Here is a 51745-nt window from a genome sequence, read left to right on the forward strand (position 1 = left end):
AACTCGCAGGCCTCGGCGAGGTCCATCTTGGTGATGACCGCGACGTCGGCGCTGTTGAAGATGCCGGGGTACTTCAGCGGCTTGTCTTCGCCCTCGGTGACGGAGAGCAGGGCAACCCGCGTGCCTTCGCCGAGGTCGTAGTTCGAGGGGCAGACGAGGTTTCCGACGTTTTCGATGAAGAGGATGTCGAGCTCATCGAGCGCCCAGCCTTCGAGGTGGCGTTCGATCATGCTCGCGTCTAGGTGGCAGCAGCCATGCGTCGTGATCTGGCGGACGGGAGCACCACTTTCCGCCAGCCTGCGAGCGTCGTTGTCGGTCTCGAGATCGCCGACGAGTGCGGCGACACGAAGACCGTTCGCGCGAAGTGTAGAGAGCGTCTTCTTCAGGAACTCGGTCTTGCCGGTGCCGGGACTCGACACGAGGTTGACCACGACGACGCCTGCGGCTTCGAACCTCGCACGCAGCGCACGGGCCAGCTCATCGTTCTTGTTGAGCACATTCTTCCGAAGCTCAAGTACACGTGTCTCCATGCTCTACTCCTTGGGCCGCTTCAACGCGGTGCGGCTTCCATCTCTAGTTCGGGAACTTCCGGCTCTCCTGTTTCAATCTCTACCGAAGCGAGTTCCAACTCGCGGCCTGCCCGTATATCGCCGCTGGGCTGGCCGCACTGGGGGCAGCGCATACTTTGCACACCGGGGAGCGTACGCTCGGCGGCACAATCGCTGCAATAGATCGTGACAGGCACATCCTCAATGTCGAGCCGTGAGCCGGCAAGCGGCGTACCCGCTGTTGCGATCTCGTAGCCGAAGAGCAGCGACTCGCGCTCCAGGCCCGCCAGCGCACCGACGCGCAGGCGCACGGAGATCACCTGGCCTCCGCCTTGTTCGGCGACGGCCTGGGTGACGGTACTGACGACGCTGAAGATGATGGAAAGTTCATGCATATCGTTGCGAAAGAAGTGGTTCAGCACCGCGCGGCCCAGCCTCGACATCACTTCGAGCGGAACCGTGAGAACGCGCTGCAGGCGTGCGAGACATGCAGCGAACCGATTCCTCCGGCGGCGCTGTGCTCGGCGGCGTCTTCCATCCTCTTCGTTCCATTACACGCGCGGAAGCGAAATCGGGCGGTGTCTTGCGTCACACGACCTGCTTTGGGATTGCGTCGTGGCGCGGGGAATGGCTCCGAGGAGTGGCGTTTCCAGGATGGCCCCGATGGGGCGCTTCGCGGTCCGTGGCACTTCGACTGCTGCTACACTTTCGCAAATACCCTCGATATCGGCTGTGGCTCTGCAGAGCCGTCCCCATGGCCTTGCAGACACAGCCTCCGCCCATCGCTGCCCAGGCTGGCCGTACTTCCGTCATGTGCGGCGCTACCGCTGCCTCTTCGACCGAATCGCCGTTCCACCAGCGTCCCTCAAGGAGTCCTTGCATGTCTCGCACCTCTATTCGCCACCGGAGATTCTCTCCGACCACGCGCTGGGCGGCACTTGGAGCCGCTGCGGCTCTGCTGATGCCCTGCGTCATGCCGGCGCAGAGCAAGACCATCCCAGCCAAGTCCGCGGATGCTGCTCCAACAAAGCCCGACAGCAACGCAGCACGCAAGCAGGAGTTGATCGCCGCGCTTGATAAGCAGACCAAGCAGGCGCAGGTCATGAACGACATGATCTTCAGCTTCGGAGAGCTTGGCTTCCAGGAGTTCGAGACGTCAAAGTACCTTGTTTCCGTGCTGGAGAAGAATGGCTTCACGGTGGAGCGCGGCATCGATGGCATTCCCACCGCGTTTATGGCGACATGGACGAACGGCACGGGCGGTCCGGTAATCGCGCTGGGCTCGGACATCGACTGCATCCCGCAGGCCTCGCAGAAGCCGGGCGTGGCGTATCACGATCCCATCGTGCCGGGTGCTCCGGGACATGGCGAAGGCCACAACTCCGGCAACGTGGTGAACATCCTGGCGGCGCTGGCCGTGAAGCAGATGATGATCGACCAGAAGATTCCGGGGACACTGAAGATCTGGCCGGGCGTGGCGGAGGAGCTGCTGGGATCGAAGGCGTACTACGTGCGCGATGGCTACTTCAAGGGCGTGGATGCAGTGCTGTTCGCGCACGTCGGAGACAACCTTGGCACGGGCTGGGGTGGGCCTTCGTCGAACGGCCTCATCTCCGTGCTGTACAAGTTTCAGGGCGAGAGCGCGCACTCCGCGTCAGCACCTTGGCGAGGGCGCTCGGCGCTCGATGCTGTTGAGCTGATGGATGTGGGTTGGAACTTCAAGCGTGAGCACCTGCGGTTGCAGCAGCGCTCGCATAATGTCATCCCCGATGGCGCGGACCAGCCCAACGTGGTGCCGCAGCACGCCAGCGATTGGTACTACTTTCGCGAGGCCGACTATGAGCACATCAAGGGACTGTGGGATACCGGCGACAAGATGGCGACGGGAGCGTCGATCATGACGGGAACCACCTGGACCAGCGAGGTACTGGGCGCTGCGTGGCCTGGCCACTTCAACAAGGCCATGGCCGAGGATGCCAGCGAGAACGCGAAGCTGGTGGGACTGCCGAAGTGGAGCGAAGATGATCAGAAGCTCGCGAAGGCGATCCAGACGGAGCTGAAGCAGGAACCCAAGGGCCTCGCGACCAAGCTCGATGAGCTGCGGCCTCCACGGCCGGCGGAGCAGTTTACTGGAGGCGGCTCGGATGACATCGGCGATGTGAGCTGGGTGGTCCCGACGATCGTACTGCGGTATCCCTCGAACATCCCAGAGATGCCGGGCCACAACTGGGCGAACGCGATCTCCATGGCTACGCCGATTGCGCACAAGGGTGTGATCGCGGGCGCCAAGGTGCAGGCGATGACGTTGCTGGATCTGCTGACGAAGCGTGATCTGCTCGCTTCGGCTAAGGATTATTTCGTTAACGTGCAGACCAAGGACCAGAAGTACATTCCCCTGCTGCGGGCTGACGACAAGCCGGCTATCTGGCTCAACGAAAAGACCATGGCGACCTACCGCGAGCAAATGAAGAAGTACTACTACGATCCGAGTAAGTACGGCACCTATCTCGAGCAGCTTGGCATCAGCTACCCGACGGTGCGAACGGCGTCAACGCCGAAAGCGGCGGGAAAAGCCAGCGACGATGAGGACGACGACAGCTCCAATCGGCAGTAACTCAGGGCTCCGCACAACAGCCGGCCAACGCACATGCGTTTGGCCGGCGTTCCATATCTTCAGCCTTTGAAAGGATTGCCTGTGCCCTACATCGCACGTCATGCCGTGGCTCTGATCGCGGTCTCTCTGGCTCTTCCCTCTGCGCTGCCGCTTGCTGCACAGAAGCCGCGCACCAAGCCTGTTACCCAGGCGGAGGTCGATAAGATCACACGCGACGCGATCCTCATCGACACGCATGACGATGTGACTTCGCTGACGGTTGAGGGCTATGACATTGCGACGCCCAACAAGCGTGGACAGACCGATCTACCGCGCATGAAGGGCTTCCTAGGGGCGGAGTTCTTCGCGGTATACGTGGATGCAAGCTATGACAAGGAGCACCACTCGGCGAATCGTGCGCTGGCGATGATCGACACGGTACGCACGGATGTTGTTGCGAAGCATCCGAACGATTTTGTCTTCGCGACGACGGCTGCGGACATCGAGCGTGCGCACAAGGAAAAGAAAATTGCCGCACTGATGGGCATCGAGGGCGGACACGCGATTGAGGACTCCCTGCGACTGCTGCGTGATTACTATGCGCTGGGCGTGAGGTACATGACCCTGACGCATTTCAACACCAACAATTGGGCCGACGCGCAGGGTGACATCACCGACACGAAGGTGGCGCATCACGATGGCCTGACGCCGTTCGGCAAGGATGTGGTGCGGGAGATGAACCGGCTTGGCATGATGGTGGACATCTCGCACACGGCGGATAAGACCTTCTACGATGCCATCGCCACCTCCACGACGCCGATCATTGCGTCGCACTCCTCGTGCCGTGCGATCTCGAGCAACACGCGCAACATGACCGATGACATGATCCGCGCGCTGGCGAAGAACGGCGGGACCATGCAGATCAACTTCGACTGCGGTTATCTATCCCAGCGTTATGAGGATGAGTCAAAACCACTGCAGGCAGCGATGCGTTCGAAGTACGGTGAGATCCTGAAGATCGAAGACCCGGCGCAGCGCGAGGCGGCGATGGACAAGCTGCGTGACGAGTTCGCAGGCAAGGTGACACCACCGACGTTGCAGGATGTCGTCGCACAGATTGACCACGCGGTGAAGGTTGGCGGCATCGATCACGTGGGCATCGGTACGGACTTTGATGGTGTGGGATGTGTGCCTTCAGACCTGGCCTCGTATGACAAGTTCCCCGCGCTCACGCGGGCGCTACTGGAAAAGGGTTATAGCGCTAAGGACATCAAGAAGATTTACGGCGGCAACCTACTGCGGGTGATGCGAGCGGTGGAGAAGCGGGCACAGGAGTTGAAGAGCGAGGCCGCGATCGAAACGACTCTGACCACAGCGAAGTAGTTTTGGGCGTTCCAACGATGGCCCGCTCACGCAGCGGGCCATTTTCTGTTTGCGCTATCAGAAAACTCTTGCGCGGGTCTCATGGTGGGCTCGTATACTTGGCGGCTGTGAAGACCATTGCCCTCCTGCTCGCACTCTGCTCGCTGTTCGCGCCCGCGCTGTCCGCCCAGCACAGCGATGCGGTCGCGTATGTGAATCCGCTCATCGGGACGCAGCGCAGCGCGATTGGCTATGGGGGCACGATGCCCTTCGTCGGGCCGCCGTTCGCGATGACGGACTGGACGCCGCAGACGCGCCAGAACAAGATCAGCGTCACGAGTTACAACTACGACGATGCGAAGATCACCGGGTTCATGGGTACCCATCAGCCGGCGATCTGGATGGGGGACTACGGCTACATCACGCTGATGCCGCAGGTAGGCGCGCTGCAGGTGCATCCCGAAGACCGCGGCCTGGCGTATGACCACCGCGACGAAGAGGCGAGCCCGGACCATTACAGTGTGTGGCTGCGGACTGCTGATGGCCAGCGAGTTCATGCGGAGTTGACGGCGACCGATCGCTGTGCCTTGTTGCGCTTCACCTTTCCCAAGGGAGCCACGGGGCGGGTGCTCGTTGAGACGGCGCGGGCCGGCGTTGATGGCCATGCTGCGATCAACAACGCGACGCACGAGATCCGCGGAGACAATCCTGACCGGATGGACAAGCACCTGGGGCCGTTCGCTCTGCCGAACTTCCGCGGCTATTCCGTCGTGGAGTTTGAACACGCTCCTGCTGTCGAGAAGACCTTTGACGACGCTAGTGATAAGGCGATGCCGCACGGGGCCTACGCAGAGTTCGCTCCGGGCGAGCAGGTGCTGGTGCGCGTCGGGACTTCGTTTCTCAGCACCGATCAGGCTCGCGACAATCTTCGCCGGGAGATTCCCGACTGGGACTTTGAGCGCGTTCGGGCGAAGTTGCATGCGACCTGGGAAGAGAAGCTCGGGCGTCTGAAGATCGAAGGTGCTACGGATGCGGAGAAGACGCGTCTTTATACCGCGCTGTACCACTCGCTGCTCTATCCTCGCGAATTCAGCGAGTATGGCCGCTACTACAGCGCCTATGACGACAAGGTGCACAATGGCGCGAGCTATACGTCGTTCTCCATCTGGGATACGTTTCGCGCGGAGAACAGCCTGCTCACCCTGATCGCGCCGGAGCGTGTGGATGGCATGATTACTGCGCTGCTGCAGGACTTTCGTGAGGGTGGGTGGATGCCAAAGTGGCCGAACCCGAGTTACACGAACATCATGATCGCGACGCATGCGGACTCGCTGGTTGCCGAGGCCGTGCGCAAGGGGTTTCATGGGTTCGATCGCGAGACTGCATGGGCCGCGGTGTACAAGGATGCGATGACGCCGCCGGATGGCGACACCACGCGGCGTTGGCTGGATCGTGAACCGCATACACCGTATGAAGCGCGCGCGGGACTGACGTATTACAAGGAGCTGGGCTATGTCCCGGTGGACAAGACCGATGAAGCATCGTCGCGCACGCTCGAGGACAGCTATGACGACTGGTGTGTGGCGCAGATTGCGAAGGCGCAGGGACGCACGAAGGACTATGAGTTCTTCCTGCGGCGCTCGCTCAATGATCGCAACCTGTACAACCCTGCGTTTGGGTTGATGAACGGACGCAAGTCGGATGGAAGCTGGGCTCCTCTTGGAGGCGAGCGCGATCATCAAGGTAATCGCTCGGACTCAGGATGGACCGAAGGCAGCGCGTGGGTCTACACGTGGGCTCCATTCCACGATCAGGCCGGGTTGCTGGAGTTGATGGGCGGGGCGGACAAGTACGCAGCGAAGCTGGATCAGCACTTTGCCGGCGGCCACAATGTGCACAGCAACGAGCCGAGCCACCACTATCCCTATCTGTACGACTTTGCGGGCCAGCCGTGGAAGACGCAGGCCAAGGTGCGTGAGATCGCGGCGAAGGAGTATGGCTTTGGGCCTGGCGGGCTTGATGGCGATGACGACTGCGGACAGATGTCGGCGTGGCTGCTATTCACGGCGTTTGGGTTCTACCCGGTCAATCCTGCGAGTGGGGAGTACATGGTCGGGAGCCCGATGTACAAGAGCATGGCCTTGCGGCTTGCCAATGGACGCACGTTTGCCGTCGATGCGGAGAACAACTCGGCGGAGAATATGTACATTCAGAGCGCGACGATCAACGGCAAGCCGCTGACGATCCCAGTGTTGACGTGGGAGCAGATTCAGGCTGGTGGGCACGTGCGCTTCGTGATGGGGCCGAAGCCTTCGCAGTGGGGATCGCAGTGGCGGCCGAAGCCGATTGCGGCGACGCCGCTGATTGCGGTGCGATGATCCGCACCGCTGCCAGCATTTATTTGAATAGACTCTTGGCGCAGGTGACGTGGACGCCATCGTTGGTATCCACGACCTGCGTGATGGTCATATCGCAGGCGACGCTGACGAGCATGTAGGCGTCGGCCTGCTTCATATGTTTGGTCTCGACGAGGAAGCCGATCATGTTGCGCACGGCCATCTCTGCTGCAGTCTTCAGGTCGGGCGAGAAGCCCATGGAGATATAGGCAGTCGGTGTCTCAGCGCGAGGCCAAAGGAGATGCGCATCCTTATGCACGATGAAGCGGAAGGTGCCGGTGAGGTTGGTCTCGAGCGCGGTGATGTCGACTTCGCCATCGCCCTGGTTTGCGTGGCCGTCGCCGGCTTCGAACAACGCACCCTTCGCGAGCACGGGATAGTAGATGGTTGTTCCGGCGACTAAGTGCTTGTTGTCCATGTTGCCGCCGTGCATCCAAGGCGGGGCGCTGTTGATGCGCATGCGGCCGGGCGCTACACCCATGCTGCCGAAGAACGGATGCAGCGGGATGTCGATGTTGGGCGCGAAGTGCCCGATCATCTTGTCGCGGTCGAGCAGGACGATCTTGTCGCCGGAGTAGGGAAAGTCGTCCTGCAGGAAGCCCGCGCCGGGACGGAAGTGGTTGCAGGCCCAGGGCGTGTCGATGTTGATCTTGACGACCTGCACCTCGAGCACATCGCCGATCTCGGCTTCTTCGATCGCGACTGGGCCGGTGAGGATGTGGCCGCCCGGGCCCTTGTCCTTGACTTCGTCGTAGATGGGCTTGATGTACGCGGGCACCTGGTCGTCGGGGACGCCATCGCGCTTGAGGGCATCGACGTTGCCGCAGGTGGAGAGCGTCTGCATGACGACGGTGTCGCCGGAGTGCACGGTAAGCGCGGGCTTGGCGGAGCCGGAGTAGTATCCCCAGGCGACGGTGGAGGGCGTGGCGAGCAAGGTCTGCGGCGCGGACTGGGCGAACAGCGGCAGCGTGCCCACCATAGCGGCGGTGGCTGCGAGGCGATGCATTCTCACGGGAAACTCCGGGGAAGCTGAGATATCAGATGCGGTGAGTTCATCGTACCCCAAAGTGCGTCCCCAGAGTCCGAGCCGCAGACTTCCCTGCTCGCCTCGTGCGGCTAGCGAATGCCGATGATCTTGTGGGTCTGCAGGCTCAGCCGCCATGCGGGATGGGCGCGGCAATAGTCGATGGTGGCGGCGAGCGAGGCTGCGGCGTCGGGACCATCCTTGGGCTGGAGGAAGAAGTTCTCGAAGTCGAGCTTGAGAAAGTCGTCGGGATCGACCTGCTGCGGATAGACGAGCTTCAGCTCCTGGCCATGCGTGACGATCATCGCAGAACCAATTTTGGGACTCACGCAGACCCAGTCGATGCCTTCGGGGACGGCGATCGTACCGTTGGTCTCGACGGCGATGACGAAGCCTTCGTCATGCAATGCGGCGATCAACTCTTTATTGAGCTGCAAGAGCGGTTCGCCGCCGGTGCAGACGACGAAGCGCTGGGCCTTCGGGCTTTGACTCTGCAGTGTTGCCGGCCACTTCGCGGCAATTGCGTATGCGAGATCACGTGCCGTCGCGAACTTGCCACCACCATCGCCATCGGTGCCGATGAAATCGGTGTCGCAGAATTTGCAGATGGCATTCGCGCGATCTTCTTCACGGCCGCTCCAGAGGTTGCAACCTGCGAAACGGCAGAAGACGGAAGGCCGGCCGGCGTTCGCGCCTTCACCCTGCAGCGTGTAGAAGATCTCTTTGACGGAGTAGGCCATGGCTACTCTGTGAACCCACGATAGAGCGTTGGGTCTGCAATGCCAGCCTCTTCGAAGCCGCGGCGGCGCAGGAGGCAGGCATCGCACGAGCCGCATGCCTCGCCGGCGTCGGAGGCGTCGTAGCAGGTGGTGGTGATGCTGTAGTCCACGCCGAGAGCGAGGCCGGCCTGCACGATCTCCGCCTTGGTCATTGCAATGAGGGGCGTGTGGATGGTGATGCGCTGACCCTCGGCGCCGATCTTCGTCGCGAGGTTAGCCATGGTCTCGAAGGCGCGGATGAACTCGGGGCGGCAGTCGGGATAGCCGGAGTAGTCGAGCGCGTTGACGCCGATAAAGATGTCGGTGGCGCCAAGGCTCTCTGCCCAGGCGAGCGCGAGCGAGAGGAAGACCGTGTTGCGCGCAGGGACATACGTCACGGGCACGCCTTCGCCGATCTCGTCCAGCGAGCGATGCTTGGGAACCTCGCCCTTACCGGTGAGCGCAGAGTGCGCGAGAGCTGCAAGATCGAGCTTGATGACCGCATGCTGCGCTACGTGCTGGCTCTTCGCCACGCGCGCGGCCGCATGCAACTCCGCCTTGTGCACCTGGCCGTAGTCAAAGCTCAGAGCATATACGTCATAGCCCTGAGCGTGCGCCATCGCGACGACTGTGGTGGAGTCGAGACCGCCGCTGAGCAGCACGATCGCCTTCTTGTTGGTTCCTTCAGCCATCTTGTTAAGTCTAGCTGATCGCTGCGGAAGCATGATGGGAACAACGAGATGCTGCGCCTACAGCTTCTTCTGGAGCCTGTACGTGAGTTCAAAGTAGCCATAGTTCGAGTTGCGATTGGTGGTGTAGATGTTGGCGATGACGGTCTTGCCGAAGGCGTGCGCGTAGTAGGCCGCCAGCAGAATGTGTGGCGACACCGTGTAGTCCGCGCTGAGGTCATAGAGCGAGCTGAAGCTGCCGGAGCCGCTGCCGGGACGCCCGGTGAAGCCGAAGACCTTGTTATCGAACGCGCCTCCGCCCTGGTACCAGAAGTCGGTGGGCGCGGTGAGCTTGAGGAAGTGAAGATCGCTGCGCATCTCGAGCGCCTTCGATGGCCTGTCGATGAGTTGCACGAAAGAGTCTGTCGAGTTCATCAGGTTGTAGAACGGGAAGCGCGCATAGACACGCGGGGTGGGCGCGATCTGGAAGAATGTGTTGTGTACGCCGTCGGTGTTGTTGTTGTCGCCCGTCGAGCGCCAGTAGCCACCGCGCAGCCAGGGCGTTGTGCGGAGGCTGTCCATGCGCAGGCCGCCTTCGACGGCGACTGCCCCTGCACGATGGTCGATGAGTCCCCAGGAACCGAACTGCCCTGCGCCCCAAAGCACGAAGTCGAATGTATTGCCGGCTGCAGGGATCGCCGCTACGAGATCGCCACCATAGGTGCCGATGCGGATGTTCTTATGATCGAGCGCGCGGGCTGCGGCAGGGCGGTTGTCAGTCTTGGTGAGGCCAGTGCGGCCGTCATGATAGCCAATGCCGAAACCCCGCACGATGACATGTTGCTTCGCGAGCATCCGCGTATAGCCGAGGTACTGCAGGTCGACGTTGAGCTCGGGGTTGGCGTTCATGTTGAAGACGCCTTGGATCGCACGGCCGCCGAACGCGGTGAGGTTCCAGTCCTTACCGCCAACGCGGCCCTCGATGCCATCGAACGAGCGCTGTGCGTTGGAGTAGCCGAAGTTGCCGACGAGGCGCTGCGCGACGCGGTTGGTTTGCAGCCACGCGAGTGCGCTACTCTTCTGGGTGATCTCCTGGCCTTCGAAGAATTCGAAGCGTCCGATGCGAAGCGTGTCGGCGTCGCCTTTGAAGTGATAGCGCACATAGCCCTGTCGCAACGAGGCCGCTGCGGGGTATTGGTTATTGCTGTTCGAGGCGTAGTACGTTCCGCCGAGACCGAACTGCCCCTGCGCACTGATGGGCGAGACGGCATCGGTGGGCAGAGCAAGCTCTGCGCTCTGGCCGAGCTCGGCCATGTAGTCCCAGGCCTTGATGCGCTGCGCGATACCAAGCCGCAACAGCGAGTCCTGATGGCCATAGACTTCCGGATTCGGAGTCGCGGCGAACCACTGCGTCGCGTTGGTGCGTTCGCGCAGGTACACGCTGAGAGTGACTGGCGTAGAGGTCGGGTTGGGCATGGGGGCGGAGGCGGGCGCCGTCTGCGCGGCGAGACCCGAGGCACACACCAGTGCGGTGAGTGCAAGCAATGCACTTCTCATGACAGCTCTCCTAAAGTATGAGAAAACACCCTGCCACACTGAGGCTCTGCACCACAGCCATGGCAAACGAGCCAGATCGATGGAGCCGCCCGGCTTCTCTATGGCGAGTTTGGCGGCGTCCAGGGATCTGCTTCTGGAATGCCTCCGCGTCGGTGCGCACCACATTATCCGAAGGGACAAGCGTGCGTCCAGCCCGTTTCGATTGTCGCTGCTGCCTTAATGCGAAGGAGATAGTGCGGGCTTCGGCGGCGCCCACAGATAGAGGATGGTCTGGTGCACGCGATCTCCGTCGCGGCGCTCGAGGAAGCGCTCCGCGCCAAGCGAAGAGAAGCTTTGACTGAGGCTGCCGACGGTCTCGCGGAGGAATGTGGGTTGCGTCGGCGATGCATCCTGTTGCGCTGGCGCCTCTGACTGCGGCGAGGCGCTGCCGCTATCCTGGGCCGCGTCCGCCTGTGGATCGTTGCCGCCTGCGGCTGCACTGTGCGGGGATTCAGACTGCGCTCCCCCCGCATGATCGAGCGTCGACGTAAGCTGCAGAAATGCGGGGCGTGCCTGTGGAGGCCGGAACTCTGCAATGACTGTTGCAGCAGCGTGGTGCTCTGTACTGTTGCCCATGCGAGTGACGATGCCACGTACCAGGGCTTCGTCGGCGCCAATGACTGCAGTGTTGCCACGGACGGCGAGCGCAATGGCATTGGCTCCGGTCGCGGTCATCAACGTTACGCCCTCGACTGTCTGCTTCGTCCACGCTATCCCGACGCCACTAACGGTGAGACGACCACGCAACGCCTCAAGGACTGCACGAGAGAGAGCATCCTCGTCCCAAACTCCGCTGCGGCGCAACACGACGGCGGAATGGATGGAGAGAAACAACGATGCGGGCCGCGCGCTTGAGCTGCTCACGCTGAGCATCGCGGTCAACGGCGCATCCTTGAGCACGCGCTGCAGCGGATTGAGCCATGCGTCGGCGGGCTCCTTGACGGGCTGCGGTGTGTCGATGCGCGTTTCAAGGTCCGTGGTGTCCCCAGCTGCGCCGACGCCGAGATCCGGCGAAGGAGCGTAGCCTTCCTGTGTCGTCGCCATCGGTGCGCGCTCCAGCACCTTATCGCGCAGCTCCGCAATTGCGTTTGCGGCAGATGGAGCTGCAGTCGCTCGGAAGACGCCTGCATCCGGAGGGACGAGCTCGGTCAGGGCGGAGGTATCTTCGCTGTCGGAGGATATCGCCGCAGCTTGCGCCGGCAAGAGCACGCGCTCCTCGCGAAACTGTCCGGGCTCGCGGTAGAGATCGATCGCGGCAGCGCGGTAGCGGCGCGTGTCCGTAACGTTGCGCTGAACCCAATACGTTTCGAACTGCGGCGTGCGGGTGATGCGATCGAGGTCGAGCAGCATGCGCAGATCGCCTGGTTGCGCTGGCGCAGCTTTGGCAGCAGCTTCATACCATCCCTGCTCTGCGAGGCTCGGAGACTTCGCCGTGCCCTGCATCAACAGCAGAGCGTTGGCCAGAAGGTCTTCCCGCGTGGCGAAAACGAACCACTCGCCGCGCTGCGCAAACGCGACAGTGCGCTGCTGACTACTCGTTCCAGAGTCATCGCCTGCTACACCTCCGCTGCGCACATAGAACGTGGTGTCGCCAGCTTTGCGTGCAGTGAAGCGCGCGCGGGACGCGAGGAGTGCGATGCCATCGCTCTGGCCGGGCTTGAGATGGGTGATGTACAGCAACTCCAGATTGCCGATGTTGTACCAGGCGAAGATGCTCTGCGTTCCGGCCACGGACTTCAAGAACGGTGAACCAAAGTCTGTCCCTGCCGCACCGGCGAACTCCTGCTCCGCGTCTGTGAGCCGCCCATAGAGCCTCGAATTCGTGAAGACATTGAAGCTTGCGCTGCGCATCCACGCGGCTTGTTCCTGCGAGCTGTTCCAATCGGCAAGTAGCTTCGAGAAGTCCGGCGACTCGATGGTGAGCAGCGCCCCGGGGGGAAGGTTCGCCGCCAGCCCGCGCGGGCTCGCTACGTGCTGCTGCGCCGCCCACACCCAAACTGAAGCGGCGACTGCAGTCACGACGATGGCCATCACCCAGCGCATGGCCTTCATGGCTGTTCCTCCTGACTTACTGTCGCACTCACGTCATCCTCAGGCGGTTGCTCGAGCTTCGTTCGCACGAGCACGGGTTGCGCGAGTTCGCGATGAATCACGGGACGCCTCGCGGTGTTCGCTGCATCGCGCCGGTTCAACGCCTGCAACTGCTCCACTCGCTTGAGGACAGCCTTTGCTGCAGGAACATCACCGAGCGCGACGGCTTCGCGCTGCAGAGCTGCGATCGCCTGCGAGCGGCCTTCGGTAGCGAGATAGACGGCCGCCATCACTTCAAGAAGCGCCGGATCTTCGGCTGTCGATGTTGGTCGAGGTTGCGAAGCATCCGTGTCATTCCCTGCTTCATTGCTTGTAGCGTTGACGCTACTCCACGGCTGCACTGCCGGCGTAGACGCGCCAACGACGGTCCACTCATCCAGCACAGCGCGAGCCTCGCGCGTCTGCTTCGCGGCATATTCGGCGAGAAAGAGCTGCTTGCGCATGTCGTCTGACTCAGGGCCATAGGGCGCGATCGCGATGGCCTCTCGCAGCAGAGGAAGCTTACTGATGGGATCGGTGGCATGCGCTGCCGCGGCGGCCCGTGCCAAGGCAAAGTAGGGTTGCTCGCTTGCGTGGGCATCGATGGACTCCGACGCGAGCAGATCCAGTTCCCCGCTACCGAGGGTGGCGCCGCCGGCGTGCATCGGGCGAAGGTCGCGCGCAGCCCGCACGCGCAGCATGTAGGGAGCGTTGGGATTCGCGGCCACCGCATGCAGCGCCTTCGCAGGTTCGCCGGTTGGGGCGTTGGTCTGGACCTTACTTTGGGCCTCCGCGAGCCGCACCGTGTAAGTCATCTCCCAAGGCACGCTGGCGGCAAGCCTGCGGAGGAATGGCAATGCCTCTGCTACATGATTGTTGTTCTCCAACAACGTTGCGGCGCTATCGAGGTTGGCCGTCGAGTCGCCCACACTGCGGATGAGCATCTGCAGGAGCGAAGTCGCGCCGTCGACGTCGTTGGTGCGCAGCCTTGCTTCCGCGAGGAGAAGGTATTCCTGAGTGCCTAGCGCATGCTCGCTTTGGGCGCGCGCGAAGACGAACTCGAGCACGGCGCGCGAGGAGGCGAAGTCCTTTGCGCTCGCGAGCTGTGCTGCCGCTGCCTCCAGCGTCGCCGCGACAGGCGCGTGCTCCTCGTCCCCGCTGTAGCTCGCCAGCAAGGCATCCACACCACCAGAGCGTGCTGCGACGACGACGGCTGCTTGCTGGAACTCAGGTTGCGCACGGTTCTGCTCCGTCAGGGACTCCAACAACAAATGCTCCTGTTGTATCTGCCCCGTCTCGAGATAGAGCGTGATCAGATTGCGTTGGATGCCGCTGCGCCGATAACTCGCGGACGAGTCGTCGCCAGGACGGCTTGTATCCTTGGCAGTCGAACGCAGCAGCTGGAGTTCGCGCTCCAGCACAACGATGCGGGCAGCGTTCGAGAGCCACGGCGCAGAGTCGAGATCATTGAGGATCTCGAGTTCGTCCTTCGAGCTCGATGCCACTGCGAGAAGATGCATCAAGCCATCCTTGCCGTCTGGCCACGCAGCGTACTCCGCACGCAGCAGCTCGTTGGATCGATACGATCCGTTGCGGGCGATATAGGTACGCAACACGTCCGCGCGTGCCGTCTCTAACTCCGGCGTGAGGCCGCGCGCCGAGGTATGACGCGTGGCCAATGCGAAGCCATTCCAGAAGCTCTCCGGTACAGCACCGCCTTTGTCTTCAAGCGCGCGCAGATCGAAGAAGGCGCGTCGCCATGCGGTGATTGCATCCGGCTTGCGATTCATGTTCCACAACAGCAACGCCTCAGCATCGTCCAGTTCTGCAGTCTTCGGCGCGAGCTCCTGAGCGTGGCCGAGCTGTACCAGCGCAGCGTCGGGATGTCCGGCCTCCGCATAGCTTGTCGCAAGAGCCATGTAGTTGTTCACTGTGGCTGCCTGCTCCAGATCCGCGGCCATCGCATTGGTTGGATCGGCGTGCGCTCCGGGCAAGGACATCCACTGCCCATAGCGTGCTGCCAGGTAGAACCACTGCGCTCCCGTGAGCTCGCGAGATGTGTCGGGCTTGTGCTGCAGGTGCTCGCCGATGGTGAGGTCCCATGCCAGCGCGGAGCGGAAGCTGACGCCTGCGGGAGCTGAAACATCGCCTGCATAGAGCGAGCTCAGAGAGTGATATTGAGCTCCCCACACCGGATCGAGCTTGCTGCCGCGCATAGCGACGATCTGCAGCGCCAGCGGCAGTGGAGCAGCAGCCAATGCAGTGTTCGCAGCGGCGTCTGCAAGCGCTTCGTTGTTACTCGCGGCCAGCGTGTTCAGCTCCTGCGGAGCTTGCTGAACGATTTCGTTGAGCACAATCAGTTGGGCTGTGGAGTCCGTCTCGATGAGGCCCATCTGCTCCTGCACCAGGCGCAGCAGCGCCGTGGTGTCACCCGTCTCAGCCTCTACGCGCAACATCTCGACCATTGCAGGCTCATGAGTGCCCGGCTTGGGATTCTTATCCACATAGGCAGCAAGGGCTTGGAGCAGCGCCTGGAAACGGAGCCGTGCATGCTGCAGCAAGATGAGCGGATGAAGCTGACTGGCGGCTTCATCGTCGGCCCGCAGCAACAGCCGCGTGCGCCAGCGCTCCTGCAGCTCAGGCAGCTGCGCGGTCTCGGCTGCGGGAATCCACAGCGAGCGCAGGTCAGCGTCCGTTGCGGATTTGGTGTGCGTCTCGAGCAGTGCGGCGAACGTGCCTCTGTCCTCGGGAGTGTCGTACAGGTCGGCGGCCTTGCACATTGCCTGAAGCGCGCTACGGAACGAGCCTTCCGCCTCATGCTTGCGCATCTCGGTGTAGTGCGCGCGCCAGGCGCTGTCCGTTACTCCTAATGGGCCGTGCTGCTTCAGCTCTGCCAGCATCGCGTCGACGACTGAGGAGGATGCGGCTTCGTCCAGCGCTGCATGCAACGTGGTCATCGCCGTCGCCGCGGCGCGGGCTCGGGTAAGAATGTGGGCATAGGTGGCGGCATCGTCCGCCTCAACGCGGCGACCCTCGGGATGCAGCAACTCCGCGCCGGCCTTTTGTGCGCCAAGCTCCGCATCGTGCTGCGCCTGCGCCATCATGTTCCACTGCTCGAGCTGCGAAGCCAGGGCAAGATAATCGTGCGGGGTGGACTGCGTTCCGTGCAGATACGCTGTTTCAAGCGCAGCGACAGTGTCCGCATCGCGGCCCTGGCGAGCTCGAGTGCGAGCCGCCGCGATCATCCACTGCGGATCCTGATAGGTGAGTTGATAGAGCCGCGTATCGTCTGCGACCTCGTCGTCGAAGCGGCCCAGCGTGTCATCGAGTGAGGCCTTGGCGATGTACCAGTCGGCGCGATCCTTGCGAATCGCGATCGCGTGCGTGTAGGCCTCCGCTGCCGCCGCGGGATCGCTGAAGACGATCTGGCTCTGCGCGAGATCGACGAAGAAGCGTGAGTCGCGCGGAGAGGCCTTCGTCGTAGTCGCGAGGAAGTCGAGCCACTGCTGTTTGCGGTCATAACGCAACGCGTAAAGCGCAGCTTCGTTCACGAGGGTATCGTCTTCCGGATAGGCGCTGAGCAGGGCGATGTACTGATCGATTGCACCCGCGTAGCTCTTTGACTTCGTGAGCGCCGGGATCAATCCCCGCCGCAGAAGAGCGGTGCGAGCCTTGCGGTCGTCCGCGGACATGGTGTCGGTGCGCAATGCATCGAGCTTCTCCTGATAGAAGGCGGAGAGCCCAGTGGGATCGTTGCTATAGGTTGCAGCGACGAGAGCGAGATCGCGCGCGTTATAAGGGTCGTGCGCGAGCAGTGACGCGGCGATGGTGTGAGCCTGTTGCGCATCGCCGGCGGTATTGGCCTTTTCCGAGGCTTCGGCGAGGAACTGCTGCGAGAGCTGCGGTTGCGCGACATGCGCGGCATTGAGCAATACCGTTACGGCCTCGTGCTGACGTTTCGCACGCCAGTCGAAGTCCACCGTCGCACGGACCACGCCGAGCAGCTTCGGGTTCTCGTGATACACCGCATCGATCACGCGTGCTGCGTCGGCGGTATCGCCTCTGCCTTCATACGCGCTTGCCAACGCATAGCGAAGCTGCAGCCGATTGACGGGATCGGTAGCCAGCGAAGCCTGTCGCTCCAGTGCAGCCTCGTGCACTGAGGGCTGTTCGTGCGCTGCGGCATAGCTTGCAATCTCGCCGGCTTCATCCTCAGTTGCAGCACGCGCCACCGCCTGCATTAGGAGAGGCCCCACTTCTTTCGTGCGCTGCTGTTCTTCCAACACCGCGATGCGTAGCTGCAGCGCCGGCACATCGGGGTGTGCGGCGAGAGCCGCAGCAGTCGTGCTATCGGCAAACACCGCGGTCGCGGGCCTACGGGCCAGCGTGAGCAGGCGTGCGCGCGCGGGGCTATAAGCATCCTCGCCTGCATGCGCATCGAGAGCGGCCGCAACATACTCCGCGATGGCCGCGGCAGGATCGTTCTTCGCCTCGTCGATCGCACCCGCCTCATAGCCGAAGAGCGCAGGCTGCGCGAAGTGCGTGCGCGCCAGATCGATCTCATGGAGAGCATCGTCGAATCGGAAGTAATCCCAGAAGACGGTTGCGGCATCGAGATACAGCTGCGTTTCCCCGGGAGCAAGCGCAGGGATGCGACGCCAATATGCTGCCGAGGCCGCGAGGCTCAGCTCGCTATCGTCCGCATGATCAGCGAGGATGTCGCCGATGCGCTCCAGACGCGCGACGTTACCGGGATTGCTCGCGAGGAGGCGGTTCTCGATCGCTACTGCGCTGGCGATCTTTGTTTGCGGTCCTGCAGGATCGAGCCATGCGAGCGACCGCTGCAGATCCGCGGCCCGCGTGCCAGTCTCCTGGTCCGCAGGATATTGCTCGCTCAGCGCGGCATAGAGCGGCGCACTCTGCTCGAAGTGCGATCGCCACATGTCGGCGATGGCAAGCTCACGGATAGCGGCAGGGTTCGTAGGCGCATCTCCAAGCTTCGCGACCTCGGCATCGAGCTTGCCGCTGGAGCTGAGGGACTCGAAGTAGCGCTGCGTCAGCTCCGGCGACTCCCACCAGCTGTGCCGCAACAACGTTTCCCAGGCCGTGTCATCGCGGGTGGGCTTCGCACTGTAGGCGCTCAGCAGGTTCTGGATGAAGACGGTGTCATGCGGGAAACGTTCATGAGCATAGAGATTCAGCTGCAGGAAGAGCGCCGGGCCGCCGCCAGGCACATTGCGAAACCACGCATCGAGCTGTGTCCCGGAGAAGATGCGGGTGACGTTGCGAGTCAGCGCAGCGTAGTCGTTCTCGCGCTTGTGGCGCAGATAGAAGCGCGCGAGCTTCGAGTACCAGTCGTCGCCTTTGAAGCGTGCGATGGCGTTGCGGTAGAGTTCCTCGGTCTGTGAGGACAGATTATTGGCTTCAAAAAACTGCGCGAGCCTGTCGTAGATGGCTGGGTCGTCGGGGTTGCGATCGAGTTCGCGGCGCAGCACAGCGAGTGCTTGCGGCAGCTGATGCAACTGCGCAAGCCGCCCGAGGTATCGCTCCAGCACGCTGCCGTATGCGACAGAAGCGGGATTCGGCGGCAGCTGCGGATCGAGAATCTTCAGGTCGAACGCTTGCGAGCGCTCGGCCTTCTGCGTGGTGGCTGTGGAATCGGAATCCTGATCGTCCCCTAGCGGCTGGGTCCGTTCCTGCTGTAGCACGGCGGAGGTGAGCGGCTTCGCGCCGGCCTGCTGCGCCAACTCGGCGAGCATGCGGTCATAGAGCGCGAACTCGGCAGTGGTGTTCTGGCGTCGCGCATATACGTCAGCCAACGCGAAGGCCACGCGGAGACGATCCTCGGCCTGCGGAAAGGCATCGAGATAGGATGTGGCTTCGCGAGCTACCGCGGCATCGTCGCCATAACCCTGATAGGCGTCGAGCATCCGTGCATGCAGGGGCGCGCGATCGGGCGACTGCGGCGCATCGTGGTCGAGCTGAGCGAGCAGCTCCGCGGCCTTGGCACGATGGAAGTACGGTTGCGCCTTCGCATCTTCCTGCGCAAACTCGCTACCTGGAGACTGTCCGTTCAACCACAGAGACAGTACGCCGTTCCAGTAGCCCGGGCCCTGATCCAGCGTGCCGATGTCGCGATACATGCTGAGGTTCGCCGCGCCCAGCGGAGTGCCGGCATCCGGCGCTGACAGCAGCACATCGACCATGCCCGCGAGTCCTGCTTCGTGCGCGGTGCGGCCGTCCGCCAGCTTGCCTTCTGACTGCGCGAGCGCGAAGTCATAACGCGCGGCGTTGGGATAGTCCGGCGCCAGAGCAGAGAGCTGAGCGAAGGTGAACAGCTCCTGCGCAGTCCACGACGCGTGGCGTTGCTCTTTGCCCGCACGATACGCATTGAGGCTGTCGGTGGCCTGCTGCACCCTTCCCTGCTCACGGTAGTAGATGAAGATGCGGGCTTCGGCCTCAAAGTCATCCGGCTTATCCTGCAACCGTGCATTGGCCTGCGAGAGGAAGTTGCGCGTACGGTGCGTACTCGAGAGCAACGCAAAGTAACTTTTCTGCAGATCCTCAGGCCAGAGCGGCTGGAACGCAGCGTCGTACACAGCCAGCGCTTTCCCCTGCGCATCTGCGCCCGAGCTGCGCAAGGCGAACAGCGCCTCCGCCTTCACGGGGAAGATCTGTTCCTGCGGGAAGGCTGTGCGATAGCGCTGGATCCATTGCCTGGCCTCGGCAGGATGCTTATGGCCGAGTTCCCACACAAACGCGCGCTGATACACGGATGGCTGTTGCGGATAACGCGCAGCCCATAGCTGCCAGGCCGAACGCACGGTCGCATCGTCGAAGGCCTGTTCGCGAGCGAGTTCGAACGCACGCTCGAAGGCCTGCCAGCTGCGCTGATTCACCGGCGGTGTGGTTGCGTCCGTGCGGCCAGGTGCCGAACTGCCGATCTTCAGCCGCGAGGCATACTCCTCTTTTACCTCATGACGACGCTGATAGAAGTCTGCGAGCTCGACCAGTGCAGCAGGCTCATCGGCGCTCTTTGTGACATAGGCCTTCCAATCGGCTTCAGCACGATCGAACTCAAGTGCCTCTTCTTCCTGACGCGCGCGGAGGCTGTAGAGCGCGGCCGTCGGCTTCGCTGTAACGAGCTTGTCAAGCTCGGCGACGCTCTCTTTCGGCGGGCGCGGAAAGAGCACCTCGACACCAGGCAGGGACATGGCGCGATAGAGCGCGGCTTCGACCGGAGTGTTCGCGATGGCGTGTTCGAGCCACTCGGAAGCTGCGACGGCGCGAAGTCCAATGACTGCGGCGAGCGCCACGAGCGCGCCTGCGGCTACGTGGCGGGATTGTCCTAAGCGTTTAGGGGACGACATCGATCGTCACCTCCTGGGTGCCGAGATTGTGGGCGATATCCTCGGCCGTAACAACAAGCTTGTAGCTGCCCAGCGGCATCTCCGCAGGGATGGTGAGCCGCGCGGCGTTGGTTGCGAGTTGCGAATTCCAGCGAAGCTCCACGGGAAGCACGCCGGGCAATCGAGCCGTCAGCGTGCGGGTGCTCTGCGAGGCGTTGGCTCGCAGCAGCACGGTCTCGCCGCGATGCAGGCGCGTGGACGCAAGCGTGACCTTTACCGTGGGTGGAGTGCTGGAGATGATGAAGCTCTTGTTCTCGCGATAGGTGTTGCCGCTGTGGTCCCGCAGGATGAGGCGCACGTTGTAGGTACCGTCGCGCATGTCTTCGGGAGCGAGGAAGCGTGTCTCCCAGGCTAGGCCGCCGGTGCCATCACGATCGGGAGTGTCTTCATCGGTCAGGTGACGAAGCTCCTTGGTGAGCCCGAAAGGGAAGATCGCGACCACCGACGTAATAGCCGGGTCGGTGCGCACACGCAGCACCGGATCTCCGGGGCGAATGACGCGCGGGCGCAACAGCGAGCGCGGCACGGCGAGGAACGAGGTGTACGGCGTCACGAGTTTGTAGCGCCGCGCGAGGCGGATGATCTCTTCGATGGCGGCGCGCGATTCGCCCTCGCGATTGATCTGCTCCAGCAGCGCATCCACGCGGGCTTGTGCCCACAGGCGTGGGAGCTGCGGATGCGCGGGCTCGATTGCTGGCAGCTCCGCTTTGGCATGCAGTGCGAAGAGCTTGCCATCGCGTACGCCGTGCGCATCCATGGTCACGCTGGAAGGCTGTTTGTACTGGCCAATCCACGATGCAGTCGAGCCAGGATAGACGCTCGATTCCAGCGGGTAGACCATCTGCACCGCACCGTTGGGGGTGACATCGAGCGCCAGGCCGGTGACGGGTGTACGCGTTAACTTCGCGAGGAACGCGCGCAGATGCAGATCGAGCGGCTCGGTCGAGAGGACATGCTCGAGGAAGCCGCCATCCTTCGCGAGCAGCTGCAGCAGGCCGAGCTTCGCATCATCGCCGACCGCGAAGACGACCGTATGCGGCGGCTGTCGCATGGCCTTCCACTGCATTGTGTAGTTCGCGGCGATGCGGCTGGTGAGAACCGTCTCGCCGAGGTCGCTTCCGCCATCAGTGAAGACGATGAGCGAGCTGTTGGGTTGCGTGCATTGCGCGAGGCCATCATGCAGCGCGAGGCCAAGGTCGGTCCCTCCGCGCAGGTGGCTGGCGCGGAGAAAGTCCAGCGCTTCGCTGACGTGCTTCGCATCGGCAGTGGCCGGCTGCTTCTGCCAGCGCTGCGTCTGCTGATTGAAGAGGATGAGGTTGAAGCGGTCCGCAGGCGTGAGCGAGTGCAGCAGGGCCTCCGTGGCCGTGTAGCTGCGCTCCAGCTTGTCCCACTGCATGGAGAGCGAGTTATCGAAGAGGACGATGATATTCCGAGGAGGCGTTGCAGGACTCGTGGTTGCAGCGGGGGTTGCAGAGTCGGCGAGTAAGGCGCTGGCTTCGAAGAGGCCAGGTTCAGGCTCCGTCGGGCGCTTCAGAGAGGTCTCATCGGCCTGCGGTGCGGGCGGGGCCGGATCGCGATGCGTGATGACGGTGAGTGCGTCCGTGCCCGTGGGAGCGAAGCTCCATGAGGCTCCGAGGTCCTCGGTGAGCGAGAGATTGTCCGCGGCGAGATCGGCGGTGAGGCCGTGCTCATCCTGCTGCGCGATCTTGAAGGCGTAGCCGCCAGCCAGCGCGAGCTTCGCGAGCGGGTGCGACGAATGAATGGTCAGGTGGGCATGGAAGTGATGCACGCTCTGCTGGCCCGCGGCATCAGGCTTCAAGGGCAGCACGAAGCCCTGCTCGAGAGCCGTCGCTTCAAGTCGCTGGTGATACTCAAACTCGAGTCGCTTCGTTCCCCACGCGGGGATGGGAACAATCTTCGCGGTAAAGAGGGTCCGCTCGGCCGGGTCGGCTCCGGCGCGCTCTCCCATCTGCAGCAGGCCGGGGTCGATGGCCTGCGACTTCGCCTCGGCGTAGACCTCCTGCGCGCGCTTGCGCTCCAGCACCACGGCGGGAATGCGCACCGCTCCGTCCCACACGGCAAAGTCCGAGACCGTTGCCTCTGACGGCAGCGGAAAGCGGTACGTGCCTTCCTGCACTGTGCCGTTGTGGTTGAGGAAGATCTGCGTGAGGAAGACGCGCGCGTCGCCATCGTCAATGGTGATGTCGATGGTCATCTCTTCGAGCGAGAGGACCTTCGGATCGGGTGCTTCTTTGTCGCCGGGGACGAGGACGCCGGTTTGCGCGCAGGCCGGAACGAGTGCGCCGAGCAGGAGCATGGCGGCGAGGCTTCGCCGGGATTTGAATTGTGGGCTACGGTGCGGGTTCATTGCGGGAGCTTCTCTTCCTGAATGCGAACGAGGCAGTTTTCGGTGCCGACGTAGAGCTCGCCGTTGCGCTCGGCGAGTGCGGTGACGTTGAGTGAGGGCAGGCCGGCGGTGATCTGCGACCATCGCGCCGCGCCGGGCGAGTACACCCACAGTCCGCGATCGAGCGAGCCGGCATACACGCGCTCGCCCATGGTCAGCAGGGCATTGGGATTGATGATGAGGTCGCGTGGCGCGCCGTCCATTGGCTGGACCTTGCCTGCGGCGTCCATCCGCTCCAAACCTCCGCCGTAGGTGCCGATGATGTAGCCGTCTCCAACCTGTGCGATCGCCGTGATCCAGTGGTGGCGCAGGCCGGAGTTGGCGACGGTGAGGTTGCGTGCGACCGCGTCGTGCTGCAGCACAGAGAGGCCGCCCAGCGTACCTGCAAGGAGTGTGTCCCCTTCGCTCGCCAGAGCGTAGACGTGGTTGTTCACCAGGCCTTCGAAGGCGTACAGGCTGTCAATACCGGTGTCGCGCACGAAGCTGAGTCCCGCTGGGGTTGCGACGGTCATGCCCGATGCGGTGAAGGCGATGTCCGTGACGTGATCGCTCAGCAGGCCATCTCGCCGGCCGAGGATCTGACGAGGCTTGGCGGTGCGATCGAAGAGCACGAGGCCGTTGGCGGTCGCGACGTCCATCGTGCCGCGGACGGGGTCGAGGACGATGCGGTTGATGCAGAAGAGGTGATCGTCCTCGAGGTGGTGCACGCTCGCCAGCGTGGGATCGAGCACGTCGAGACCATGATCGAAGCTGCCGGCCCAGAGGCGACCGTCGGCGTCGAAGGCCAACGCAGCGATGTTCCTGTCGGCGAGAGTGGCGCCCGCGGCCTGCACGATCGGCAGCCATACCGCGCCGTGGCGCTCGACCACGCTGGCGGAGCGCACGGCGTAGAGCGTGCCATCCGGCGTTGAGAAGAACTGCGCGTCGTGGGTATCTGCCACTTCGAGAGCGGCAGGACGGATGCGGGCGCGGGTCTCGCCCAGAGGGAGCTGTACCGTGCCTTGCCCGTAAGCTGCGAGGGTCAGTGTGTCTGCGTCCGCCTGCAGAGCGCGGGCAAACAGGCCACGAGCGAGAGTGCGCACGAGGCGGCCGTTGTCGAACTCGGCGACACCCGCAGGCGTGGCCGCGAAGAGGCGATCGCCGCTGGCTGCCAACGCGGAAATGTGCGGGTCGGGGAGCTCAGCCTCGAAGCGATCGGTAACGCCGGCGTGCGTGTGCAGCAGGCCATGCTCTTCCGTGCCGGCCCACACGTCCTCCCCGCTAACGGCGAGAGAGGTCATCGCGGCGTTCGCATACTCGGGGCGATAGAGCCGCAGCGCGCCGCCGTCGAAGAGGAGGACGCCACGAGTGTGCGTCGCGATGAGGAGATCGCCGCTTTCGAGCATTGCCAGCGCGGTGACGTCGCGCAACGTAGCGTCCTGCGGAAGAAGCTGGCGGAAGGATACTGAGGGCGGATCGTAGACCAGCACGCCCGCGCCATGCGTGGCGATCAGGAGCTGCGCATGCTCTGCGCCGCGCAGCCTTGCCGCCAGTACGCTGACCAGCGGCGCGGCTGGAAGCTCCTGCCCAACGCGGAACGTGCGCTTTGCTTCGCCGTTCTGGTACTCGGTGAGGCCGCCTGCTCCGGCCACGTAGAGGCTATCGGCCAGCACGGCTGCCGAGCGGAACGTCTCGGGCGCGGCGATGGCTTCGAAGCCGGGGTTGCGCGGGAGCTGCAGCGGACCGAGGCGATAGCGCAGCGAGTGAGACGTGGCGACTTCCTGCTCGCTCTGGTGGAGCACGTGGCGCATGTGCAGCAGGAACGCAGCTCCGCCTGTGAGCAGCGCGGCGGCTGCGAGGAGAGCGAAAGGTTTTCGGGCGACGCGCATGGGGACGGAAGGTCCGGACGAGGTGAGGGAACTGTACCACGAGGCTCGCTTGTGACTGGAAACAGTCAGAGAAAGACGCGCAGTTGCCCCATGTGACGAAGCCTCTTAAGAAAGGGCAGCGTAGTTACAACGAAGTATTTTTGTACTCGTCCTGGCGAGTATCGAGACAGCAATCGCGAGCGTCGTCACAAAACAAAAGGGACGCGAGCTGATGCCCGCGTCCCTTCGTTACCGCTTCGCTTGCTGTTATGCCTGCAGGAACTGCACGTCGAGCGTGAGCGTGACGTCCTCGCCGATGAGGATGCCGCCGGTCTCGAGCGCAGCGTTCCAGCTCAGGCCAAAGTCCTTGCGGTTGATCTTGGTCGTGGCTTCCAAACCGATGCGCGTGTTGCCGTAGGGATCCTTGCCAGGAGCGCTGGGACCTTCAACGTCGAAGGTTACCGGCTTGGTGATGCCGTGCACGGTGAGATCGCCGGTCACCTTGTACTCGCCTTCGCCTTCCTTCGTCACGCTGGTGGACTTGAAGGTCATGTGGGGATACGTATCAACCTCAAAGAACTCCGCGCTCTTCAGGTGAGCGTCGCGCTGGGGGTCGCCGGTGCTGAGGGTGTTCACGTCGATCAACGCGTCGATCGAGCTCTTCGACGGATCGGTGGTGTCCTCGACGAGGGTTCCGGTGATCCCGCTGAAGGAGCCCTTCACGTTCGAGATCATCATGTGCTTCACCTTGAACTCCGCGCTCGAATGGGCGGGATCGATCTTCCAGGTAGTGGTCGACATCTTCTCTTCTCCTTTGTGTCCTTGGGCAGCTCGCTGCGTGTTGGTTGGATGCCCGTCCGCGAAGAGTTGTTCCGCTCTCCCGGGTGGGGAAACGATGAAACTTCGGTTACGGAAAACCTCTATCCGAGTACCTGGCGGAGCAGCTCCGTGCCCAGCTGGAGCTCGTCCTGCGTGATGGTGTGCGGGCGTCCGGGATAGCGTTTGGCCGTTACCTCAGCGCCGAGCTCACGCAGCCTGACCGCAGATTCCTCCACGCGTGCCCAGGGCACATGCGGATCAGGGTCGCCGCTGAGCAGGAGAGCGGGCATTCCTGCCAGCGGGTTGCCGGTGATGGCTGCACCGCTGAGCGTGGTGCCAGGAGCCCCGATGAGGCCGCCAGTGAAGGCGATGAGGCCGGCGTACTTCGCCGGATGGCTCGCGACGAACTCGGTCGACAGGCAAGCTCCCTGCGAGAAGCCTGCCAGCACGATGCGCTCCGGGCCGAAGCCCTGCTTCGCCAGCGCCGCGAGGATCGACTCCACCTTCTTCAGCGCGGAGCTGAGGTAAGGCTCGTTGGCCTCGCGGGGGGCGAGGAACGACTGCGGGTACCAGCTGTGCCCGGCAGCCTGTGGCGCGAGGAAGGCGACGTCAGGGACGCCAAAGGCTTCGCCGAGACCGAGGATGTCCTCGGCCGAAGCCCCGCGGCCATGCAGCAGCACGACCGCGAGCTTTGCCTTGTCCAGAGAAGCACCGGCCTGAAGAACCGGTGTCGCTGCGTGAGGATCGGAGATTGCGTTCTGGCTCAAGGTCGAGTTCATGCCTGCACCTCTTCCTTCTCTTCGGCCTTCACCGCCTTGTGGAGGACGATTGGCGGCAGCGACTTCTCAATCTGCTCGTAGTGCGGTTGCAGCCAGGCCGGGACACGGAGCGCCTCGCCGAGGGATTCGAGCGGCTCGTCGATGGCGAAGCCCGGGATGTCGGTGGCTAGCTCGAAGAGCACGCCGCCCGGCTCGCGGAAGTAGATGGAGCGGAAGTAATCGCGGTCCATCACAGGCGAGACGCCGAGGCTCTCGCTGATGACCTTGAGCCACTCCTTCTGGTCGGCGTAGTCTTCGCTGCGGAAGGCGATGTGGTGGACGGTGCCGGCTCCCATCCGGCCGCGAGGCGCGGAAGGATCGACGACGATGTCAATGCGATGCGCCAGAGCGTCACCCACGACCTCGAAGCGTGTGCGCTGACCTTCTTCGGCAGCCTTCGTGTAGCCGAGCAGCTTGAGCGCGGACTCGGTCGGAGCCAGGTTGCGCTGCAGCAGCGTGACGCCGTAGAAGCCGCGGACAGAGTGCTCGCTGGGGACATCGGCGAAGCGGGGGTTGGCGAACGCTGCCTCGACTACCGGGACTTCGGCGTTGCCGACCAGCTCGATCTTCATGCCGTCGGAGTCGGAGAACTCGAGCACGATGGCTCCGAAGCGCTGATGCTTGGCCTCGATGCGGATGCCCTGCGCTTCAAGCCGTGTCTCCCAGTAGTCGATGGAGGAAGTGGGAACGCTGAAGGCGGTGTGCGAGACCTCGCCGGCACCGAGAGTTCCGCGGGATGCGTTGGGCCAGGGGAAGAAGGTGAGGATTGTGCCGGCCTTGCCGGCATCGTCGCCGAAGTAAAAGTGGTAGGTGCCAGGATCGTCGAAGTTGACGGTCTTCTTGACGAAGCGGAGTCCGAGCACCTGGGTGTAGAAGTCGAGATTGCGCTGCGGGTCGCTGGCGATCGCTGTTACGTGGTGGAGTCCTACGATGGGCTTGGTGGCCATGGTTGATTTCCCCTTCGTGCCGTTTCTCTTTACGTTCAATATGATTCGATATCGAAGTAAAAGATTCACCGGGCCAGGGCGGTTTCGCACTTCGCTGATTCCATTCGACGTTGTGCAGGGAGGCTGGAATCCTTTTGCATCTTGTTTCGACGCCGAAGCATCCTTGAAGATGCCATGTCGAAGACACACAGTAATGAAAACGACACTACCGGGCCGAAGCTCTGGGTGGTGCTGGCGCGGGCGTACGGTTCGCTCGCGCACTATGTTGAGCAGTGCATCGCAGCCGAGGGACTCTGCCTGAGCGACTTCATGATGCTGGAGGTGCTGCTGCACAAGGGCCCGCTGAGCATCTCCGTAATCGGCGAGAAGGTACTGCTGACCAACGCCAGCATGACGGCAGCGGTCGACCGGCTGGAGAAGCGCGGCTTCGTGCTCCGGCACAACTCCGAGGAGGACCGCCGCAGCAAGATCGTGACGCTGACGGCCGAGGGACGCGAGTTCATCAGCGAGCTTTACGCGCGCCATGTGCTGGATATAGAGGCGGTGACTTCTTCGCTGAGCCAGAAGGAGCAGAACAAGATGAGGAGTCTGCTGAAGACACTGGGGCTGGCCGCGCAGAAGGAGACCGAACGCAGGCGCGAAGCCGTGGTGGCGATGGCGGCTCCTATGAAGGAACGTGCGCGCGCGAAGAAGGCCTGAGCGGTCAGCTCCTCCGATGCAGGTCTACTGCTTCTTCTGGGAGATGCCGCCGTGCGTCACATGGCGCAGGATGAACTCCTGGAAGAGCGTGCCGATGGCGCCTTCGCTGATGCCGATGAGGGTATTGGTGAGGCGGACCTGTGCGCTCTGCTGGCTGGTGGCTGGGTAGTAGAGCGTCGAGATCTCCGCCGAGCCGAAGTTGCCCAGGACGTTGGAGAAGTTGGGCTGCCAATGACCGCTGTCGCCTTTGCAGATGACGGTGGTCGAGATGGCATAGAGCGCACGGTGCACGACATTGCCGTGGCCCAGATAGAAGTAGCGAGGGTCCTGGTGGAAGATGGACGGGAAGAGCGCTGCGCCCAGGAATGTGGCGCTGAGTTTATCGCCGTAGGTTGCGGCGTAGCGTTGCCCGTAGCCGCCCATCCCCTGCCCGTAGCCGCGGAAGTCGTTGTTGGCCTGCTCGATGCCTGCGGTGACGCCGGTAGTGAAGAAGGTGACGGGATCGCGGCTGACGATGAGGGCCAGCTTGAACTTCTGCTTGCGCGTGAGCGGCATGGGGTTCTTCTCGTAGCTGACGAAGAAGTTCGGGAGAATGCCGAGGATGCGCTGGTGCTCTTCGTTGGTGATCTGCTGCTCGGCGAGGTCCTCCACGGTGATGGCGGTGACCGCGGTCGTGATCTCCTCGACGCCGAGCTCCACGCGATCAAGCCTCACCGTCTGCTGGGGGGCGACTTCAAAGTCCTTCACCTTCCACGGCGAGAAGCCTTTGGCGGACATCAGCACGCGGTAGGTACCGGGAGGTACCCGATCGAAGCGGTAAGCTCCAGCCTGGTCGGTGATGCTTTCAGTGTGGGTCTCTCCGGTCTTTGCGTTGACCAGCGTTACGCGGGCGTTGGGGATCAGTGCGCCGTCGGTATCGGTGACCTCGCCGCTAACGGTTCCGGCATCAGGGGCGTCGGGAAGCTGGGCGGGAGCTGCTGTGGGCGTTCCTGCCGGTGACGCGACCTGGGCGGACAGGCTCATGGCGGCTCCAAGCGCCAGCGCACACGCAATGACGGGCCAACCGCGACGGCGCAGCGACCTGACTTCGAGCCGAACGCTGCGGACCATGGAGCCCTTTCCCGTGGGTCGAGTGAGGAACAACCCTCGCCGGATCAATGAGTCTGAGGAAGCCTGCAGTTTGAATGGACGGCATCGCCGCCCAATTGGTTGCGAATGCTGCGATCCGGAAACTGCAGTGCGGTAGCCTTGAAAGAGATGTCGCACCTCGCTTCCTTCATCATCGGCTCGGTCCTGCTGCCCGTTGCGGGCCTGCAGGCGGTTGCGCAGCAAGCCGTGCCCGCGATGGGAACGATTGCGACTGGCGATGCCAAGGTCGCTGGGGGTCTCGAGGTGTCGGGCGCAAAGGCGCAGCTGGTCAGCAACGCCTCGATTACAGCGTACGACCATACGGCGCGGGTGGACCTGACGCGTGGGGGTGACGTCCTGGTGTGCTCGACGAGCCAGTTTCACCTGCTGCGTGCGGGGCTCGGCCAATCGCTGCTCTTCGGGCTGGACCGCGGAGCGATCGAGATCCACGGGAAGACCGGGCAGGACGATGTCATCCTGACACCGGACCTGCGCTTTACCCTGGAGACCGGCGGGACGCTGAACCTGGGCCTGCGCGTGACGCGCAACGGCGACACTTGCGTGGACAATGCCGGGGCGAATGCTCCGACGATGCTGCTGAACGATTCCTTCTCGGCTGCCGTGTACCGGCTGACGGCGGGCCAGCATGTGATGTTCGAGCATGGCAACCTGCGGGAGGTGGTCGACAGCGAAAGCTCTCCCTGCGGCTGCCCGGAGCCGACACCGATTCCGGCGTCCATCTCGGCGGATGCGGCCTCCGCGCTGAGTCCAGCGCAGCGTGCAGCGCTGGAACATCCCTTCCCAGCTGCGGCCAGCCAGGACCTGGCGCCAACGCCGGCTCCAACGGTGACGACGCCGAAGGATGGCGAGGCGCACGTGCAGATCTCGTCCACACTGGTCTACGCTCCCGGCCAGCCGCCTACGGCGAACGCTCCGGCGGGAGAGATGCCGGTATCGCAGACGGGCGAGCTACCGGCGTACGCCAGTGCCAACGGCAAGGGCAGCGACCAGGGACCACCGCCGCAGACGCCGCCGGGGCCGAAGGGCGTCTTCCATGCCATCGGCAGGTTCTTCCATCGGATCTTTCATCCCGGCGACAAGACGCCGGACGCAACCGCAGCGAGCCAGCCGCAGAAGTAACGGGCCGCTGACAACGCTGGACACCTCCAACACGAGTCCGATACCTTGCGGAGGCTGACGCGCAGAGCTCCCGCGCGTCGCGCGTTCCTCAATGAGTCAAGGGACCGGACGCGAATGAACAGGCGAGAGTTTTTGAAGACGACGAGCACCATGACCGCAGGCTCGATGCTCCCGGGGATCTCGAACGCCGCAAGCGCGCCGAATGAGGGTCCACGCACCAACTGGGCTGGGAACTATACCTTCACCGCGCCAAGGCTGGAGAGCCCTGCCAGTGCGGAGGAGGTGCGGAAGCTGATCGCTGGTGCGCAGCATGCCAAGGCACTGGGCGCGGGGCACTCCTTTAATAGCATTGCGGACACGGCGGGCGAACAGCTGGGGATGCTGGGCGTCGGCGGGATGAAGCTGGACAGCGAAGCTCTCCTCGACCACGACCAGAAGATCGTCACGGTGGGTGCGGGCGTGAAGTACGGGCAGTTCGCTCCGTGGCTCGATCAGCAGGGCTACGCGGTGCACAACCTGGCGTCGCTGCCGCATGTGACCGTGGCCGGGGCGTGCGCTACGGGAACTCACGGATCGGGGATCCGGAATGGCTGCCTCTCGACGGCGGTGGAATCGTTCGAGCTCGTGGATGGCAATGGCGAGGTGCATACGATCTCCCGTGAGGCCAACCCAGACATCTTCTCCGGCATGGTGGTTGCGATGGGCGCGCTGGGGGTGGTGACGAAGACGACGTTGCGCGTGGTGCCGCGCTTCGACATCGCGCAGGTGATCTACGAGAACCTGAGCTTCGACCAGCTGGAGCATCACTTCGACGCCATCATGGGCTCGGGCTACTCGGTGTCGTTGTTCACGACGTGGCAGGGGCATCGTGCGAACCAGGTGTGGCTGAAGCAGCTGCCGGGTGGAGCGACGCCGAAGCCAGGGCAGTACCCCGCGGAGTTCTTCGGGGCGACGCTGCAGAAGACGAAGCTGCATCCGGTCCCGGGGCATGACGCGACGGCGTGCTCCGAGCAGTTTGGCGAGCCCGGGCCGTGGTACGAGCGGCTGCCGCACTTCAAGATGGCGTTCACGCCGTCGAGCGGCCACGAGATCCAGACCGAGTACTTCGTTCCGCGCGAACATGCGTATGAGGCGATCCTGGCGGTGGAGAAGCTGCGCGACAGGATCACGCCGCACCTGTTCATCACGGAGCTGCGCTGCATCGCAGCGGACTCGCTGTGGATGAGCATGGCGTATCACCGGGAATCGCTGGCGATCCACTTCACGTGGAAGCCGGAGGCAGACGCGGTGAATGCGGTGATTCCGCTGATCGAGGCGGCGCTGAAGCCGTTCCGGCCCCGACCGCACTGGGCGAAGGTGAATACGATTCCCGCCGCCGACCTGCGCACCGCCTACCCGCGCTATGGAGACTTTCAGGCGCTGATGAAGCGGTTCGACCCGCAGGGCAAGTTCCGGAATGCTTATCTGGAGCGAGTGTTTCAGGGCTGAGCTGGTAAGTACCCCCCTCCCCCCCCCCTCATTTTTCGAAAGTATTCAAAACGGAGACTTTAGCTCCGGACTTCACTTTTTGCTGCGTCTGCGAGACGGTTGGGCCGGAGGGGCTCTACTTCCATGGTAGCGAGTTGAGCAAGAAACTCTGCCACCGTCATGAACCAAATTTGGCGTAGATCTCCGGGCAGCGCGTAGATCGAACCCGAGCGTAGAATGGCTCGTTCGAGGAGCAGAGCATGTGCCCACGTACTACGGTATTTCTATTCCTGCTGGCGTCGTTCCCTTTCGCGAAAGCACAAGTCGTTCCACCCGATAACGCCGATGAAGCGCGTATCGATCGGCTGCTGGGGCAGATGACGCTCGAGGAGAAGATGAACCTGATCCGCGGCGACGTAGAGCCAGCCGCGACGAACCAGGGGCAGGCCGGTTACCTGCCGGGCGTGCCTCGTCTAGGGATTCCGCCGCTGCGCATGGCGGATGGGCCTCCGGGAGTGCTGACGCGCGTTGCCGGCCAGGCACAGACGGCGACCATGGGCGTCGCCGCAACCTGGAGTGTTAGGGATGCGGAACAGAACGGGACGGCGATCGGCCGGGAGGCTCGGTCTCTGGGCATCGATGTGGTGCTGCAGCCGTTTATCAATATCGACCGCGACCTCACCTTCGCACGCAGCTACAACACGCTGGGGGAAGATCCGTTCCTGAGCGGAGCGATGGGAGCTGCGGAGATTCGCGGCGAACAGGCGCAGGGCGTGATGTCGATGGCGAAGCACTTTGTGGCGTACGACTCCGACTCGTACAACATCTTCGTCGATGAGCAGACGTTGCACGAGGTGTACGTCGCACCGTTCGACGCCGCAGTGAAGGCTGGTGTCGCATCGATCATGTGCTCCTATAACAAGATCAATGGCCGGTTCGCCTGCGGCAATCCGGACACGCTGAAGACTATCCTTCGCGACGAGATCGGGTTCAAGGGCTTTGTTACCTCCGACTGGGGCGGAGTGCACAATGTGCACTTCCTCAACGATGGGCTTACGATGGAGATGCCCGGTGAGGTTCCCGACGACAGCCCCTTCGCGGGGATGATGCACACTTACTTCCGCACCCGAGCCGCGAATACCGGCGCTCCCACCAAGCCCAATCTCGCCGCTCTCGCGGGGATGCTGGGCGGCACGATTCCCGAGGAGGCGCATGCCGCCGGCATGGATATGTCTGCCTTCCCAAGGGATTCCGACTCCAAGACCATGCGCGATGCCCTCAAGGATGGATCCATCACCGAAGCGACGATCACCGAGGCTGCGCGCCGCGTGCTCTACGAGATCGAACGCTTTGGCTATCTCGACGGCAAGCAGAAGCACGAGGTCACGTCGCAGGACCTCGACGGCAACGGCGCGGTCATCGAGAAGACAGCGGAAGACGCGGCGGTGCTGCTGAAGAATGAACGCGGGATTCTTCCGCTGAAGGAGACCGACAGCATGGTCCTGATCGGCCCGACGGCTGGGCAGGTTGCTTCGATCGGGACGTTTGGAGAGCGCTCGCCCGGAATCCCGGACCTCCAGATCAGTCCCCTCGATGCGTTGAAGAAACTGGCGCCTCACGCACAGGTAGCCTTCGCCGTGGATGACGACATGACGGGCAGCCCGATCGGCGCGGCACTATTCACGCATTCCGGAAAGCCCGGACTTCTGCGAACGGACGGCGCGGGGGAAAATGCCGTCGATGCTTCGATCGACTTCACCAGGAGTAATGGCAAAGCGCTACCTCCGAATACCGTCGCGACCTGGAAGGGCGAAGTCTCCATACCCGCCGCCGGATCGTACTGGTTCTATCTGCAGGCGCTGGGCACACGCGCGGTGCTGACCATCGATGAGAAAGAAGTAGGCCGCACCGGTGCGGTCAAAGGAACGGTCCATGGCGATATCCAATATGCCTCTCAGGACAACGGGCTGCCGACGACAGATGGACTGGACAACGTGCGCAGGGCAGTCCAACTGACCAAGGGCGTACACAGGATCGAGGTGAAGACTTCCATCGATACGTCCGGGGCTCCGGTCCAGGTGCGCTTGAACTGGATGACGCCTGCAGCTCGTGCGCAGAGCCGTGCTGCGGCAGTGGAAGCTGCCCGGCATGCCCACACCGCAGTGGTGTTCCTGTGGACGCGGGATAAGCCGCACTTCGAGCTTCCGGGCGAGCAGAACAGACTCGTCGAGGAGATTGCCGCGGTCAATCCGAATACTGTCGTCGTGCTCAATACGAGTCAGCCTGTGGCCATGCCCTGGATCGACAAAGTAAGAGGCGTGCTCGAAATGTGGTGGCCAGGAGATGAAGGCGGCGTGGCGACCGCGAAGACGCTACTCGGGCAGAGCGATCCAGGGGGACACTTGCCGATGACATGGGGAAAGGCACTGACCGACTATCCGGCGACTTCGCCCGCTCACCCGGAGCGCTCCACCAAGGGAGCCGACGGCAAGACGACCTTCTCCGAAGGTGTGCTCGTGGGATACCGCTGGTTCGACGATCAGAAGATTCAGCCCCTGTACCCGTTTGGGTTTGGGTTGTCCTACACCAGTTTTGCATTGTCGGCCTTGAAGGTGACACCTACCCCGAATGGTGGAGCTCGCATCTCGCTGCACGTGAGGAACACCGGCAGCGTCGCAGGCGACGAGGTGCCGCAAGCCTACCTGGATGCTCCCGCGAGCAAGCCGCAGGGGGTACAGTTCGCTCCCAAGACGCTTGTGGCGTTCGACCGAATTACCCTGCAGCCAGGCGAGGACCGTGAGGTGACACTCGAGATCGCAGCGCGGGCGTTTGAGTACTGGTCGATTGAAAAGAAGGCGTGGGTGAGGCCGGCAGGTAGCCGTACTGTGCGCGTGGGCACGTCGTCGCAGGATTTGCCACTAGCTGCTGCTGCGCAATGAATTCAGGCTGCGCAGTGAATTCAGGCTGCCAATGAACTGAGGCTGCGCGGAATTGAATCTCCGCGGGAGATGATTCGTTGCGGCTCCGGGTCGCTCGTGAGCTCAGCTACAATCGAGAGCAGGGCTCGCGTGGGTTCTTCCGTGTTCCCGCATATCCGATTCACCCCCTTTAGGAGTTTCCAATGTCGATTCCGGCCACGCAGATGCGCCCCGGCATGATTATCAAGTACAAGGACGACCTTCACCTGGTCTTCTCCGTCGAGCACCGTACGCCGGGCAATCTTCGCGCATTCATCCAGGCCAAGCTGCGCAACGTGCGCACGGGCGCGATGTTTGTGGAGCGGTTCCGCTCGCCCGATCCGATCGACCGCGTCCATGTGGACTCGGTGAAGATGGAGTACCTGTACAACGATGGCGACGACTACTACTTCATGGACCAGGAGACCTATGAGCAGCTGAACCTGAAGCGTGAGACGCTGGGCGATGCGGTGGACTACCTGACGCCGAACCTGCTGATCGAGGTGAGCAGCCATGACGGCAAGCCGGTGGGTATCGAGCTGCCGCCGTCGGTGATTTTGACTGTGGTGGAGACAGAGCCGGGCATCAAGTCGGCAACGGCGAGCAGCGTGACGAAGCCGGCGAAGACCGATACGGGGCTCGTCGTGCAGGTGCCTCCGTTCATCAACGAGGGCGAGAAGATCAAGGTGGATACGGCTGAGGGCGCGTACATGTCGCGCGCGTAAGGACAAATACAGCATCGGTCGAGGACGCAGAGCATGACCCGAAACGACCTTCAACAGTTATCGCAGATGCGCCTCAGAGAGGCGCATCTGCTTTTTGAGAATGGGCACCACAGCGCGACGTACTACCTGGCCGGCTATGCGGTGGAGTGTGCGCTGAAGGCGTGCATTGCGAAGCAGACGCGGGAGCATGATTTTCCCGATAAGGATCGGGCAGTCAAGAGCTATACGCATCGACCTAAGGATTTGCTGAGCGTGGCAGGACTGACGAATCGCTTCCAGGCAGATGCGCGAGCCAATCCGGAGCTACAGACCAATTGGGACATTGTGGAGAATTGGACCGAACATAGCCCCTACGAACTGCGGAGCGAGGCGGATGCTAGATTGTTATTCGAGGCGATCAACCGCCCTCAGGATGGAGTGCTCGCATGGGTTACACAGCACTGGTAGGCCTGGACATTGCAGCTGGAGAGCAGGTCGTGGCAGCCTTGGAGAAAGCGGGCATCCCGATCAGCGTAGGCTTGTGGGCCGTCTTCCCTGAGTTCGAGGAAGGCCGCGTGGTTTTAGCCTCTCCCGCGCTGGATGCGATGGAACCTCGCGCCGCCTACCACGTTGTGGCCCAGGTACTGCACGATAACCCTCCGAAGGTGCGACCTTCCCTGACAATCCTGCGCATGGACGACCCGTTCATTCAGGAGCTGCGTGCTGTCTTTGCAAGTACGAGTTCTACCGCAGGGATGCGTCTCGGCGGCCAGCACCTTGGCAACCGCTTCCTCGACGATGCGTACGTCTACAAGATCCAGTGATGCCAACGGCCCCAGCAAGAGAGTTCACGCTGCGCATGGCGACGATGGACGATGTCCCGGCGCTGCATCGGCTGATTGAGCGGAGCGTGAATGGGTTGCAGGCGGGTGAGTATACCGAGGCGCAGCGGCAGGGGGCGCTGGGGCACACGCTGGGGCTGGACACGCAGTTGGTGAAGGATGGGACGTACTTTGTCGCGTCGCCGGTGGGCGAGCCGGAGGTGTTTGCGGCGTCGGGCGGATGGAGCTATCGGAGCACTACGTTTGGGTCAGATGGCGCGGCGGAGCGGGATGCGAGTGTGCTCGATCCGGCGAAGGATGCGGCGAAGATTCGGGCGATCTTTGTCGATCCGGAATTTGCGCGGCGGGGACTGGGGTCGTTGATGCTGGCGCATTGCGAGGCGGCGGCGATGGCTGCGGGGTTCAAGAGCTTCGTGATGGGGTCGACGCTGACGGGCGTGCCGCTGTACACGCTGAAGGGGTATCGCAAGGTTGGTCGGATCGATGTGCCGTTGCCGAATGGCGAGGTGCTGCCGATTGTGTCGATGGCGAAGTTTGCTGGAGACGAGGACGCGCCGCTGAGAGACAGCGGCGCGTCCTGATGGGCTGGCTGGTTGACCTAGCCGATTCGTTTGGGGAAGAGTCTGAACAAGTGTCGACTGTTCCCTCAGCGGCTAAAGCCGCATTGGTTCCTGCCTGCTTTTGTCACGGCTGAAGCCGTGACCTGCCGTTCGTGCCAAGATGGTCTTTGGCGCCGCGTTGTTCGTGCCCCGCGACCATTTTGTGCCACCTCATTCGTGCCCGCGATCAGTTGTGCCACCTAATCACGTGCCGCTCGATCACGTGGTTAGAACTTCACGTAGACTCCGGCGTAGGGTTCCTCGGTGGAGACCCAGCGGGAGGAAGACAGCTGGCCGACGGTGAAGTCGGGAGCGCGGTAGGCGAGCTCGCGAGCACCGATGCGGAAGCCGAGGGCCGAGACGGTCTGGAAGTCGAAGCCGACATCCGCCAGGCCTGCGCCGCGCCACTGATGGTGGACGTTGGAGGGCAGGTTCGGGGAGGGCTGAAAGTCCAGGTAGCCTCCACCGACGGCCACGAACGGGCTGAAGTGGTAGAGGTGGTGGAAGTGGACCATGTAGGCTGCGGTGCCTTCGTGCACACTGGTGGGCACGTACTCGGGGTAGCTGCCGCCGCCCGGCACACCGTGGACATCGTAGCGCTCGGAGAAGCGTGTGAACTGATAGTTCATCTCGATGCCGGCCCAGTCATAGGGCTGCGCATGGAACGAGACCACGGCTCCGGGGCTCATCGTCGTCGCCTGATTCGGCAGCGGAAAGCCGTTGGTCGAAATCGCCTGATTGGTGTAGTCGGTGGTGAACTGGCCTGCGGCGGCGACACCGAGGTCCATCCTCGACCAGTGGGACTTCATGGGATCGCTTCCGGCTGCCGGCGCCTGGGCGAATGCAATTGTGGCCGTAGCGGACAACACTGCTGAGAGAAGTATTCGAGTGAAACAATTACTGGACATCTGGCCCTCCTGAAAATCAAGACAATGGAATTCCCTGCGCGCCTAGAGAGGCGTTTGGGATGGTGCATGGAGCTTGGATAGTGACTCGAACGATCGCGGCCACCCCTCGACCTGGTTTGTCGAGGCCACGCGTTCTCATCGTCCGTTACGGACGAATGAATATTACTGAATGGACGCCTGGGAGGCTGGGCGAGTTGTACGGCGGGGCGAGTTGGCGGCTCTCGCGCCGCGTGGTTGTCCCGCCGTATCATGGCGGATATGGTGCTTCACTTCCTCGTTCGCGGGCGTGTCCAGGGTGTTGGCTTCCGGTGGTACGTCCATCGTGAGGCGGCGGAGCTGGGGCTGCGCGGCTGGGTGCGCAACACGGATGCGGGCGAGGTGGAGGCGGTCGCCGCAGGCGATCCTGAAGATCTGGCGGAGCTTAGGCATGCCATCCGCAAGGGCTCGCGGGGCTCGCGGGTGGACAAGGTCGTCGAGCATGAGCTGGATGAGGCTGAAGCGAAGAAGCTGGGGGCGTTTGTGATCGAAGGGGCGTGGTAGCTCGCCATCGTGCTGCCTTCGACGTCCGAACAGCAGGTCCTTCGTCGCTGCGCTCCTCAGGATGACAATTTTCCCCGTGAGACAATCAGCCCGGCCCTCCCCGCGCTCTGCGCGAGGGAAAGCGGCCAGCTCAAACCCGTCTGCTTCGCCTTTTCATTTGACAGCGAAGCGGGCGGGTTTGTACTGTTTTTGCCGCTACGTTACCGGTTACGTAAATCGAGTCCAAACTTCGCAGGTGTTTCGATTCATGGCGAGTTCGAAAGCTAAAGCCATCTTTACCGACAGCCACTTCTGGGTTCCCTTCCTTGTTCTGCTGGCGGGCATTGGCCTGCTGGTGGCGCTGCATTAGCCGCGAGCGTTCCCTCAGCGGCTAAAGCCGCCTTGCCATCGCTCTATTTACGGCGGGCCTATCGAGTCCCGCCCGGACAAAACGGGACTCGATAGACCCGGACAAAGCGGGGACTTGTTTCGAAGCTCCCCCCGACCCGGCACAGGAAATCTCCCTATGGCAACCCTGAGTAAGGCTCAGCAACGGGATGGACGACAGGGCTCGGTCAGCCTGTCGCTGCATCTGTTGGGCGTGATTTGCGGGCTGACGGCAGGCGTTTGGCTGGGCGCGGCGGAGGCTCCGACGAAGCTCGTCACCGCGGGCTTTTCGCCGTATGCAATCTCGCTGGCGATGGTGGCGGGCGTGTTCACGGCGCGATGGACGTTTCCAACGCTGATCAAGGGCACGGGCTATGTGTTTGCGGACCTCGCGGAGAAGAAGCACCTGATTGTGTGGGCGCTGCTGGCGGGAGCGCTGTGGGCCGTGGCGAACACGCTGACTGTGTTCGCGATTCGCGACGTGGGATTGGCCGTGGCGTTTCCGTTGTGGAATGCGAACTCGCTGATTGGGATGTTCTGGGGGCGCGTGCTGTTTGGCGAGCTGAAGGGTGCGGGCGCGGCGACGATGAGCAAGGTGCTGCTGGGAGCGGTGATCATCGTGATCGCGGCGACGATGCTGGGCTTCAGCACGATTCATGCGGGCGGCATGGGATCGCATGCGGTGCAGGGGATCTGCGCGGCGCTGGGCGCGAGCCTGATGTGGGGCACGATGTATGTTCCCTACCGCAAGGCGTACCTGAGCGGGATGAATCCGCTGAGCTTCGTGACGGCGTTTACGGTGGGCGAGCTGGGCACGGTGCTGGCGCTGACGCTGACGCTGGATGGAGGAACGCACTCGTCGGCGTTCCAGCTGATCCATATGCCGGGCGTGCTGTTCTGGCTATTCCTGGGTGGGTTTGTGTGGGTGATCGGCGACCTGTTTCAGCAGTTTGCGGCGAAGTATCTCGGGATTGGGCGGGGCATACCGCTTTCGAACACCAACCAGCTTTGGGGACTGGCGTGGGGTGCGCTGGTGTTTGGCGAGCTGGCGGGAGCGAGCCACAACCAGATCCTGCTGGTGCTGGCGGGGTCTCTGGGCATGATCCTGGGAGCGCTGGCGATCAGTACGGCGGTAGCGGGAGCGCGGGAGCAGAGCTCGACCAACGAGGCGGTGCTGCGCGAGTGCGAACGCTATGGGCTGGACTACAACCGCGCGATTCTGGCCCAACTCGGCGACCAGCCGGGCGATGAGTTCAGCGATGAGCCGGGTACGCGGGGCAACGGGCGACGGTGGTGGGACTACGCGATCGTTCTTGTGGCGACGGCAGTCTTTGTCGCGCTGGGGCTGCGGGCGACGGTGCCTCCGCTGGCGATGAACCTGCGCTGGATTGCGGTGCTGGGAGCTGTGCTGGTGATCAGCCTGGCGATCGGGACGTGGAACCTTTATAGGCGAACGCGATTCAGCTAGTGTGCTCGGCTTGAGGGCCTTCGTTTCGTTCCCCTCAGGGGCTAAAGCCCCCTGTGTTTGCGGGGCGTGATGGCGGGGCTGAAGCCCCGCCCTGACAAAGCACCACATCTCCAAAGATTCCCGTACCTGGCATTGAAAGACAACAAGGGCCGCCAGTGATGGCGGCCCTTGCTCCTGCGGTGGAGATTGGGGATCAGAAGACGAGCTTCGATGGAACTTAGAAGACGAGCTTCGCTGAGAGCTGTGCGATGCGGGGAGCGATGTCGGAGCCGATGCGGCCGAAGCTGGCGGAGGTCTGGGTGGTGTTGGGGTCGCCCAGGTTGGTGTGGTTGAGGAGGTTGAAATACTCGGCGCGGAACTGGAAGGCTGTGGTCTCGTGGATGGGAAAGCTGCGGGTGAGGCTGGCGTCCCAATCGGTGTAGCGCGGGCCTACGAAGGAGTCCTTCTTGATGTTGCCAAAGGTGTCCTGCGCGGGAGTCGCGAAGGCGGTGGGGTCGAGGTAGTTGGCGCAGGTGGAGGTGGACGGGATGCCGAAGGTGCAGGCGCTGCCGCCATAGCCTTTGCCCGTGCGTATCGGGACATCCAGCCCGGTGCCGAGGCCGGCCAGCGAGCGGTCCGCACCGACGATGATGTTCAGCGGATCGCCGCTATGGAGCGAGACGAGGCCGGCGGTCTGCCAACCGTTGACCACAGCGCGAACCATCAGCGGAGCTGCCTTCCACGCCGGGAAGACCCAGGTGTAGGAGAGCGTGAGGTTGTTGCGATGGTCGAAGACCGAGGGGCCGTAGTCGAGGCGCTTAAAGTTGGGGACGGTGATGGGAAGGATGTACGCCTGACCTGCGCCGGCGCTGGTGACCGCGGTGTTGTAGGGGAGATCGTCGAGGCTCTTGGACCAGGTGTAGCCGAGGGTTGCGGAGAGGCCTTGCGAGATGCGCTTGGTGAGTGTTCCCTGCAGGGCGTTGAAGAGCGTGTTGCCGCCCATGTTCGATTCGCTGATGCTGGCGAAGTTTTTGTAGATGCGGCGGGCCTGCTCGTTGCCGGCGGTGTCGGTTGCGCCGTTCTGTATGGCGGGGTTCAGCTCCATGTTGGTGAAGATGTGCGAGCCGTGCGAGCCGACGTACGCGATCTGCGAGGTGAGCGTGGACGTGATCTGCTGCTGCACCGCGAGGTTCCAGTTGTACATCAGCGGTGTATGGAAGGTGCCTGAAGGATCGAAGGTGATGACGGTGACGGGCGCTGGAAAGGGCGTGTTGGCCGGCAGGGGAAGCGTGACGGGAAATGGATTGGGTGAGGCGCCGTAGGGATTGGTGAAGGTCGAGGTGGGATCGCTGGCGGACGGGTTGGAGACGGAATAGGTCTCAGTGAAAGGATTGCTGCCGATCCAGCCGTTGTTGAACAGATCGTTCATGCGCGTGTCGTAGAACATGCCGACGCCGCCGCGAATGCTGGTAGTGGAGTTGCCGAAGACGTCCCAGGCGAAGCCGAGACGAGGCATGAAGTTTTTGTAGTTCGAGCGGACGCCATCGCGGGGCATACCGGTATCACCGGGGAAGAGCAGGCCGACCGGCGCGAGGGGATAGATGGCGGAGACCCGGTTAGTCGCGTAGGCGGTGGGGTTGAACTGGCCCATGCGGCCGGCGTCCGTCTGCGGGATGAAGGGTTCCCAGCGCAGGCCGTAGTTGAAGCTGAGGCGCGGCGTGGCCTTCCAGCTGTCCTGCACGTAGGTGCCGATAAACTTGGCGCGGTTGTCCTGGAACTGGCCCGCGGACTGGCTGAAGGCGCTGAGGTAGCCGAGGAAGAAGCTGGCCATGGCGTTGTTGGTGGTGGTGGAGGCGAAGGTGAACTGGCCGGGCTGGCCGTTCGTGTTGACCACGTCCAGGCGCGCGAGTTCGCCGTGGAAGCCGAAGCTGATGTCGTGCGTTCCCTTCACCCAGTGGACGTCATCGGAGAGCGTCACGTTGGAGCGCTTGAAGGTGGCGTGCGGGCTCTGGCCGAAGGAGAAGTCGCCGGAGACGCTGATGGACTGTACGGAGGGGAAGGCCGGCTGCCAGATGTTCACACCAAGTGTTCCCGCATCGATGCCGCCAGGGAGCGGACCGCGCACGGAACCTTCGCGCTGGTAGTTGACGATGAGGTTGTTCAGCCAATGCTCGTTGAAGGTGTGAGTTTCGGAGAGCAGCGCGGTCTGGTAGGTGATGTCGGACTGGTCCTGGTAGGTGAGGTAGTTCTTGGGGTCGAGCACGCCGACGAGGTGAAACTTGTCGACGTAGTAGCGGGCGGTGAGGCGGTCCTTCGAGGTAAGCGCCTGGTCGTAGCGGCCGACGCCTTCGTCGTAGTTCTGGGAGTTGGGCTGCAGGTAGCTGAAGGGGGTTCCATTCGCTGCGGCGACGGGGATGTAATGGAGCAGCGCGAGCGAGGCTTTGTCGAAGCGAGTTGTCGGGATGGTGGCCTGATAGAGATTGGTCCCTACCTGGGTGTAGGGGAAGCACTGGTTGATCCTGGGATCGACGATGCAGTTGGCGGTAGTCGGTGTTCCGGTTGCAGTGAACTGGAAGAGTCCGGCCTCGTTCGCGGTCGATGGCAGCGAGGAGTCGTTCGAGGTTGTCGCCGACACATCGCGCCAGCGGCTGCCCTGGTAGCCAGCGAAGAAGAATCCCTGCTTCGCCTTCCAGAGGAACGGGAGGCCGACCGGGCCTCCGATGACGCCGCCGAACTGATTGCGCTTGAGAGGATCGGTGTAGGGCTTGCCGTTGAACGTCGAGAAGTGGTCGTGGGCGTTGAAGACGCGGTTACGGACGTACTCGAAGAGGTCGCCGTGGAAGTTGTTGGTTCCGGACTTGGTGATGATGTTGACCACGCCGCCTGCGTTCTCGCCGTACTCAGCCTGGTAGTTGGAGGTCTGGACGCTGAACTCCTGCAGGGCGTCGGGGAATGGGAACGGCGCGTTGACATTGGTGTACTCGTCGACGTTGTTGCCGCCATCGAGCATGAAGTTGGTCTGGTTGGTGCGCGCGCCGTTGACGGTGATGAGGACGACGACGGGGAAGGTCTTGGTGTTGCCCTGGTCGATGGAGCTGATGTTGGGCGCGGGCAGTACACCGGGGGCGAGCAGGGTGAGTTGCGCGGCGTTGCGGCCGTTGAGTGGAAGCTCGTTGACCTGGCGCTGCTCGACCACTTGCGACAAGGTGCCGGTGACGACGTCGACCTGCGGGGACTCGGTGGTGACGAGGACCGTCTGGCTTTCGGCTCCAACCTGGAGCGCGGGGTTTACGGTTACGGCCTGGTCGGCCTTGAGCGAGACGCCGTTCTGGACGAAGGTCTGGAAGCCGGGCGCGGTGGCGGACAGGTTGTAGACCGTGGGCGGGAGCGAGGCGAAGACGAACTCGCCCTGCGCATTGGTGGTGACCGTCGCGGCGTAGCCAGTGCCGGCATCGGTGGCGACGACCTTGGCGGAAGGGACCGCGGCTCCTGTGGCATCGGTGACGATGCCGGAGATTCGACCGAGACCCTGTGCCCGCGCCGAGCCTAGGCCGGCGGCAAAGAGGAGCGTGACGGCGAACAGCCAACAGAGGGGTCGGGCGAATTTGCGAGCGGAGCGGAGGTCGATATGCATGACGGGAGCCGATGCTAGAGAGGCTGTGGCGGCCGTGTCAATAGAAATGTAACGCTGCATATTTATGACAAGATCGAGGGATGCTCGTCACTGGCTCGCGGGGCCGCGTCTTTGCTGTGCGATTTGCATGAGGATGCGGCTGATAGAGAGTTGTTGGCGCTCGTTACAGTTAGCGGTTGCTGCCGACGTCCGGATGAGCGGAAGACGGGAGGCTTCGCTTGTTTGAGCCCGCTATGTGGGCGGCCGAAGGCAGTCTGGGCAGACGGGAGGTCGCTTCCATGGCGCATCTCAAGGGCTCTGGCTGCGCTCTGAAGGACAGATTCGCGGTCGAGGGAGAAAGAACGGTCGCGCGCTACCGCGCGCGATACCCCACCCTTTCGCAAGGTGCGCGAAAGGATGGGCCACCCGTCGGCGGCTCAGGATGACGGTGAACGACAACAGCAGACCCTCTTCGAGGATGACAACAAGAAAAAGCAAAGGCAACGACAAGAGAAGCAAAAGCAAAGGACGAAGCGAGAGCGCGGAGGCTCAGGCCTGGGTCGTTAGCTCGAGCTGTTCGCTGGCGTGTTCGTCGATGTGGGGCGAGAAGTGGGCGCGGCAGCGGGCTTCGTAGAGGCCTGCGGCGCCGACGACGACGAGTTCCTGCGACTGGCCGAGGCGCTGGGTGTGGATGGCGGGCTGGCCGCAGACCATGCAGACGGCGGAGAGCTTGGTGACCTTGTCGGCGAGCGCCATGAGGTTAGGCACGGGGCCGAAGGGCTCATTGGCGAAGGTGGTGTCGAGACCGGCCATGAGGACACGCTTGCCCATGGCGACGAGCTCGAGGGCGAGGGGGATGATCCCGGCGGAGAGGAACTGCACCTCGTCGATGCCGACGACCTCGATCTCGTGGAGGCGAGGGGCGAGGGCGGCGCGGAGGTCTTCGACGGTGCGGACGGTGGCGGCCTCGTGGGTGTGGTCGCTGTGGCTGGCGATGGCGGTGCGGTGGTAACGGAGGTCGATATCCGGCTTGAAGCAGGCGACGCGCTGGCGGGCGATGCGGGCGCGTTTGAGGCGGCGGATGAGCTCCTCGCTCTTGCCCGAGAACATGGGGCCGGTGATGACTTCGAGGACGCCGGGAACGGTCGACATGAGGGGTATCGTAGCGGCACGGGCCCGGTGGATAAAGCGCCGCGAAACCCGCGGGCAGCGACGCGGCCGCGCCTTGCACCGCCGCGTCGCGGAGGGGCCACAAATCCCTCCAAGGCGCGGAAGGGACGGCGTATGCTGACCTTGCTGCAAAAGTATCACCGGGAGGTACGGCAATGCGGTTTGGATGGTTGGCGATGGCGGGCGTAGCCCTGACAGCGACGCTGTCGGTGGCTCAGGGACCCAAGGAGATCAAGGTGCCGCTCAAGTCGTCGAAGGGTGACGATGCGGGGTATGTCACCTTCAAGAGCGTGAAGAAGGGTGTGAAGGTTCACGTAGTAGTAAAGGACATGGCTTTCGGCCCGCATGGGGTGCATATCCATCAGAATGCGGTGTGCGACGCTCCGGACTTCAAGACGGCGGGCGGGCACTACAACCCGGACAACAAGCACCACGGCTATATGAACCCCGATGGCCACCACAATGGCGACATGCCGGGCAATGTGGAGGTGGGCGAGAACCATTCCGGCGAGGCGACATATACGATCAGCAGCGTGTCGCTGGACCCCTCGGCCCCGAACTCGTTGTTCGCGAACGGTGGCACGTCGGTGGTGGTGCATGAGAAGGCCGACGACGAGAAGACGGACCCGGCCGGCAACGCGGGAAACCGGGTGGCGTGCGGCGTGATTAAAGTACAGTAAGGATAGGGTTTAGGGTCAAGGGCCAAGGGTCCAGTGGATAGATGCCTGCTGGCGGGCGAGCCCTGGGCTCTGGCCCCCAAGCCCTTTCACCCTTCACGGAACCTTTGCTGGGCCAGCTGCGTATGAGAGACCATGGCAAGCGCGACCATTCCGGCGATGTTCGACAGGGGCCTGGGCGGCTCGTGGACCGGGCTTCTGGTCCGGCGAGATCCGGGCAGCAGCACGGGTTCGCGAAAGCCCAACGAGCCCCAGCGGCCGGTTGAGATGCAGCGCGGAGCAGCTCCGGAAGATCCCCAGGTACGGACCGAGACGACCGCTGCCTCCGAAGAGGCGCGGGCGATGGCCGCCGTGGCGCAACGCGCCCTGGCCGGCGACTCCACGGCCTGGGAGCAGATCGCACGGGTGCAGCACAAGCGGATCTATGGCATCTGCTACCGGTTTACGGGTTCGCCGACCGAAGCCGAGGACCTGACGCAGGACGTGTTCCTGAAGATCTACCGCAATCTGGCCAGCTTCGACGCGGCCAAAGGCGGCTTCAATACCTGGGTGACGACGCTCACGCGCAACCTTCTGGTGGACAACTATCGTCGGACCCGGATGGATCGGGCGAGCGAAAGCCTCGACGAGCCGATGTCCGGCGAGGACGAGGGTGGACCGTCGAAGGCGGAACGGTTGGCCGACGGAGGCCGCAGCCAGGAACAGCACGTCTCTGGATTAGAGCTTCGCGCGCACATCCAGGCAGCGCTCAAACAGGTTTCTCCCGAACTTCGGGAAGCTGTGATCCTTCGTGATCTGGAAGATATGGATTACAAGGAGATTGCAGAGGTACTCGGGGTACCGCAAGGTACCGTCAAAAGCAGGATCAGCCGTGGCCGAGCAGAACTGGCACGGTTGCTCAAAAGCATGGAAGGGCAGGTGATGTAGGGTGACGGAGTTCAAGAACCAATTCGAGCAGGACTGGGACGGGAAGCGTCCGACAGCCTGCGCACTGTGCGAGGCCATGCTGCCCGATGCCGTGGACGGCGTGCTGAGCCCGGCCGAGCAGCGGATCTTCGACCAGCACGTGGCCACTTGTGTGGACTGCGCGCAGGAACTCGAAGAGGCCCAGCGTGGTGCGGCGTGGCTATCGATGCTGAAGTCGCAGACACCAGAGCCGCCGCAGAATTTGCTGGCGAAGATCCTTGCCGAGACGACCGGAGCGATTCCTGCGCCGGTCGCCGCGCCTGAGGCCGTGCCGGTGTGGGCGCAACCTGTGCCGCACCGTGAAGTGGGCCGGGGCTCGAGTCTGGGATCACGGTTCGCGGCGTGGCGGAGCCGGGTGACGGACATCTTCCGCATCGACAACTCGGCGATGAGCTTCCAGCCGCGGCTGGCGATGACGGCGGCGATGGCGTTCTTCTCGATCGCGCTGACGCTGAACCTTACCGGCTTCCGACTGCGCGATGTGCGTGCGGAGAACTTTACCCCCAGCGGCATCTCGCGGACGGTTTCGGACCTGAGCGCTACGGCCGCCCGCAACTTCCAGAACCTGCGGGTGGTGTACCAGGTGGAGGCCCGCGTGAGCGAGCTGCGCGACGATATGCCTTCGGCGAACCGCGACCAGCGGCCGGCGTTTGAAGCTCAGCCGGAGACGGTGCAGCCGAAGCAGGACCAGAACAACACGGAACCCGACAGCAAGCAGCCGGACAACAATCAGCCCGCGAAGCCGGGCGACAACGGTAGCCAGCAGGATGACTCCCGGCCGCACGGCCGCAGCGAGCTGATCCTGCCGGCACCCCAAAGGATTGGCCGCAACGAGGTGGCCACGCATAAGGCCGCCTGACGGAGGCGCGAGCGAAGAGATCGAGCACAAGAGGGACCCGAGCAGCCATGAGCGAGGAGATAACCAATGCGGCAACCGAGGCGACATCCAGCGAGCGGGCTGGTTACTGCCAGGATTGCGGTAAGCCACTAACGCGCGAGACCGTACGAGTCGTAGGGACAGGAGTGTTCTGCGAGCCTTGCCTGGCGACGCGGATCGGCGCCGTCCCTGTGGGCTATGCGGCGAGTGCGGAAGCCGGTCCGCAGCCGGGTCAACCGGCGGGCCAGCCCGGAGCCTCGCAGCCGGGCGGCAGTGGATGGAGTGCGCCACAGAATCCGGGTGGCGCGGGATATCCGGGTGGTCCGGGATACACAGGAACTCCGGGGTACCCGGGAGCTCCAGGTGGCCCTGGTGCGGGATTTACTCCCTCACCCTCGACTCATCTGCCGAATCCGACGCTGGCGGGTCTGCTGGGTGTCATTCCCGGCGTTGGCGCGATGTACAACGGACAGCTCGTAAAGGGCCTGCTCCACCTGGCGATTTTCGCGATTCTTGTTGTGCTACAGAACAACGTCAGTGGCATCTTCGGCCTGTTTGTCGCCAGCTGGATCTTCTATCAGATCTTCGACGCGTACCACACCGCGAGAGCGCGGCGCGACGGAACCCCGCTGCCGAACCTGTTTGGGATCAACGATCTGGCCGATAGGATCGGCGCCGGGCAGGGCTTCGGCGCGCCTCCGGGAGCTCCGGGACAGGGTCCGGGAAGTGGGCCTGCGGGTTACGGCTATACCGCCCCGACTTCCCCGGTTCCTCCTCCGTCCGCTGCAGCGTGGGACTGGAAGTCGACTGCCGGGCCTTCGCAGGCTCCGGTTCCGCCGCCGCCCCAAGGCTACAGCTCCTACGGTGTTCCACCGGCAAACTGGGCGGGCTATGCGCATCCTTCGACCTTCGCGGCGCCCTCGCCTCCACCGCCGGTCCCTGGTTATGCGGCCTATGCGGGTCCGTCGACCGCTGAGACTGCCGAGCAGATCAAGGCGCAGGCTTATCGTGATGCTGGGCTGGGCAGCATTCCCTACACGGAGACGGCTGCGGGGGCTGGCGGCAGCTTCGCCGGATATCCTCCCGTGCCGCTGACTCCTGCGCCTCGCCGATTCCCGATGGGGGCTCTGTGGCTGATCGCTCTGGGCGTCCTGGTGCTGGTCGGCAACCTGAGTTCGGAGTGGCGGATCAGTGGGCTTTGGGTGCTCGCGGGCCTGTTTGCCTCGCTGGCTGTCTGGACGCTGGTGCGGCGGCTGGAGTGGGCTGGCGGATACTCCGCGGTGCGGGATGGGCACTTTCCCCGGCTCGCAGGGATGCTTCGCGCTCCGATCATGCTGCTCACTCTTTCCGTAATGTTTCTTCTGCAAGCGGCGCATCTGGCTACCTTCGGCCAGACATGGCCGGTGTTCCCGATTGCGTTCGGCGTTGCCCTACTCCTGGAGCGGACGGTTGGAGCGGCTCCTATTGTTCCTCTGCCTCCAGTTCCTCCCGTCGGCGGGTTTTACGGTGCGAGCGGTAATCCTGGGCCGCCAGTAGTGCCTCCGGTCGAGCCGGTCCCCTCGCACCCTACGGATGTGCGGTCATGAGCTCGTATCCTCCTCCTCCTGCCGGCAGCCCTTTTCCTCCGAACGCGCGCGATGCCTGGAGATTCCAGAAGCACATGGCTCGGGAGCAGCGCCGGGCGATGAAGTATCAAGCACGGCTGCAGCGGGCACAGTGGAGGATGCAGCGTCGCGCGCTGCGCCGCCGCTCGGTCGTTGGTCCGCTGGTGCTGGTGCTGCTGGGTGTCCTGTTCCTGCTGGCGCAGGCCGGGCGCATCTCGTGGGGGCAGCTGGTGGATTGGTATGGGCGCTGGTGGCCTCTCGTCCTGATTGCAGCGGGAATCGTGCTGGTGCTGGAGTGGGCGATTGACCATGCCCGCCGCGATGATCAGGACAATCCCGCACCAAGCCGTGTGCTCGGCGCGGGTGTTGTCTTCCTGCTGATGTTCATGGCCGCTATCGGGATCTGCCTGCGATACTCCGATACCGGAATGGAGTGGAAGAACCATTGGTTTGGAGCGGGCTGGAACGGCCTGGCTGAGGCCGTGGGAGATGAACACGACTCCGACAGCTCCAGTGAGCATCCGATTTCCAGCGTCGGGGCCCTCCTGATCCGCAACCCGCATGGCGACGTGACCGTGACCGGGACGAGCGACGATGGCAAGATCCACGTGAATACCCATAAGCATGTGTGGGCCTGGCAGGACTCGGATGCGCAGACGCGCGAGCAGGAGCTTGAGCCAGTTTTTAGCGGTTCGGATCAGCACCTGGCCCTCACGGTTGCGGGCATCAATGCGGGCCAGGCGGACGTTTCGCTCGAAGTTCCAGGGGCGACTGCCGTGACCATCGAAAGCGGCCGCGGCACAGTAAACCTGAGCAGCCTCTCCGGGGCAGTTGAGGTGAGCGCGAACCACGGGAACGTGGATCTTGAGGACATTACTGGCTCCGCGATGCTGCACATGAACAACGACGACGCCAGCCTAAATGTGCAGGATGTGCGAGGGGCCGTGAGCCTGGAGGGCCACGCCGGCGATATCAACGTGAAGGATGTTGACGGCCCCGTGACGCTGCAGGGCGACTTCTTCGGCACGACGCATGTCGAACGCCTGCGCAGCTCGGTTCATTTCGCGACGAGCCGAACGCAATTTGAGGCGCAGCGCGTCGATGGTACTGTTGAGATCTCCGGTGGGTCCAATGCGGACCTCGAAGGGCACGAGATCCTTGGCCCGGTGGTTCTGAGGACCCGGAACCGCAACATTACGCTGGAGCGCGTGCAGGGCAGCGTCGCGATTACGAACCGCAATGGCGACGTGAACGTTACGCAAGCTGCGCCGCTGGCCAGCGTACAGATTGACAACTCCAAGGGCTCCGTCAACGTGGGCCTGCCCGAGGACCAGGGCTTCGTCCTGACCGCGACCACCCGCCACGGGGATCTTGAGAATGATTTCGATATCGCGGAGAGCTCTTCCGGCGATGGGCAGAAGACTCTCTCAGGAACTGTCTCGGGCGGTGGACCGGCAGTGACACTGACGACCACCGACGGCGACGTGACTGTCCGCAAGAGCTCGGTCGATCCTCTCGAGCCGCTTGCACCACGACCGCCGGCCGCGCCTGGGCCTCATCCTGCCGCGTCGCCTGCAGAACCGGCCACCCCAGCAAGACCCATGCCACCGAGTCCGAAGGCTGGAAAGCCAGTTGCTCCAAAGGCCCCTGCGGCGATCAACTTCTAAAGCTGAACTCGTTCGATTCGAAGCGCGTAGCTCTTTTGGAGCTGAGCGCTTTTGTGTGCTCTAGCGTGGGAGATGCATTTGCGGAGAGCACCTGGAGGTCACCTCAGACCACCGATGCGGCCTCCAATGTCGCCCCTCTCGGAGCTCAGTGCGCGGTTGGCGTAGCTTGTGCCACGAGGGTGCTGGGCAGCGTCGGCTCAGATCGCATCGGCTCGGCAAATCCACTCTGATGATGAGGCTTGCCGCCTATGATGGCCCCTCGTACTTCGCCCGGTCACCGCCAAACTCGCTCGGGCACAGGACAACTGTCGGAACCAGGACGCGCGCGCAAGATTCCATTGCCTCGGATTGACGCGGCAGATGCTCCAGCTCGCAGGTAAATATCTCAGATCGACTTCGATGAGCCGAGCCTTGCACGGGCCCTTGCAGGGTTGGCGCCTATGCGTCGATGGAGTTGAGGTCTGCGATCGGAGGCCGCGTGCGCGTCTACCCGTTGACCACCGGGAGTTCGGGAGAAATGCCGCGATGGGCTATCTCGGGACCTCAGCTCGCTGCATGCGCTGCAATGCAAAAAGCCCACCCCGAAGGGTGGGCTTTTCAATGTAATGCCGGCGATCACCTAATCTCCCACACACTTACGCGTGCAGTACCATCGGCCCAACGAGGCTTAACTTCCGTGTTCGGGATGGGAACGGGTGGGACCCTCGCGGTAAACTCACCGGCAAATTGTCGAACGCTCGCGGCGCGATTGTTCACAACTGAATAGATTGGGAGAGTTTCATTATCGTAGAAACCCTATAACTACGAGGCTTGTGTTGAATGTCTCTAGCGCGATGACAACACTGCGCAGAGTAAATTCTATGGACAAGCCGAACGGGCGATTAGTACTGGTAAGCTACACGCATTACTGCGCTTCAACCTCCAGCCTATCAACCAGGTGGTCTTCCTGGACCCTTCTTGACCCTTTTGGGTTGGGAGATCTCATCTTAGGGCGTGCTTCCCGCTTATATGCATTCAGCGGTTATCACAACCGAACTTCGCTACCCAGCCGTGCCATTGGCATGACAACTGGAACACAAGAGGTTCGTCCATCCCGGTCCTCTCGTACTAAG

General features: G+C 63.1%; 36 protein-coding genes and 2 rRNA genes (1 of these 38 running past the window's edge). 19 read left to right on the top strand and 19 right to left on the bottom strand.

From position 1 onward, the window contains the following. Positions 1 to 530, bottom strand: the 5' portion of a protein-coding gene (gene hypB / locus AC5E6W_RS05280) for a hydrogenase nickel incorporation protein HypB (RefSeq protein WP_491751217.1). 145 nt of this gene lie to the left of the window's left edge; only the first 530 of its 675 coding nucleotides appear in the window; its start codon is at positions 528 to 530; the stop codon falls past the left edge of the window. A 20-nt stretch (positions 531 to 550) separates the two neighbouring features. Next, complete coding sequence (gene hypA, locus AC5E6W_RS05285; protein WP_491751218.1) at positions 551 to 991, bottom strand: hydrogenase maturation nickel metallochaperone HypA; 441 nt, start codon at positions 989 to 991, stop codon at positions 551 to 553. Positions 992 to 1428: 437 nt separating this feature from the next. On the opposite strand from hypA, the gene AC5E6W_RS05290 reads away from it, so the two are divergent. The 3 genes from AC5E6W_RS05290 to AC5E6W_RS05300 all read left to right on the top strand — a co-directional run bounded on the left by AC5E6W_RS05290 (position 1429) and on the right by AC5E6W_RS05300 (position 6881). Beyond that, positions 1429 to 3162 carry a zinc-binding metallopeptidase family protein gene (locus tag AC5E6W_RS05290; protein WP_491751219.1) on the top strand — a complete coding sequence of 578 codons (1734 nt, stop codon included), beginning with the start codon at positions 1429 to 1431 and terminating at the stop codon, positions 3160 to 3162. 81 nt (positions 3163 to 3243) lie between these two features. Next, positions 3244 to 4524, top strand: a complete 1281-nt coding sequence (locus tag AC5E6W_RS05295; RefSeq protein ID WP_491751220.1) for a dipeptidase — start codon at positions 3244 to 3246, stop codon at positions 4522 to 4524. A 107-nt stretch (positions 4525 to 4631) separates the two neighbouring features. Then, entirely contained in the window at positions 4632 to 6881 is a 2250-nt protein-coding gene (locus AC5E6W_RS05300) for a GH92 family glycosyl hydrolase (RefSeq protein WP_491751221.1), read from the top strand. A gap of 19 nt (positions 6882 to 6900) precedes the next feature. Here AC5E6W_RS05300 and AC5E6W_RS05305 read toward each other — a convergent pair whose 3' ends face one another. The 11 genes from AC5E6W_RS05305 to AC5E6W_RS05355 form a co-directional block, all read right to left on the bottom strand. Next, positions 6901 to 7905 carry an acetamidase/formamidase family protein gene (locus AC5E6W_RS05305; RefSeq protein ID WP_491751222.1) on the bottom strand — a complete coding sequence of 335 codons (1005 nt, stop codon included), beginning with the start codon at positions 7903 to 7905 and terminating at the stop codon, positions 6901 to 6903. Positions 7906 to 8015: 110 nt separating this feature from the next. Continuing rightward, positions 8016 to 8663, bottom strand: a complete 648-nt coding sequence (gene queE, locus AC5E6W_RS05310; protein WP_491751223.1) for a 7-carboxy-7-deazaguanine synthase — start codon at positions 8661 to 8663, stop codon at positions 8016 to 8018. Positions 8664 to 8665: 2 nt separating this feature from the next. Continuing rightward, the gene (gene queC, locus AC5E6W_RS05315) at positions 8666 to 9373 is read right to left on the bottom strand and encodes a 7-cyano-7-deazaguanine synthase QueC (RefSeq protein ID WP_491751224.1); all 708 of its coding nucleotides are present in this window, start codon (positions 9371 to 9373) and stop codon (positions 8666 to 8668) included. Positions 9374 to 9430: 57 nt separating this feature from the next. Continuing rightward, positions 9431 to 10906 (bottom strand): alginate export family protein, encoded by a 1476-nt coding sequence (locus AC5E6W_RS05320; protein ID WP_491751225.1) that lies wholly within the window; start codon positions 10904 to 10906, stop codon positions 9431 to 9433. Between the two features lie 216 nt (positions 10907 to 11122). Continuing rightward, a complete protein-coding gene (locus AC5E6W_RS05325; protein WP_491751226.1) occupies positions 11123 to 12997 on the bottom strand; it encodes a hypothetical protein in 1875 nt (624 codons plus the stop codon). Further along, positions 12994 to 20385, bottom strand: coding sequence for a tetratricopeptide repeat protein (locus tag AC5E6W_RS05330; protein ID WP_491751227.1), 7392 nt, complete (start codon positions 20383 to 20385; stop codon positions 12994 to 12996). Before AC5E6W_RS05330 ends, AC5E6W_RS05325 begins: the two co-directional genes overlap by 4 nt. After that, positions 20372 to 22792: a VIT domain-containing protein gene (locus AC5E6W_RS05335; protein WP_491751228.1), complete on the bottom strand. Its 2421-nt coding sequence runs from the start codon at positions 22790 to 22792 to the stop codon at positions 20372 to 20374. The genes AC5E6W_RS05330 and AC5E6W_RS05335 overlap by 14 nt, the downstream gene beginning before the upstream one ends. After that, on the bottom strand, positions 22789 to 24699 hold the full coding sequence (locus tag AC5E6W_RS05340; protein ID WP_491751229.1) for a ligand-binding sensor domain-containing protein: 1911 nt from the start codon (positions 24697 to 24699) through the stop codon (positions 22789 to 22791). Before AC5E6W_RS05340 ends, AC5E6W_RS05335 begins: the two co-directional genes overlap by 4 nt. 246 nt (positions 24700 to 24945) lie before the next feature. Next, positions 24946 to 25479 (bottom strand): YceI family protein, encoded by a 534-nt coding sequence (locus AC5E6W_RS05345; protein WP_491751230.1) that lies wholly within the window; start codon positions 25477 to 25479, stop codon positions 24946 to 24948. A gap of 119 nt (positions 25480 to 25598) precedes the next feature. After that, on the bottom strand, positions 25599 to 26276 hold the full coding sequence (locus AC5E6W_RS05350; RefSeq protein ID WP_491751231.1) for an alpha/beta hydrolase: 678 nt from the start codon (positions 26274 to 26276) through the stop codon (positions 25599 to 25601). Next, positions 26273 to 27262, bottom strand: a complete 990-nt coding sequence (locus AC5E6W_RS05355; protein WP_491751232.1) for a ring-cleaving dioxygenase — start codon at positions 27260 to 27262, stop codon at positions 26273 to 26275. Before AC5E6W_RS05355 ends, AC5E6W_RS05350 begins: the two co-directional genes overlap by 4 nt. 174 nt (positions 27263 to 27436) lie before the next feature. Here AC5E6W_RS05355 and AC5E6W_RS05360 point away from each other — a divergent pair, with 174 nt between their 5' ends. After that, positions 27437 to 27961, top strand: a complete 525-nt coding sequence (locus tag AC5E6W_RS05360; protein ID WP_491751233.1) for a MarR family winged helix-turn-helix transcriptional regulator — start codon at positions 27437 to 27439, stop codon at positions 27959 to 27961. Positions 27962 to 27985: 24 nt separating this feature from the next. Here the strand turns inward: AC5E6W_RS05360 and AC5E6W_RS05365 are convergent, their stop codons facing one another. Then, positions 27986 to 29071, bottom strand: coding sequence for a carboxypeptidase-like regulatory domain-containing protein (locus AC5E6W_RS05365; RefSeq protein ID WP_491751234.1), 1086 nt, complete (start codon positions 29069 to 29071; stop codon positions 27986 to 27988). Between the two features lie 147 nt (positions 29072 to 29218). On the opposite strand from AC5E6W_RS05365, the gene AC5E6W_RS05370 reads away from it, so the two are divergent. The 7 genes from AC5E6W_RS05370 to AC5E6W_RS05400 all read left to right on the top strand — a co-directional run bounded on the left by AC5E6W_RS05370 (position 29219) and on the right by AC5E6W_RS05400 (position 36780). Beyond that, positions 29219 to 30229: a nuclease gene (locus AC5E6W_RS05370; RefSeq protein WP_491751235.1), complete on the top strand. Its 1011-nt coding sequence runs from the start codon at positions 29219 to 29221 to the stop codon at positions 30227 to 30229. A 132-nt stretch (positions 30230 to 30361) separates the two neighbouring features. Next, the gene (locus AC5E6W_RS05375; RefSeq protein WP_491751236.1) at positions 30362 to 31717 is read left to right on the top strand and encodes a D-arabinono-1,4-lactone oxidase; all 1356 of its coding nucleotides are present in this window, start codon (positions 30362 to 30364) and stop codon (positions 31715 to 31717) included. Between the two features lie 239 nt (positions 31718 to 31956). Further along, positions 31957 to 34635, top strand: coding sequence for a beta-glucosidase family protein (locus AC5E6W_RS05380; RefSeq protein ID WP_491751237.1), 2679 nt, complete (start codon positions 31957 to 31959; stop codon positions 34633 to 34635). Positions 34636 to 34817: 182 nt separating this feature from the next. Then, positions 34818 to 35378, top strand: coding sequence for an elongation factor P (gene efp / locus AC5E6W_RS05385; protein ID WP_491751238.1), 561 nt, complete (start codon positions 34818 to 34820; stop codon positions 35376 to 35378). 33 nt (positions 35379 to 35411) lie between these two features. Next, positions 35412 to 35825: a HEPN domain-containing protein gene (locus AC5E6W_RS05390; RefSeq protein WP_491751239.1), complete on the top strand. Its 414-nt coding sequence runs from the start codon at positions 35412 to 35414 to the stop codon at positions 35823 to 35825. Beyond that, positions 35804 to 36181, top strand: coding sequence for a hypothetical protein (locus tag AC5E6W_RS05395; protein WP_491751240.1), 378 nt, complete (start codon positions 35804 to 35806; stop codon positions 36179 to 36181). The genes AC5E6W_RS05390 and AC5E6W_RS05395 overlap by 22 nt, the downstream gene beginning before the upstream one ends. Beyond that, the gene (locus tag AC5E6W_RS05400; RefSeq protein ID WP_491751241.1) at positions 36181 to 36780 is read left to right on the top strand and encodes a GNAT family N-acetyltransferase; all 600 of its coding nucleotides are present in this window, start codon (positions 36181 to 36183) and stop codon (positions 36778 to 36780) included. Before AC5E6W_RS05395 ends, AC5E6W_RS05400 begins: the two co-directional genes overlap by 1 nt. 245 nt (positions 36781 to 37025) lie before the next feature. On the opposite strand, the gene AC5E6W_RS05405 is transcribed toward AC5E6W_RS05400, so the two are convergent. Next, positions 37026 to 37607: a hypothetical protein gene (locus tag AC5E6W_RS05405; protein WP_491751242.1), complete on the bottom strand. Its 582-nt coding sequence runs from the start codon at positions 37605 to 37607 to the stop codon at positions 37026 to 37028. A 357-nt stretch (positions 37608 to 37964) separates the two neighbouring features. Here AC5E6W_RS05405 and AC5E6W_RS05410 point away from each other — a divergent pair, with 357 nt between their 5' ends. The 3 genes from AC5E6W_RS05410 (at position 37965) to AC5E6W_RS05420 (ending at position 40080) form a co-directional block, all read left to right on the top strand. Next, positions 37965 to 38246: an acylphosphatase gene (locus AC5E6W_RS05410; RefSeq protein ID WP_491751254.1), complete on the top strand. Its 282-nt coding sequence runs from the start codon at positions 37965 to 37967 to the stop codon at positions 38244 to 38246. 247 nt (positions 38247 to 38493) lie between these two features. Continuing rightward, positions 38494 to 38595, top strand: a complete 102-nt coding sequence (locus tag AC5E6W_RS05415) for a translocated intimin receptor Tir (protein WP_491751243.1) — start codon at positions 38494 to 38496, stop codon at positions 38593 to 38595. Positions 38596 to 38751: 156 nt separating this feature from the next. Then, the gene (locus AC5E6W_RS05420; RefSeq protein ID WP_491751244.1) at positions 38752 to 40080 is read left to right on the top strand and encodes an EamA/RhaT family transporter; all 1329 of its coding nucleotides are present in this window, start codon (positions 38752 to 38754) and stop codon (positions 40078 to 40080) included. Between the two features lie 217 nt (positions 40081 to 40297). Here the strand turns inward: AC5E6W_RS05420 and AC5E6W_RS05425 are convergent, their stop codons facing one another. Then, positions 40298 to 43693 carry a TonB-dependent receptor gene (locus AC5E6W_RS05425; RefSeq protein WP_491751245.1) on the bottom strand — a complete coding sequence of 1132 codons (3396 nt, stop codon included), beginning with the start codon at positions 43691 to 43693 and terminating at the stop codon, positions 40298 to 40300. 528 nt (positions 43694 to 44221) lie between these two features. Then, a complete protein-coding gene (locus AC5E6W_RS05430) occupies positions 44222 to 44824 on the bottom strand; it encodes a thymidine kinase (RefSeq protein ID WP_491751246.1) in 603 nt (200 codons plus the stop codon). Between the two features lie 194 nt (positions 44825 to 45018). Between AC5E6W_RS05430 and AC5E6W_RS05435 the strand changes: the two genes are divergently transcribed. The 5 genes from AC5E6W_RS05435 (at position 45019) to AC5E6W_RS05455 (ending at position 50633) form a co-directional block, all read left to right on the top strand. Then, on the top strand, positions 45019 to 45522 hold the full coding sequence (locus AC5E6W_RS05435) for a superoxide dismutase family protein (RefSeq protein ID WP_491751247.1): 504 nt from the start codon (positions 45019 to 45021) through the stop codon (positions 45520 to 45522). Between the two features lie 132 nt (positions 45523 to 45654). Continuing rightward, positions 45655 to 46446, top strand: a complete 792-nt coding sequence (locus tag AC5E6W_RS05440) for an RNA polymerase sigma factor (protein ID WP_491751248.1) — start codon at positions 45655 to 45657, stop codon at positions 46444 to 46446. A gap of 1 nt (position 46447) precedes the next feature. Then, positions 46448 to 47344 (top strand): anti-sigma factor, encoded by an 897-nt coding sequence (locus AC5E6W_RS05445; RefSeq protein ID WP_491751249.1) that lies wholly within the window; start codon positions 46448 to 46450, stop codon positions 47342 to 47344. A gap of 47 nt (positions 47345 to 47391) precedes the next feature. Continuing rightward, a complete protein-coding gene (locus AC5E6W_RS05450; RefSeq protein ID WP_491751250.1) occupies positions 47392 to 48948 on the top strand; it encodes a hypothetical protein in 1557 nt (518 codons plus the stop codon). Positions 48949 to 49022: 74 nt separating this feature from the next. Continuing rightward, the gene (locus AC5E6W_RS05455) at positions 49023 to 50633 is read left to right on the top strand and encodes a DUF4097 family beta strand repeat-containing protein (RefSeq protein ID WP_491751251.1); all 1611 of its coding nucleotides are present in this window, start codon (positions 49023 to 49025) and stop codon (positions 50631 to 50633) included. A gap of 606 nt (positions 50634 to 51239) precedes the next feature. On the opposite strand, the gene rrf is transcribed toward AC5E6W_RS05455, so the two are convergent. Both rrf and AC5E6W_RS05465 read right to left on the bottom strand, forming a co-directional pair. Then, a 5S ribosomal RNA gene (gene rrf, locus AC5E6W_RS05460) occupies positions 51240 to 51356 on the bottom strand. Positions 51357 to 51493: 137 nt separating this feature from the next. Then, positions 51494 to 51745 (bottom strand): 23S ribosomal RNA (locus AC5E6W_RS05465); the annotation flags it as partial.

The organism is Bryocella sp., from assembly GCF_058498515.1.

Coding starts and splice junctions, on each gene's coding strand:
- AC5E6W_RS05410 (WP_491751254.1), top strand. CDS start 37,965: ATGGTGCTTCACTTCCTCGTTCGCGGGCGTGTCCAGGGTGTTGGCTTC.
- AC5E6W_RS05440 (WP_491751248.1), top strand. CDS start 45,655: ATGGCAAGCGCGACCATTCCGGCGATGTTCGACAGGGGCCTGGGCGGC.
- efp (WP_491751238.1), top strand. CDS start 34,818: ATGTCGATTCCGGCCACGCAGATGCGCCCCGGCATGATTATCAAGTAC.
- AC5E6W_RS05380 (WP_491751237.1), top strand. CDS start 31,957: ATGTGCCCACGTACTACGGTATTTCTATTCCTGCTGGCGTCGTTCCCT.
- AC5E6W_RS05320 (WP_491751225.1), bottom strand. CDS start 10,906: ATGAGAAGTGCATTGCTTGCACTCACCGCACTGGTGTGTGCCTCGGGT.
- AC5E6W_RS05455 (WP_491751251.1), top strand. CDS start 49,023: ATGGCTCGGGAGCAGCGCCGGGCGATGAAGTATCAAGCACGGCTGCAG.
- AC5E6W_RS05345 (WP_491751230.1), bottom strand. CDS start 25,479: ATGTCGACCACTACCTGGAAGATCGATCCCGCCCATTCGAGCGCGGAG.
- AC5E6W_RS05425 (WP_491751245.1), bottom strand. CDS start 43,693: ATGCATATCGACCTCCGCTCCGCTCGCAAATTCGCCCGACCCCTCTGT.
- AC5E6W_RS05430 (WP_491751246.1), bottom strand. CDS start 44,824: ATGTCGACCGTTCCCGGCGTCCTCGAAGTCATCACCGGCCCCATGTTC.
- AC5E6W_RS05360 (WP_491751233.1), top strand. CDS start 27,437: ATGTCGAAGACACACAGTAATGAAAACGACACTACCGGGCCGAAGCTC.
- AC5E6W_RS05450 (WP_491751250.1), top strand. CDS start 47,392: ATGAGCGAGGAGATAACCAATGCGGCAACCGAGGCGACATCCAGCGAG.
- AC5E6W_RS05420 (WP_491751244.1), top strand. CDS start 38,752: ATGGCAACCCTGAGTAAGGCTCAGCAACGGGATGGACGACAGGGCTCG.
- AC5E6W_RS05325 (WP_491751226.1), bottom strand. CDS start 12,997: ATGAAGGCCATGCGCTGGGTGATGGCCATCGTCGTGACTGCAGTCGCC.
- AC5E6W_RS05305 (WP_491751222.1), bottom strand. CDS start 7,905: ATGCATCGCCTCGCAGCCACCGCCGCTATGGTGGGCACGCTGCCGCTG.
- AC5E6W_RS05355 (WP_491751232.1), bottom strand. CDS start 27,262: ATGGCCACCAAGCCCATCGTAGGACTCCACCACGTAACAGCGATCGCC.
- AC5E6W_RS05390 (WP_491751239.1), top strand. CDS start 35,412: ATGACCCGAAACGACCTTCAACAGTTATCGCAGATGCGCCTCAGAGAG.
- AC5E6W_RS05400 (WP_491751241.1), top strand. CDS start 36,181: ATGCCAACGGCCCCAGCAAGAGAGTTCACGCTGCGCATGGCGACGATG.
- AC5E6W_RS05370 (WP_491751235.1), top strand. CDS start 29,219: ATGTCGCACCTCGCTTCCTTCATCATCGGCTCGGTCCTGCTGCCCGTT.
- AC5E6W_RS05405 (WP_491751242.1), bottom strand. CDS start 37,607: ATGAAGTCCCACTGGTCGAGGATGGACCTCGGTGTCGCCGCCGCAGGC.
- AC5E6W_RS05350 (WP_491751231.1), bottom strand. CDS start 26,276: ATGAACTCGACCTTGAGCCAGAACGCAATCTCCGATCCTCACGCAGCG.
- hypA (WP_491751218.1), bottom strand. CDS start 991: ATGTCGAGGCTGGGCCGCGCGGTGCTGAACCACTTCTTTCGCAACGAT.
- AC5E6W_RS05435 (WP_491751247.1), top strand. CDS start 45,019: ATGGCGGGCGTAGCCCTGACAGCGACGCTGTCGGTGGCTCAGGGACCC.
- AC5E6W_RS05335 (WP_491751228.1), bottom strand. CDS start 22,792: ATGAACCCGCACCGTAGCCCACAATTCAAATCCCGGCGAAGCCTCGCC.
- AC5E6W_RS05395 (WP_491751240.1), top strand. CDS start 35,804: ATGGGTTACACAGCACTGGTAGGCCTGGACATTGCAGCTGGAGAGCAG.
- AC5E6W_RS05365 (WP_491751234.1), bottom strand. CDS start 29,071: ATGGTCCGCAGCGTTCGGCTCGAAGTCAGGTCGCTGCGCCGTCGCGGT.
- AC5E6W_RS05340 (WP_491751229.1), bottom strand. CDS start 24,699: ATGCGCGTCGCCCGAAAACCTTTCGCTCTCCTCGCAGCCGCCGCGCTG.
- AC5E6W_RS05415 (WP_491751243.1), top strand. CDS start 38,494: ATGGCGAGTTCGAAAGCTAAAGCCATCTTTACCGACAGCCACTTCTGG.
- AC5E6W_RS05330 (WP_491751227.1), bottom strand. CDS start 20,385: ATGTCGTCCCCTAAACGCTTAGGACAATCCCGCCACGTAGCCGCAGGC.
- queE (WP_491751223.1), bottom strand. CDS start 8,663: ATGGCCTACTCCGTCAAAGAGATCTTCTACACGCTGCAGGGTGAAGGC.
- queC (WP_491751224.1), bottom strand. CDS start 9,373: ATGGCTGAAGGAACCAACAAGAAGGCGATCGTGCTGCTCAGCGGCGGT.
- AC5E6W_RS05290 (WP_491751219.1), top strand. CDS start 1,429: ATGTCTCGCACCTCTATTCGCCACCGGAGATTCTCTCCGACCACGCGC.